Raw genomic sequence first — 56,922 nt, 5'->3', positions numbered from 1 at the left:
TGCTGTTTGAAAAGGCAGTGGCAAAATATATACCTGATAATCAAAAACTTATCAACGAATTAAACGAGCATGAAAAAGCTGAATATTGATGAGCAGCGCGAATTACTGATGCGTCGGAAGGAGGAGGCGCAAGCAGAAGTCAGCAATACACTTCAAACAGCAGCCTTTGCAGCAGGTGCGATTTTGCTGGGCTTTCTGGTTGTGAAGGTAATAGATGAACTGACAGATAAAAAAACAGCGCCCGTAGCACCGCCCTCTGCGGATTATCAACCGCCTGTTTATCAGCCGCAACCGCCCGCACAGGAAAGCGGCTTTTCGGTCATTAATTTTTTAAAGGAGCAGTTGGCGTTTTTTCTGGTCAGCCTCGCCAAAGACAAAATGCACGAACTGATAGACTTCGCGCTGGATGCTTTGCGTAGTCAAAAAGCAGGACAACCGCCTCAACAACACGAGGAAAGCACATAAAAAGTCAGGCAATTGTAATTATCATAATAATACATTTACTTTGCCGTGTACATGCAAATAAATACGCCACATATTACCCTTTCTCATTTCATGCTCGTAGCAGTAGATGCTACTCATTTGCGAATTCTTCCTATCCGTAGGCCCTGAAAGGGGCGCGTGTATTTTTGCTGCATCCGTTGCGGCATTTCTCCAAGTTTTTAGTGTGTTTGTGTAAAATGTGTCCGTAGTAAATAGCTTCGGAATAAAGTTAAACGCATCAATTATTTTACCTGATTTTCTTATCTTCTTTCAACATTTCAAACAAAAATGGAAATCGTCGTTCAAGTTGCCGGAGAACAGCACTTGGAATATGCACAGGAAATCTGCCATCAGATTGAAGAGTCTGCCAAAGCCCGCGGCACGGGTATCGCCAAACGCGACCCTGAGTACATCAAACAAAAAATACGCGAAGGGAAAGCCATCATCGCGCTTACGGACACAGGCTTATTTGCAGGATTTTGCTACATCGAAACATGGAGTCACGGCAACTATGTCGCTAACTCGGGTTTGATCGTTAGTCCTCAATTTCGCCAGCACGGGCTTGCCAAGAAAATCAAAGAGCATGCATTTAACCTGTCGCGCGAGAAATATCCCGATGCCAAAATATTTGGCTTAACAACCAGCTTGCCTGTCATGAAAATCAACTCTGAATTGGGCTATAAGCCGGTTACTTTTTCCGAGTTGACAACAGACGAGTCGTTTTGGAAGGGCTGCCAGAGTTGTGTCAATTACGACATCCTGACGCGTACCAATCGCAAACACTGTCTCTGTACGGGGATGCTGTACGACCCTAAATGGGATCAGGATAAGAAGAAAATTGACACACCTGAAGTTAAAAAATCTTTCAAGCTCAAAGAGAAAATCTATGAGCGCTGGCTCAGATTCAAGGCTTTTATTCTACTTAAAGACAAAGAAAAGAACAAGAAAAACAATAGCGACAGCGAAGCGAAAAAATCATCAGAGACCCAACCTGTCAACGCCTGACTTACGATGAAAGAAAAAGTAGTTTTAGCATTCAGCGGAGGTTTGGACACCTCCTTTTGTGCCAAATATCTGAGCAATGAAAAAGGGCTGGAGGTTCATGCAGCCATTGTAGATACGGGTGGCTTCAGCCCTGATGATATGCAGCGCATCGAAGCCCGCGCACACGAACTTGGCGTAGCAAGTTTTGTATGCCTCAATGAGGTAAAAAACTTTTACCAAAACTGCATCCGCTACATGATTTACGGCAACGTGCTGCGCAACAATACCTACCCACTTTCTGTAAGTGCAGAGCGCGTATTTCAGGCCTTGTCTATCGTAAATTATGCCAAAAAAATTGGCGCAAAATATGTTGCACATGGCAGTACCGGTGCGGGCAACGATCAGGTGCGCTTCGATCTGGTATTTCAGATCGCCGCACCCCAAATCGGTATTATTACGCCTATCCGCGACCTGCGTCTTTCCCGCGAAGAAGAAATTGAATACCTCAAAAAACACGGCGTAGAAGGCAACTGGGAAAAAGCACAATACTCCATCAATCAGGGTATTTGGGGAACAAGCGTAGGCGGTAAAGAAACTCTGACATCGCATCTTGCGCTGCCCGAAGCAGCCTATCCAAGCCAGCTACAAGAAACTGAACCTCAGAAGATTACGCTCAAATTTGAAAAAGGCGAACCCGTAGCGCTCGACGGCGAGGCATACGGCGACAGCGTAGGCGTAATTCAGGCGCTCAACCAACTGGGCAGCCGCTATGCCATCGGTCGGGACATCCACATCGGCGATACGATCATCGGTATCAAAGGACGCGTAGGCTTTGAAGCGCCTGCCGCGCTGATGATTATTAAAGCGCATCACGCCTTAGAAAAACACACGCTTACCAAGTGGCAAGCCTACTGGAAAGAGCAACTAAGCAACTGGTATGGTATGATGCTACACGAAGGGCAATATTTAGAGCCACTTATGCGCAACATTGAAACCTTCCTGCAAGACACGCAGCACAACGTCAGCGGCGAAGTATATCTCAGGCTGATGCCTTATCGCTTCGAAGTACAAGGGATCAGCTCGCCACACGACCTGATGGCATCTAAATTCGGTCAATATGGCGAAATGAACAACGCTTGGACAGGTGATGACGTAAAAGGATTTACAAAGATTATCGGCAACCAAATGAAAATTTATTTTCAGGTAAATGGCAAAAGTTGAAGAACTGACCTACGAAAAAGCGCTGGAAGAATTAGAGACGATTTACAATGCCTTAGAAAACGACGAAGTAAGCATTGACAGCCTCTCTGCAAAAGTAGAACGCGCCTATGAGTTGCTCCGCTTTTGTAAAGAGCGCCTTCGGGCTACCGAAGTGCAATTAGAACAACTGATGAAAGATAATGAATAAACCTACTATCGAAATCTGCCTTTCGCCTGAACTGTTGCACTTGTATGCACTTGCCGGTAAAATTGTAGTTGTGACAGACATTCTGCGGGCAACGTCTTGCATAGTAGCCGGGTTGGCCACAGGAATTGCAAGCATTACGCCCGTAGCCTCGTTGGAAGAGGGCAGAGCCTTGATGGCACAGGGCTACATTGGTGCAGGCGAGCGCGAGGGCAAGCAGGTGGAAGGTTTTCACATGGGCAATTCGCCGTTTAGCTACATGGAGCCGCACTTGCAAGGCAAAAAAGTAGTAACTACAACCACCAATGGCACACAGGCAATTCAAAAGTCGCGAGAGGCAGCGCAGATTGTCATTGGGGCTTTCCTGAATATTTCCGCTGTAGCTGCTTACCTGAAAGATCAAAACCGCGATGTAGTCGTTGTTTGTGCAGGCTGGAAAGGCAAGGTTAATCTGGAAGATACGCTTTTTGCCGGTGCGCTGGCGCGTCAGTTAGAAGGCTTTTTCCGTTGGGAAGACGATGCTGTCCTTGCCGCAAGCGAGTTGTATGCCAATATGCAGATGGATTTACACGCACACATCAGCCGTTCCTCTCACTATCGGCGACTCGTCAAACTGGGCATTAAAGAAGATATTCGTTTTTGTCTGGAATCTGATCGGTTCGGCGTAGTGCCTATATTGGTGGATAATGAGATCGTGCTTAGGTAAGCATCAGATAACTTTAAACAACAACATGGCCAAGCAAAAAGATAGATACGTAAAAAATCTTAGCGTTCGTAATAAACGGGCTGCTTTCGAGTACTTTTTTCTTGACAAATATACTGCTGGCGTAGTGCTGCGCGGCACAGAAATAAAAGCCCTGCGGCTGGGCAAATTCAACATGGAAGATGCCTATTGTCTGTTTAACGAACAGGGCGAGTTGGTTATTCGCAACCTGCACATTCCTGAATATGAGTTAGGCAATATTCATAACCATCAGCCTAAAGCCGACCGAAAGTTGCTGCTCACCAAACGCGAGTTAAAAAAATTAAAAAACGGTTTAAAAGATGTCGGCTTAACTATCGTGCCTACACATATTTTTATCAACGACAGAGGCTTGTTGAAAATAGAAATTGCGCTTGCCAAAGGTAAAAAACTTTATGACAAGCGCGAAGCTATTAAGGAACGAGATCTGAAGCGAGCGTTAGACTAAGACGTCTTCGTTAGCCCCAGCCCACTATTGAGCATTTTCTGTGTGCGATCTCTTACACGCGCATCTGTTGCCTGTGCAACGATTGTTTGCAATACACGGCGTTCGTCTACCGAAGCCAGTTGCTGTGGTGTACGGATGCCGTCCATAGCAGCAATTTGTTCGAGTGCTTGCCTGAAAAATCCTGCAGTGCGCACAATCCATTGATTAACTGTCAGATCAATCATCGTGGCGATGCCTGCCTCCGAACGGATGATTGTTGCCAACTGAATACCGCTGAATAATTGTCCACCAAGTACCAGATCGGTTCTCATACCCAACGCAGGCGATACATATCCCTGCGCTGCACTTTCTATCTGTGCCAAAATAACGCTTGGGTGAAAACCGGCTGCAATAAAGGCTGTTGTGAGTTGCTTATTTGACTTGATATACAAACAGGCTTCATCGCCGCTGAGCATGCGTCCTTCTTCGGGCGATGCACAGGTAATAATCGGGCGAGGAGTAGCATGTCGCACATCAATACCAAACCTGCCAAACATCTGTTGGAAGACCTGCGGTTGTCTGTTTTTGACAATCATCAACATAGCACCCAGCCCGCCGCTGGCAGCTCCTGCAAACTGGATAAATCCGTAGGAGAAAATAGCGCGGTCGTAGCTATTGATGGCATCAAAATTACCTTCGTTTTCCGATACTACTTTGAGTGCACGCGCCAAAGGCAAAGACAGCCCGACCTGCGTAAAAGCCTCTACAGGCGTATTGCGCGGGCTTGACTTGCCTACGTACATGATGCCGTCGGCGTAGATGCGATGCGAACTGTTGATATTGTCGCGAAAAGTTGCTGTATCAGTTCCGCCTGTGGGCAGCGGATAGGTAACGCGGTACTGGTTAAAACCTGCCTGCGGGATAACCTGTACCTGAAAAATATTACGTGCAGCAGCAATACCCTGCATATTAAGACCACCGCCCGAAACAGTACTTACAGGGGGTTGGAAGAAGCCTGTATTAGCAGCAGGCTGCGATACGGGCGGCACAGGAGTAGTGGTACTTGTACCGGCAGGCGGTGCTACCCTAAGCTGTTGTCCTACGGCAAGTGCATCGCTTCGCAGTGAGTTCCACATGCGGATACTATCCACACCAACACCATAGCGACGGGCAATGCCCCAAAGTGTATCACCTGCTTGAACGGTATGTATCATAAGACGATCAGTTGAGATAGGAATGTGTAAATAAAAAGGCGGCTTTTGTTTAAACCGCCTGAAATTAGAAAGAAACGAGGTCAAAACAAAATTAACGGGTCGGGCCGTTGTCAATTTTGGTCTCAATGGCATCTTGCAACGAACGAGGCATCCCGGCGAAGAAGTCCAATCCGGTTGCTCGCTCAATATCTCTGACGCTTACGCGATAATCGCCCCATGGCTTGTCTGTTACGTTTTGTGTATTAGGCGTATCAATAGCAATAATGCGCGTGTTGGCGTTTATTCGTGTAATATCGTTGGTTCCAACAGGCAGGATAACTACAATTTTCCACAGCCTTGCAGGAACAACGATCTGCCCGTTGGCAATGGTTGTCGCTACACCATTGCTGCCGGTGCCTCCTCTGCCGTAAACTCCTGAGTAGATGTACATTTCATTGCCATTGTCAGCCAGTCTGCGGCAGTATTCCTCAAGCAATCGCCAAGTTTCCTGATTATTGCGGGGGGCTTGCGGTACAATGTTGGTCATCAAGAAAGTAGCCGAGTTGTCCGCGATACTGCCGTCGCGGTCATCAGAAGGGCACATGTGTCCGCGATCGAACCCTGAACCTGTGTAGTCGTTAGTAGTTGCACGAAACCATGAAGCAGGCAGTGCGCTGTCAAATCGGAAGTTGTTCTGTCGCTTTGCATCGCCGCGCCATGCTTTGCTCAAATGCCATGCTACCCAGTTGGCTGTGCCGCGTGAGCGATTGTACGAAAGTGCAAATTGCGGATGCTCGATCAGGTAATTGTCATAGTTGCGCTCGTCTTTAGTAGCGTTGCTGGGGTTGCCCAGTGCCAAGTGCGGATCGCGGGTAGGCTGCGAAGCGTCTGTAGTATTGTCAGGCAGTGGCTGCGTAGTACCAGTTGGAGGGGTCGGCTTAGACGAGGTAATTTCTACATCTTTGCATTTGCCTAAAACGACAAAAAAGGCGACAATAACGATGGCAATGAGACTTCTAGTTTGCATGATTTACATTCATTTTCATGCAAAGCTAAGAAAATTGGGGCGAAAGGATCAATTACTTTTTACTTTTGTGATAAAAATGAGGTCACGAGCGGATTTGAACCGCTGTAAAAGGTTTTGCAGACCTCTGCCTAGCCACTCGGCCACGTGACCTTTCTGTTCAGGTGGCACAAAGGTATAACAACAATTATTATCAAACAAGTATGCAGGATACTTTCAAACATATTGGCTTGAGAATGGCGCTCTTAGATCAGTTGCGCAGCAAGGGTATTCGCGATGAGCGCGTATTGGCGGCTATCGGTGCGGTTCCTCGCCACTTTTTTCTGGACAGCGCTTTTGAGTATCATGCCTATCAAGACAAAGCCTTTGCCATTGGCGAGGGGCAAACGATTTCCCAGCCCTATACTGTAGCTTTCCAAACGCAACTTTTACAAATTCAACCCGGAGAGAAAGTGTTGGAAGTAGGTACGGGTTCGGGGTATCAGGCTGCAGTTTTGTGCCACTTGGGCGCTAAAGTTTACAGCATCGAATGTAAGCGCAAACTTTTTCTGAAAGCTAAAAAAGTTTTGACACACCTGCACATGCAACCAATGCTTCTTTTTGGTGATGGAAGCGTTGGGATACCTTCGCAAGCGCCTTTTCAGGGCATTCTTGTAACGGCAGCTGCACCGGCAGTTCCACAGGCATTGATAGATCAACTCGCAGAGGGCGGGAGGTTGGTAATCCCTGTAGGAAATCTGGAGCAGCAACAAATGTTGCGCATTACAAAAAAAGACGGTAAGCCGCAAACAGAAACTTTTGACATCTTTGCTTTTGTGCCGCTGAAGGGAAAGTTTGGCTGGCAGTAATAAAAATTAGCGTCTGCAGTGAGTGTTTGCCGCACCACTGTAGACGCTACTACTTATTTATTCGCCTGCTTATTTAATACATAGCTGGCAACAAGCGCAGCCGATGCTACGCCCAAATAGATCAATCCCTCCATAGACACGCCCGCGCTCAGGCTATACAAGGCGCTAACCATTACAAGAATGCCTGCAATAAAAGCGAGCATAGCGAAGAATTTTTTATTCATCATAAGCGAGCCAATTTAATCAAGCGCCTTTACGCCCGGCAGTATTTTTCCTTCCATCAGTTCCAGCAATGCGCCGCCACCTGTGGAAACGTAGGAAACATCGTTACCATAGCCTAATTGATTAATGGCTGCTGCTGAATCGCCACCGCCGATGAGCGAATATGCGCCATTTTTCGTAGCCGCTACGACCGCTTCGGCAATTTCTACTGTTCCGCGTGCAAAGTTACTGAACTCGAAAACGCCCATAGGCCCGTTCCAGAGGATGGTTTTTGAGTTGCGAATTACTTCGGCGTATGCTGCGCGGGCCTTAGGTCCGATGTCTAAACCCATCCAGCCGGGCGCAATTTCCATGCTGTTGACCAAATGCTCGGTCGCGTCGTTGCTGAAGGAATCGCCTACGACACTATCCTCAGGTAGCAGCAGTTTTACTCCCTTTTCTTTGGCTTTTTTTACAAGATCAAGCGCCAAATGCAGTTTATCTTCTTCGCAAAGCGAATTGCCGATTTCACCACCGGCTGCTTTGAAAAAAGTATAAGCCATTGCACCGCCAATGAGCAAATTGTCAACTTTATTTAACAGTTGTTCGATAATCAAAATCTTATCCGAAATTTTGGCTCCGCCCATGATAGCCGTAAAGGGTCGTTCGGCTTTATTCATTACCTTTTCAGCATTTTCCAACTCTGCCTGCATGAGGTAGCCACAGATTTTATCGTTGAAAAACTGCGCTACTATCGTAGTAGAGGCATGTGCGCGGTGTGCCGTTCCGAAGGCATCATTGACATAAACATCTCCCAATTTGGAAAGTTTCTCGGCGAAGTTCAGGTCGCCTTTTTCCTCTTCCTTATGAAAGCGGAGGTTTTCCAACAGCAACACCTCACCGCTACGCAAATTGGCGGCCTTGCTGATAGCCTGCTGGCCGATACAGTCATCGGCAAAGTGTACGGGTGCTTCGAGTAATTCACTTAGCCTACCTACAAGATGTTTGAGCGAGTACCTTTCTTCCGGACCGCCTTTGGGTCTGCCCAAGTGCGACATTAGGATGGCGCTGCCCCAGTCGCTGAGTATTTTCTTGATCGTAGGAACAGCCGCTCTGATGCGGGTATCGTCAGTGATCTGAAAATCGTCATCTAAGGGTACGTTGAAGTCGACGCGTACAAGCGCTTTTCTACCCGAAAAGGAGAACTCATTAAGATACCTCATAAAAAGTTAGGTTTAGTTTTTTTTCGTTTTGACTTCGTAAACTTAGCCAATTTATTGTTTTTTGCAGCAAATAACTGAAAAGATGGAGACACCTTTGGTTACGAATGATGCCGTTGTGTTGGGTTTGCTGTTCGCGGTACTGGCTTTTGTTTTCTATACGTCGGGGCTGAAAAATTCCTTTTGGACAAAGTTTTACGGGATTGTGCCGAGCCTGTTGTTATGCTACTTCATCCCCTCACTTTTCAATACATTTGGCATTATTTCGGGCGAATCCTCGAATTTATATAAAGTTACTTCGCGCTATTTTTTACCGGCAGCGCTTATTTTATTGACAGTTAGCATGGATTTTCCTGCGATTAGGCGATTAGGATCAAAATCATTGATTGTTTTTGTAGCAGGAACTGTCGGTATTATAGTTGGCGGGCCAATTGCATTGTTGTTCGTAGCAACTATAGACCCAAGTATTCTACAATCTTCAGGATCGGATGAGACTTGGCGCGGCATGGCCACTATCGCCGGCAGTTGGATCGGGGGAAGTGCCAACCAGACAGCTATGAAGGAGATTTTTGCAGCAAGCGACAAACTTTTTTCTACTATGATTGCCGTTGATGTAATTGTGGCAAATATCTGGACAGCATTTTTACTATATGGCGCAGCGCGTTCGTCTAAGGTAGATGCCTTGCTCAAAGCTGATGCCTCGATGATAGAGGACACCAAAAACAGCATTGAAGCCTATCGGGCCAGCATTATGCGAATACCCGCGCTCCGCGATACAATGATGCTGCTTGCCGTTGGATTTGGCGGTACGGCGCTCGCACATGCCTTTGCAGATTGGATCGTTCCGATTTTGGCTACACAAAAAAAATTTTTCGACAGCATCTATTTGGGTTCTGTTATTTCTACCTTCTTCTGGATTGTGCTTGTGGCAACTACGATAGGTTTGCTGCTGTCTTTCTGGCAGCCTGCCCGCCAGTTGGAAGGAGCAGGGGCTTCGCGCCTTGGCAGTGCTTTTGTGTATTTGCTAGTTACAACAATCGGTATGCAGATGGACGTACTTGCCATTTTTGACAACCCGATTCTGTTTCTTGGTGGGGTGATCTGGATGCTGAGCCATGTCGGCGTTACGCTGCTGGTGGCTTGGTTAATCAAAGCTCCGTTCTTCTTTGTAGCCGTCGGTAGCCAGGCCAACGTGGGCGGTGCAGCTTCTGCGCCTATTGTTGCGTCTGCCTTTCACCCTGCCCTTGCCCCTGTTGGGGTGCTGCTGTCGGTGCTGGGCTATGCCTTAGGAACATATGGCGGCTGGCTGTGTGGAATTAGTATGCAAATTGTGTTCGATTGGATGAAATAATTGTATGAAAATGAAAATAAAATATTCGATTTCTGTCTTTTTTGTCCTTTTTGCTTTGCAGGCAGACGCACAAAAAAATAACCATGCGAAGATACAGCAATGGCGAAAAGCCAATGAGCACCGCATTCTGAAGGGCTTTATGGACTTTGCAGCGATACCCTGCGTAACGGCAGATAGTGCAGACATTCGCCGTAATGCTGATTTTCTCTTACGGGAAATGCAATCGCTTGGACTTGAAAATATACAACTCATGGAAAGCGGGAAGCCGGGCGGACGACCTGCAGTTTTTGGTGAAATCCGCGTACCTAAAGCCAAAGAAACTGTTGCTTTTTATGCGCATTACGACGGACAGCCTGTCAATCCTGCACAATGGGCAGCAGGATTAGCGCCTTTCCGTCCTCAATTGATGACGGCGCGGCTGGAAAACGGCGGTACTCCTGTAGATTTACCTGCTCAAAATCAGCTTATTAATCCTGACTGGAGGCTGTATGGCAGAGCCACTTCAGACGATAAAATGGGAGTCTGGGCGATTTTGTATGCCTATCGCGCCATGAAAGAACAAGGGATTACCCCTTCGGTTAATTTGAAATTCTTCTTTGAGGGCGAAGAGGAAGTCGGCTCGCCATTTTTGGGCGATATATTTGAAAAGTACAAAAATACGCTTAAAGCGGATCTCTGGATCATTGCCGATGGGCCGCTGCACCAGTCTGGGCTTAAGCAGATAGTTTTTGGAGTGCGCGGCGATGTGAACATGGAACTGACCGTCTATGGCCCCAAGCGCCCGCTGCACAGTGGGCATTACGGCAATTGGGTGCATAATCCTGCCATGCTATTGTCGAAATTATTATCGAGTATGAAAGATGACGAGGGCAAAATATTAGTACAGGGATTTTATGAGGACGTGATTCCACTGACAGCCTCCGAAAAAGCTGCGATCGCGCAGGCCCCGCCTGTAGATGCTGACCTGAAAAAAGAACTGGGGCTACACACTACCGAAATGAACGGCGCAACGCTGGCAGAGCAGATCAATCTCCCCTCGCTGAATATCAATGGGATACAGAGTGCAAACGTCGGTGCAATGGCAGCCAACGTGATCCCGGCAACAGCAACAGCGACGCTCGACTTGCGGTTAGTTTTGGGCAATGACTATGAGCGGCAAACGCAGAAAGTCGTCCGACACATTCGCGAACAAGGTTACTTTGTTACTGAGCGCGAACCTACGGATGAGGAGCGCCTGACACATCCGAAAATCTGCAAAGTACAGATCAAAAAAGGCTATAATGCACAGCGCACACCGATGGATCTGCCGATCGCGCAGCGCGTAGTGGCTGCCGTGAAGCAAACCACTGCGCAGCAAGTCATATTGACACCTTCGCTGGGGGGTAGTTTGCCGCTCTATCTATTCGAGAAGCACTTGGGAGCGCCAACAATTACAGTGCCTACCGCCAACTATGACAATAACCAACATGCTGAAAATGAGAATCTTCGCATAGGTAATTTGTGGGATGCGATAGAAACGATGGCGGCGCTGATGGGTATGTAATTTACATCGGATCTACATTGACAACTACTTTCAGTGTTTTGAAAGCCTTGTCTTTGGTGATGTTTTCGGTGGCTGCAGCAATTTGTGCTTTAGCGGCTTTAAGCGAGATGCCCTGCCGCTCGATTTTGACAAGCACCGTGCGCAGAAACTGATTGCGAATTCTTTCTACAGGCGGGGCTTGTGGGCCAAGTACACGGCCGATCCCTAAGGTTTTGCGCAAATCTATGGCGATATTTTGTGCAGCTTTTTCCGTTTCTTCGACGGCTTCGCCTTTGACAGTAATCTCTATTACCCGCGTGAAGGGCGGGTATTGGTACATCTGCCTTTGCGGGAGTTCACTTTTGTAGAAATGCTCAAAATCGTGTGCAGCTACTTGCTCCAACACGGGGTGGTAGGGGTTAGAGGTTTGTATAATCACGATGCCCTCGGCAGCTTTTCTGCCCGCTCGCCCTGCTACTTGCGTCAAGATCTGAAAAACGCGCTCGTGCGCCCTGAAATCGGGGTAGTGCAAAGCGCGATCTATATCAAAAACGACAACAAGCGCCACATGGTCAAAGTCCAGCCCTTTGGTGACCATTTGCGTACCTACCAATATGTCAATTTTTCGTGCAGAAAAATCTTCGATAATGTTTTGCAGCCCGTATTTGCCGCGCGTAGTGTCCAGATCCATCCGCTGCACCACTGCCTCAGGGAACAGCGATTTGATCGTGTCTTCTATTTTTTCTGTACCGTAGCCAACTGTTTTGATGTCGTGCGAACCACACTGCCGACAGCTTTGCGGAGGGGTTTCCCGGTAGCCGCAATAATGGCAGCGCAACTCGTTGCTGTACAGGTGGAAAGTGAGGCTGACAGCGCAGTTTTGGCAATGCGGCACCCAGTTGCAGGTCTGGCACGATAGATAAGGAGCATAACCGCGCCTGTTTTGAAACAGAATGACTTGTTTCTTTGCCTCCAATGTAGCCTGAATAGCGGCTAAGGTAGCAGGTGCGAATTCACCGATCATGCGCTTGGCTTTGCTTTCGTGCTTGGTATTAACAAATTGAATAGCAGGCAGTTTTGCATCGTTAAATCGCTGCATCATGCGCACATAGCCGTAGCGCTTCTCGGCGGCATGGTAGAAACTCTCCAACGAGGGAGTAGCTGTTCCGAGCAGCACTTTTGCGCCGTGCATTTGTGCCAGCATGATCGCCGAGTCGCGGGCATGGTAGCGCGGTGCAGGGTCGTACTGTTTGTAGGAGCTGTCGTGTTCCTCGTCGGCAATGATCAGTCCTAAGTTGCTGAAGGGCAGAAATATAGCCGATCTGACTCCAAGAATTACATCAAATCGTCCGTGCAGGACTCCCTGCCATACTTCTACCCGTTCGTTATCCGAAAAGCGGGAGTGATAAACGCCCAGCCGATTCCCGAAAACGCGGCGCAAGCGAATTACTATTTGGGTGGTCAGAGCAATTTCAGGCAGCAATAGCAGTACTTGATTTCCTGATTGCAACATGCTGTTAATCAGGTGTATATAAATCTCTGTTTTGCCTGAACCCGTAACCCCATGCAAGAGAACAACCTGCTTCTCCTCCCAGCTTGCAATAATTTTTTGCATGGCTTCTTGCTGGCTGTCAGTAAGTTGTGGCAAAGGCAGATTATCGTTGGGCAATTCTTCTAATCTGGAGATAATTACTTCAAACTCTTCCAGCACCTCATTTTTGAGCAGGGTCTTGTAGGCACTTTCCGACTGATCGGCGGTTAGCAGGCTACTTTTAGGTATGCCGTTCATTTGGCGGTCAGGTGTTGCCTGCAAAGGCACCAGCGACAAGTATTTCAGCAAAAGCGACTCCTGCTTAGGTCTGTTTGTCAGGCTGTCGAGCAGCGCTTTCAGTGTGCTTTCGTCTGCATGTTGCCATTGGCTGTGTAGGCGTACTTTTTTCAGGGTTTTGGGCTTGTATCGTTCTTTGAGTTCCTCGAAAATGAGAATACATTCTTTTTGCAGCAGCGATTTTAGCAAACTGTAAATCTGCTTGCTGCCCGATATTTTGACAGCTTCTTCATAGCTAAGCGACTCATTTTGGCGGAGTGCGTCTATCAGCAGCAGTTCTGTTGCACTGAAGTCATCGGGATTGATATGCGCTGCGTCGAAAGCAGGATTGAACTGAATCCGCGACTCGCTGCTGAGTTTTAGCCCGGCCGGTAAGCCTACGTTCATCACCTCGCCCCATGAGCAGAGGTAGTAATCAGCTACCCATTCCCAGAATTTTAGCTGTATAGGAACTGTAATTTGTTGATTATCTATCAGTTCCAAAATCATCTTGGTCTGATAGTCTTTGGGAGGAGTTTCGTGTATGCGAACGACGATGCCCGTCAGGATGCGCTTTTGCCCAAACTGAACGACTGCTCTCATGCCTTCGGCGATGAGTTCGTTCATAGCAAGCGGAACGCGGTAGGTAAAGGTGCTTTTAAGAGGCAGCGGAAGGAGAATATCTGCAAAAAAAGTCTGACGCATTGATGAATTTGAGAGTTAAGGGTTGGAAACGACAGCGCTCCCAACCCCAACGCTAAATTATGACTTTGCGGTCAGTTTCTCCTTGAATTTCTTTAGCTGTGCTTTCAAGGATTCAACTGCTTCGTCCATAGCGGCTTCAAAGGAAGTGTTCTGCTCCTTAGCAAAAATAGTAGTGCCGGGGAGAAACAGCTTTACTTCCACTACTTTGTTCTCTCTGCTGTGTTCGCCTTTTTCCAGACGCAGATAGACTTCGCCACTGGTGATGCGCTCAAAAAAAGTATCGAGCTTGTTGGCTTTTTTCTGAATAAAATCCAACAGCTTGATGTCAGCATCGAAATGGATGGAATGGATCTGCAGTTTCATAATATACAAATGTTTAAGTGGAAAATAAAAATAAAACCCTTTTGGTGAGCGGGCTAATATCGTCTGATACGCTCAATGTTAACGTAATGTTACGAACGAGGGTGAGCGTCGTCAAAAACCTTTCGGAGTTTCTCGATGGAGGTGTGTGTATAAACCTGTGTAGCGGCAAGGCTGGCATGGCCTAACAATTCTTTGACAGCGTTCAGGTCTGCACCCCCATCGAGCAGATGGGTGGCGTAGCTATGGCGCAATACGTGCGGGCTGCGGCGTTCGATGGTTGTAATCATGTCCAAATGCTTTCTCACAGTTCTATAAATCAGCATGGGGTAGGCTTCTTCGCCTTTGTCCGTACAAATGAGCGGGCTGTCGGGTGCTTCCCCAAATAACTGCAATTTAAGTTGGATATAATTTTCCAATAAACCAAATATTTGTGTGAGTATTGGTACAAGTCGCTGTTTGCTGCCCTTACCCCAGACGCTGATCTGGCGCTTATGAAAGTTTATATCGCTGATTTTCAGATTGATAAGCTCAGATTGACGGATGCCGCTGGTGTAGAGCAGGCAAAGAATGACTTGCTCTCGTGCGGTGTTGAAATCATCAGCCGGGAGTTCTGTCAGTGCGCGCCATAGTTGCTCGGCATCTGCCTGTGGGAGAAAGGGGGTAATTTTTTTACCGGCTTTCAGCGTCTTGATCTTTTTTACCGGCGAAGCGTCTATGAGTTGGGCCTGCATGGCAAAACGATAGAAACTGCGCAAAGTGGATAGTTTGCGATTGATACTGCGGGCAGTAATTTTTTCATCGTCCAGCAAAGAGATTACCCAAGCGCGGATGTCGTGATAGTCTGCTTGGGTAATATCCTGCTGCTCTCCTTCCGAAAGTTCGACCAAAAATTCTTCAAACTGCTGTAAATCAGATAGATAAGCAGTTTGCGTATGGATGCTGTAGCGCCTTTGCAGCGCAATAAAATTGATAAATCGCTGTATTATTGGCGAGGTGAGTTTAGTTTCCATTGGAAACCTGTTTGGCTCCAAGTTAGTGAAAATTCCTTTTTGTCGCCTTTTTGAGTTTCAAAATTTCCTGTGTAAACCGTATCTACGGCAGTTTTGTCAAGGTTGAAAAGTGTGAGCGTATCTGCAAAACCGTAGATGTCGCGCTCGATCTGCCGCTTGGTCAGGAATCGGAGGGTTTCCACATCATGGGCAGGTCGCCAGCCGAATTGTTCGTGTGCGTATAACTGAATTTTTTCACCGGTTTTGAACAGCGCCTCGCCTTGAAACTCGTTTGGTACAATTCCATTTTCAGCCGGTTTGAGCATAACTCCTATACATGGGATTCGCAACTCTTTGCTCAGGCGGCGGAGCATCACAGAGTTGAGGGTTTCTTTCAGCGCTACAGTATCGTCCGTCATCATCACCATTGCCTGAATCGGCATTCCGTTTTCCATGACCGCATCAGCAAAATAGAGATTTTTTTGCTGCTCTTTGGTGAGTTTCAGATCTGTAACAGTACTGCCCCCCATGAGGGCGAGTTTCTTGCGCACTTGGCGGTCAATTTCTACTTCTTTGCCTTGTGAATTGCAGGCGGTAAAAAAAGCAATTATTGATGAAAGTAGAAGCAGTTGTTTCATGACTTTTTTAGCGGCAAAATTAGTCGTAAAAAATACAAACCCGACGGGTATTGCGCCTGTCGGGTTGAAATAAAATATCTTGAAAGCAAGCCTGTAAGCCGGGTTCTGTCGAGTCTTATCATTTATCTGGGACTGCCGTCGCCGACAGCCTCTAACGACCTACCCGCCGGAACAGCGCCGAAGCGCTACGAACGAGCAGCCCGCGCAGCCAAAGCCGCATTCCGGCCTATTTGGTCTTTCAACCCGTAAGGTTTGCCATGCGACAGACGTTACCGCCTGCCCGGTAGGCTCTTACCCTGCCTTTTCACCCTTACCCGCGGGCTACGCGTAGCCTGCGGGCGGTTTGTTTTCTGTGGCACTTGCTGTGAACAAGGGCTTTGGCCCTTGCCCCCCACCCGTTAGGTGGTACGGCGCTCTGTGTTGCCCGGACTTTCCTCAACTACCTTGCGGCAGCCGCGATAAGACAGCCTGCTTTCTGCTGTAAAGATAGCATTTATTCTACGATAAACTTTTGCAGCGCAGGAGAGACATAGGTTTGCAACTGCTCGCCTTCGGCAAATACGAGTAAAACGGGCATCCCGCGGGCTTCGGCGTAGGCTTTGGCTTTTTCTGTTCCCATCACCATAAATGCGGTCGCCATTGCATCGGCAGTCATGCAGTCTTTGGCTAAAACCGTAGCGCTGAGCAGGTTGTGCTGCACTGGACGGCCGCTGACGGGATCAATGGTGTGGGCATAGCGCTGTCCGTCTTTGACGTAAAATTTTCTGTAGTTGCCGCTGGTCGCCAGTGCAAGATTTTCTACGCGAATTTTTGCCTGAATCGGGTTGCCGCCCTTTTCTTCGTATTGCGGGTTATCAATTCCGATGAGCCATGTTTCGCCGCGCTGGTTTTTGCCTTTGCAGACAATTTCGCCACCGACTTCTACCATGTAGTTGTTGATCCCGCGCTGTTCGAGCATCTGAGCGATCAGATCGGCGCCATAGCCGGGCGCAATAGCGTTAAATTCTATGGTAACGCCTTTTTTGGTTTTTTTGATGGTGTTACCCGTAACGACAATACTCTCAAAATCAACAAATTGCTTTATCGAATCTATGTTAGGCTCTCGTTCGGGGAGGCCTTGTTTGGCGCCAAAGCCCCAAGCCTGCACGAGCGGAAAAACTGTCGGATTGAATGCGCCTTCGGTTTCGCGGTAGATCTCGCGGCTGCGCTCCAACACAGGGATGAAATAGGGCAGTTTGGGCGTAATAGAATCTTCGCGGTTGAAGCGGCTGATTTCCGAGTCGGGAATGTAGGTGGACAGCGCCAGATTAAATACCTCCAGCAATGAATCTATAGAAGCCTTGTGATTGGCGCGCTGCTCGTCCAAATAACTGATATTGTAAGTAGAACCCATCGCAGGGCCGCTGATTCTGACCAGCGGACTGGTTGCTGCAGCCTCTTGCGCAGTATTTTTGCGGTAAAAATAAACAGCAGCCATCAGTGCAAGCAGCAGCAGGGTGTAAGCGATGTTTTTGCGTTGTAGTGGGGTCATGAGTCAATAATGAAAACTGTAAAATTATTTAGTCGCAAATAGTGTTGGACTTTCTGATTTGATAAAATAGTGCGTCCTGTTAGATTTTTTTACAGATTGTATATTGGGTATTGTTTTCAACTTCTTGGTTAGTTCTTTGTCTGACAGATTAAGCGACAGTTTTTCGAGAATTTGCCTGATAGTCAGCGTATGTTTCTCAAGTAGTGCAATAATTGCTGTCAGGTCGTCTTCTGTGGACTCGCGCTGGGGTGTACCTATTGGGTCGCCGGAATGATTATATGCCAAAAGTTCACCTTCAAAACTGACAGCCTTAGCCCCCTTTTCTATAAGCAGCAAATTGGCGTTTTTTTCGCCCGGTTCAGGTTGGCGTACAAAAATTTCTCTGCCTTTTTTTAGTCCGTCAATTACGCCTGCCCAAGTGCCTCCGCTTTCAGAAGATTGCGCCACATAAATTTCGGAAGCCAGCGCATAAATAATCGGGTTTCGCGCCATTGCCAAACCTGCGCTCCAGACAGATTTGGGATGGAACGTACTGACAACCAACACGTCGCCGCCGGTAATCTCCTTATAGTACTTTTTGATACCTGAACCGAAAGTCATAATGCCTTGCGGAAGCACAATGATACTTTGCCCTTTATAGGCAATTGCGCTGTCCAATGCTTGCTTATCTACGCCTTTGGCAAAGCCACTAACAACTACTTTATATTGTTGTGATGCTTTTTTGGCAATATTATCTGTAAACTGCAAAGAAATTGCATCTGCCTCACGGCTGCCTACAATCGCAATGCTTTGTTCCTGCATAATTTGTTTATTTCCTTTGACATATAGCACCGTGGGCGCTTTGATTTTCAGATTATTTTTCAGGGTTTTGGAATATTCAGGCGAACTGATAGGCACGACTTCAAAACCTTGCGAGAGTAAATCTTCCGCCAAAAAGGCATTGTTGGGCAATTCAGCTTTGGCGTGTTTCAAGTCTGAAATATCTGCATCGGATAACTCAAATGTATCTTTCCACTCGTTTTCAGCATGGAAAAAATTTTCCAAACTCATTTGGTTATCGTGAACAATTTTCACAACCAGACGATTGATTTTTTCTACTCCCCATTTTGGCAAATGCGCTAAGCTAATCCAATAAGGTGTTTCTGTAGGCGGTATCATAAATCTCCTCCGACTGTTTTAGCAATCACTAAGGGCGCTATTTTTACAGCACCAAGTTTGGACAGGTACTTTCCTATTTCTTTGATAGTTGCGCCACTGTCGTAAATGTCATCAATGAGTAAAACGCTTTTGCCTGCAATTTCGTTTTCATCTGCTACAGTAAAGGCATTTTTAAGGTTTTCTGTTTTGAGCAAACCCGTCTGAAAGATTTTTTGCGATTGCGTTACTCTGTTTTTTTGCAAAGCATGAGAAAACTTAAATTGCAGGGATTGAGCGACTTTTTCGGCAAAATTTCCTACTAAATTACCGCTTTCCGTAGGGGGCACGTATAATACTAGATCAAATTTTTCCTTTCCAAAATGTCTGTAGAAGGCTTTGAGCGTTAGTCGCAGCAGCCAGTCGGGAAAGTCGCCACCATTTTCATACTTACTTCGGTGCAGCGCCTGCCCTACATTCGAGACTCCGTAGTAAGAAGCTGCTACACCATTGACAAGGTTTGTTTTGGCAATTTCTACTTCCAGTACAGGAAAATAGGTTTCTCTGAAACCTTTGATTGTATGCTGCCATTCCTTTGTAACTACTACCTGCACATTTCTGTTCCTGCAATTATCGCAAACGCCGCAGGGCTGCAAAATTATATCGCCCAAAAAGTTACATAAAAATTGCATCCGACAATATTTGATTGACAGATAGTTAAGCATTTCATCAAATTCTTTTAGTTTGGCGTTGCGCAATTCTTCAAAACTTTTTGTGTTCAATGCAGGCGCGCCAAACCTGTATTCATACTTTTTGCTTCTTCCATCTATTATCTCAATCACAATACCTTGAGCGACTAAATCTGCTAAAATCACGCTTACCTGCGTTTGCTTCAGGTTGGTGGCTTTAGCGATGCCCTGCAAACCTAATCTTTCAGATTTAACGGCTTCGATCACCCGCTCATACTTGGCTATTGCCGGCCTTCCGCCTTCTATGAACGATAGCGGCAAGATCTTATCTTCATTGGGATTATAGAACAAAATTACGTAAGAGGTTTTTCCGTCGCGCCCTGCCCTGCCTATTTCCTGATAATAGTGAATAGGTGAAACAGGAATTTGTGTATGTATGATAAATCGGATATCGGGCTTATCAATACCCATTCCCAGTGCATTGGTGCTGACGACACATTTGTACTCGTTGTTCATCAGTCCTTGTTCAATCGCCTTTTTGGTTTCGGTGTCTATGCCGGCGTTATAGTGTACAGCATTGATTTTCAGGTATTCCAGCCATTTGGCATAAATTTCTGTATTTACTCTTGTGCCTGTATAAATAATGCCTGTGCCCTGTATTTTTTCTAAATTTTGGGCAATCCAAACCATTTTTTCATCTTCAGACTGCACCGTTATGACAAACAAACTCAAATTATTCCTCAGCAAATTGCCACGAACCGAAGTAATGTTTTTCCCGATTTGTGTTTTAATATCCTCTTCTACGCGCTTGGTTGCGGTGGCGGTAGTAGCTAACACGGGAAATTCAAGCGGCAACAGGTTTACCAGATTGACTATTTTGCGATAGGAAGGAATAAAATCATGCCCCCAAGTAGAAATACAATGCGCCTCATCTACTACCACCATCGCTATCTTAAAATTCCTATCCCGAACTGTTTCCAGCCATTTTACGTTTTCCATTCGGGCAGGATGGATGTACAGAATTTTGAGTCTTCCGTTTAGCGCATCTTCAATTGTCTGATTATTTTCCTCCTCAGTATGTTGCGAGGAGATAAAATTGGCAGGAATATTTAGCTCTTGTAATTTTTGTACCTGATCGCGCATCAGCGCAATTAGCGGTGAAAAAATAATCGTTACACCGTCAGATTGCGTCGCAGGAAACTGATAACATAGGGACTTGCCAAAGCCGGTTTTTTCAACCAGCAGTACGCGCTGTCCTTGCAATATTTTTTCTATGACCGCCCATTGATTGTCATAGAATTGATCAAAGCCAAAAACAGATTTGAGCTTTTGCTCGGCTTGTTGTCTTGTCATTAGTCTGTAATCGCTACTATTGTTACAGGAGCCTTACTTGTAAGTATCCAACAAATCGGCCATAGCGTCGCAGATAATTAGCGGGGCTACGTGGCGCAGTGCGTTGAGTGTGTCTTTGTGTGCCTCTTCGGAAAATGAAGCGCAACCGTCGGACAGCAGCACCACCTCATAACCATGCGAAAGCCCGTCGCGGAGGGTGGCAGCAACTCCGCTGTTGGTTACAATCCCACCAATGAGCAGCGTGCGGATATTTTGCCTGCGCAGGATGAAATCCAGAAAGGTCTGGTAAAAGGCAGAAAATGAAATTTTATCTACTGTAAAGTCGGCAGGTGTAAGTTCTTCGATGAGCCTATGCCCAAAATCGCCGGGGCAAAAATCGCCTTTAGCGATGAAAGGACGTGCTTTTTTCAAGCCTTCAGAAATCATCGGCTCGCCGTCTTTGCCGGGCAAAAGTGTAAACTGCGTCGAAATGACCAACCCCCCCGCACGGCGCAGCGATTCGGCAACAGTTGTCAGCCGGCGAATCAGCCCCGTACTGTCGGGAATATGCAGCCCATTGCGCGGATAAGCTCCTTTTTTGAAGAAAAAATCGTTCTGCATATCAACCAGCACAAGGGCGGTTCGTTTGGGGTCGAAATCTTGCGGTGTCATTGGATCGCGGTTAAAATTCGTTAAGTACGTGTGATTGGCGCTCATTCAACTAAATTTGCGCCGTTACAAAACTAAGCAATTCACTGTAAACTCTGCCCGTCAAATCTATGTTGCTTCGCTCGGAAAACCTTTTTAAAAAATACAAATCTCGACTGGTTGTCAATAATGTCTCTGTCGAGGTGCGTCAAGGCGAAATTGTAGGTTTGCTGGGCCCCAATGGTGCAGGTAAAACAACGACCTTCTACATGATCGTAGGGCTGATCAAGCCTAATAGCGGTAAGATTTATTTAGATGAACAAGACATTACCGACCTGCCGATGTATCGCCGCGCAAGGCTTGGCGTAGGCTATCTGGCGCAGGAAGCTTCTGTTTTCCGCGATCTGACTGTAGAGGAGAATATCCTTGCCCCGCTGGAGATGACGAATTTGAGCAAAGCAGAGCAAAAACAGCGCGTAGAAGAGTTAATTGAAGAGTTCAGCCTTACCAAAGTACGCAAAAATCTGGGGAAAGTACTTTCCGGCGGAGAGCGCCGCCGCACCGAAATTGCCCGCGCACTTTCTGTACGCCCTAATTTTATTCTGCTCGATGAACCCTTTGCAGGTGTTGACCCGCTGGCGGTAGAGGAAATTCAATATATCGTCTATAAACTAAAATCCAAAAATATTGGCATTTTGATTACCGATCACAACGTAGACGAAACGCTATCTATTACCGACCGCGCTTACATTCTCTCGGAAGGCAAAATTCTGGTTTCCGACCGTCCTGAAAACTTAGTGGTAAATCCGGTGGTGCGCAAGGCTTATCTCGGCGAACGCTTTGAGTTCAAACGCAAGTTTTTTGAATAAGGAAATCGTTAGTTTTGTAGCTTGATAATAATCGCTTGCGTTAATATTGCAGGGCTGGTTATCAGTTTTTTTCGGTCTGTAGATCATTAAATCATCGTAGCGTTTTATGGAGTGGTTCAATACAGTTTTGACTTGGTTAATGCGCCGTCGTTTTCCACAAATTGAGCGGTTTATGAACCACCCCCACGATGTTCAGCAAGAGATTTTCCGTTCGCTGATAAGAACTGCCGCTCCTACAGAATGGGGGCGAAAGTACGGCTATGCTGACATTCGCAACCGCGAGCAGTTTGCAGCCCGTGTGCCTGTGTCTGCCTATGAAGATCTTTATCCGCAGATAGAGCGGGTATTGCGCGGTGAGAAAAACATCCTCTGGCCGGGCGAATTTACTTGGTTTTCCAAATCATCTGGCACGACCAACGCCCGCAGCAAATACATCCCTGTTTCGGAAGAACACCTTGAAGAATGCCACTACAAAGGCGGCAAAGATATGCTTTGCCTCTATGTGAGCAATTACCCCGACACGCGCGCTTTTTTAGGCAAAAATTTAGGCATCGGCGGGAGTTATCAGCCTAACCCATTTAATCCGAAGACCTACTGTGGTGATGTATCGGCACTGATAATGAAGAACTTACCGATCTGGGCGGAGTTTTTGCGCACACCAAGCATTGAGGTAGCCCTCATGGATAATTGGGAAGAAAAAGTTGAAAAAATTGCCCGCCTGACTATCGGCGAGAACGTTACGGGCATGTCTGGTGTACCCACCTGGACAGTGGTGCTGTTGCAGCGCATCCTCGATTTGACAGGCAAGCCGCACATTCGCGAAGTTTGGCCCAATCTGGAAATATTCTTTCACGGCGCAGTTTCTTTTACGCCTTATCGCGAATTGTTCCGTCAGTTGATTCCTTCGGATGATATGCACTACATGGAAACCTATAATGCGTCAGAGGGTTTCTTTGGCATTCAGGATCAGCGCGATAGCCAAGATTTGCTGCTCATGCTCGACTACGGAGTGTACTACGAGTTTATCCCGTTGGAGTTGGCACAAGAAGAGAACCCACCAACCGTAGGGCTGGCAGATGTACAGGTTGGTAAATCTTACGCCATGGTCATTTCTACCAATTCCGGGCTTTGGCGCTATAAAATCGGCGATGTTGTGCGGTTTACCTCGACCAATCCGTACCGCATACGCATTGCAGGGCGTACCAAACACTTTATCAATGCCTTCGGCGAGGAGCTGGTGGTAGAAAATGCCGACGTAGCGATTGCTTATGCCTGTCAAAAAACCGGCCTGATTGTTAATGATTACACCGCCGCGCCTGTTTATTTAGGCATAGACAATAAAGGCGGCCATGAGTGGGCAATTGAATTTGAAAATTTTGATGGCTCTCTACATCTGTTAAAGGAATTTACCAAGCTCTTAGATGAAAAACTACGCGAGGTTAATTCCGATTACGATGCCAAACGCCACAAAGACCTTGCATTAGTAGCGCCTCGCATCCACGCCCTTCCTAAGGGAACCTTCTACGAATGGATGTCCAGACGCGGCAAACTTGGCGGACAGCACAAAGTGCCGCGTTTAAGCAACACCCGCGAGTATCTGGACGACGTACTGGCAATGAAATCAGACGCTGTACGTATTTGACGCATACCTGAATTTTGCGTGGAAAATTCTTTGAGGTTTCGGAAAAATGCTAACTTGAGCGCCAAAAACAAAAGGCATCACGCCGAAATCCTCAAACATCAGGCGGCGGATGCTGAAAAGCCAATGAGTAAGCGCTTCCTCGCTAAACGTTATTTCAATTCTATGAATAGATTTTTCAAAGTGTTTGCACTTGCACTGGTAACATGTGGTGTATTGATGTCAGCCGCACCAGTTCCTAACAGAAATGCAGCAAATGAAAGTACCGTACAAGCCGATTTACAGGCTGTACGCAACCAATTAGTAAGTCAGGCACAATAGGGAGAGTTTTTCAAACCTGAAACCAAAGCACTGAAAAAGGTAGAAAAGCAATTGGATAAGATGGAAAAGCAGGCAGCAGGTAACAAAAAATGGATAACTGCTGTATTGCTGTGCTTCTTTCTTGGCGGCTTGGGCATTCACCGTTTTTATCTGGGCTATACCTGGCAGGGTGTAGTACAGTTGCTTACCCTCGGCGGTTTGGGTATCTGGGCACTGATTGATTTTATCCGAATTTTGGTACGCGACCTGAAGCCGAAAGATGGCGAATACGCAGACTAGTTGATAATTAAGAAAAAAAGGCTGTCCAAAAAGTAACACGGCCTTTAGTCTATGATTTATTAATCACTTGATAATCAAATAGCTACAGACTAAAGTCTGCGCTACATTCAGCCTTTTTAGACAGCCTCTTTTTCGCTAATGGATCTTTGTTACCAGCAAAGTAAAATACTTAAGTTTTACAAGCAGCGCGGCATTGTTTTTGAAATCCGTTAAAACAAACTGATTTACAAACAACATATCAATATGAAGAACATCAAGTTCATTCTCCTGATGCTGTGGGGATTTTTCAACTATGCAAACGCGCAATCCAATTGCCAGATTTCCAATGTTATCGCTACGCCCGTTGTGGGAAATATGTTAGAGTATGAGATAAGTTTTTCCTTGACTTTGGCCCAGCCGCTGAACAATAGCATGAGTATTATTGGTTCAAATCCGAATGGGGGGACTATCTCCAATTTGCCCGCCAATCTGCTGTCAATCAACCTGCCGGCAGGCACGCATACGGTTCAAACTAAGCTAACGGCAACAAGCGCAATTCCAGTTGGTACGCCAATTAATTTTACTTTTTCGGTAGGCAGAGTTTGCAACGCTACCGCTCCAATTACCTTTCCCGCGCCATATGCCGAGTGTTTCTTTTTAAGAGGTATTCAGATTTCTTGTCAGCCTAATTCCGGACTTAAACTAAGCTATGAACTTAGCAATTTGGGGCAAGCCGTCAACGGAACGTTGATAGTAAAGGCAAGCGATGGCACGTTGTCCAATCCCGGTGCGGGCGGCAGTCTTTCGGGAACATCGCAGATTACTTTTAACGTCGGCAATCCGATAAGCGGAAAATTTGAATTTGATTTTGGACTTACCCCTGCTTCTGCAACGGTCACTCCTTCGCTGACTTTTGAGCTGAAAAGTCCGACCGGAGCTACTGTTTGTGCCTCAAAAATTAGCTTGAGACCTTACCCGAGTTTGTGCGGAGATACCAACAGATGTAATAATTTCACGGTAACGACCGAACCGTCGCAAATAGTTCAAAATAGCAGCGTTTTGTATGGCAACTTTAAAATTGCCCCTGCGCAAGAAGCCAAAGTTACATCAGCCATTATTTCCATTGTAAACATAGAAAGAAGGTCTGAATGCCAAGGCACGAACCCCTCGCCTTGGGAATCTATTTTTGCAAACGGCGTTCCTATGCTGCTAACCTCCGGCAGCGGCTTGGGCATTACGAATATTGCGCCTGCAACCTACACCAGTAGCCCGGCGCCTAATTCGCTCGTTTTCACCTCAACAGGCGTTTCTGATGCAAGCAATGGCGGCGACCACATCCTGAATTTCAGAGGCCTCCCTGAAAAGAAAAATGCGGCTTGCCCTGAAAGATTGAGATTTACCCTGCGCTATTTGGTTCGCAATTCCAACGGCTGTTCAGCCGAATTCCACCGAATTGCTGAAATTGTCCGATAGATTTGTCAAAAAAATTAAACGAGTCCTTCCAAGTTTGAAGCCTACATTATCTGGCTCTTGCTTCTGGAGTGACTCGTACTTTTTAGAATACTACATAGGAGGTTCACCAATTACCTGTACAGCTCCTACGGAGCAGAAAAAGGGGCAGAGATGATTTCAATGCTACCAATATGCAATCTCTACGGAATAAAAATCTACGTGGTATATGATTTCTTTTGCCCCCGTCGTAGCGTCCAGCAAAACTGCGCAAACAAAATGTTCAAGGCTGTCCAAAAAGTAATACGGACTTTAGTCTGTGATTTGTTAATCACTTGATAATCAAATGGCTACAGACTAAAGCCTACGCTACATTCAGCCTTTTTAGACAGCCTCATTTTTTATTAATCCACACACATCAATCATGCAAATCAACCACAATATTGCGGTAGTTGTCCATGCGGATGGTGCTGTTGTCGCCAATGATGGTGGTTGATTCCATTTCTTCAATTACAGCGGGGCCTGCAAAACTATCGCCGGGGTTGAGCAAATAACGGGCGTACACGGGGCATTGCCGCGCAACGGGTTTGCTGCCTTCCATAAAATACAGCGTCCGCTCGCCTTTGAGCGCTTGGTTGTCTGTTACCTTGACCACTTGCCGCGGCTGAATTTGCGGTGCAGGTGCGCTGACCACTACGCGCCACGTTACGGTTTCCATTCCGATGTCGGCGATGCTTCTGCCGTAGCGAAGTTCATACTCGGCAGTAAATCGCTGTTGAATTTCAGCAATGCTCGCCGCACTCAACGTTCCGTTGGGGATACGCACCAAAATTTCGTGTCCTTGACCTGTATAGCGCATATCGGCGATGCGGGTAATCTGCGCCTCTGAACGGCTGATAGCCGATTTTTCCAGAAATGCAAGGCCTTCTGACTCCATTTCGGACAGCATCGCATTGAGTTTGTCCCAATCCATTTCGTCAATCGGGCAAACCAAACTGCGGATTTGCTCGCTGGCTACGGGCGACACCAAAAAGCCTAGCGCCGACACCACACCCGCGCCTACGGGAATAATCAACTGCGGGGCGTTGAGCAGCCGCGCCACCTGAAAGGCATGAACGGGACCTGCTCCGCCAAAAGCAAGCATAGAATAGCCACGCGGGTCGCGTCCTTTTTCCAGAATATGCACGCGGGCGGCGTTTGCCATGTTCTCATTCACGATGCGATGCACGCCCATTGCCGCCTCTTCTATGCTGATTCCCAAAGGTTTGGCAATATACGTATCAATGGCTTTTCGGGCGGCGGCAATATCTAAGCGCATCATTCCGCCCAGAAAATAATCGGGGTTGAGATAGCCCAGCACAAGGTCGCAGTCTGTAACAGTGGGCTTTTCGCCGCCGCGTCCGTAGCAAGCCGGGCCGGGTTCGGAAGCGGCGCTTTCCGGTCCAACTTTGAGCAACCCAAGACTATCTATGTAGGCAATGCTGCCTCCACCTGCTCCAATTTCAATCATGTCAATCACAGGGATGCGCACGGGCAAGCCGCTGCCTTTTTTGAAACGGCGCACGCGGGCAGCCTCAAACTGATTAGTAATTTCAGGTTCGTTGTGGTTGATGAGCGATGCCTTGGCAGTCGTTCCACCCATATCAAAAGCCAGTAAATCAGGCTTATCTATGAGTTTACCATAGAAAACACCTGCCATCGTACCACCGGCAGGGCCTGACTCCAGCAACTGAATCGGCGTATGCCGTGCCCCTTCAATCGTAGTCAGCCGTCCGCTGGAAATCATAATATGAATCACGCCGCCAAAGCCCAAGTCGCGCAGTCGCTTTTCTAAATGCCCAAGGTACTGGTCGGTAATCGGCTGCACGTAGGCATTCATTGCCGTTGCCGAACTGCGCTCATACTCGCGGATTTCGGGCATGACCTCGCAGGAAAGGCTTACGTAAACCTCTGGGTGATGCTTGCGGATATATTCGCCGACGGCTTTCTCATGGGTAGGATTGGCAAAGGAATGTAAGAAACAAACGCCGATAGATTTTACGCCGGCGGCTACCAACGCATCAACCACAGCGGCAATTTCTTCTTGGGAGATAGGGGTGATGACTTCGCCCTTGTAATTCACCCGTTCGGTGATGCCCTTGCGTAGGTTGCGCGGCACAAGTGGCTCAGGCACAGATAAATTGATGTCGTAGATGTCGTAGCGCAGTTCGCGCCCGATTTCCAGTACATCCTCAAAGCCCTTGGTGGTAATGAAGCCCGTCGGCGAACCGCGCCGCTCAATCACAGCATTGGTTACAAGCGTAGTGCCGTGTACAATGCTGCTGAGCCTGCTCGCTTCCACCCCCACGCGCGCCAGCAATTCGGTCGTACCTTTGATGATGCCGTTGGAGGGGTCGTCGTAGGTGGTCAGCGTTTTGCCGAAGTGCAATTCGCCCGTTACCTCATTAAGTAACACAAGGTCAGTAAAAGTACCGCCGATGTCTATGCCGAGTTTCATTGATTTTATTAGATTTTTAATGATATTCTTCACCACCGCTGACGTTCATTGCCTCACCTGTGATATAAGCTGCCATATCGGATGCTAAAAACAGACAGGCTTTGGCAATATCTTCTACAAATCCGGTGCGACCCAGCGGGTTGCGGTCGCGAATGCCTTGCAAGTAGGTTTCGTAGTCTAAGCCGAATTTTTCGCTAAAAAACTTGTTTTGCCAATGCCCCAAACCGGTAGTGATGTGATTAGGGCAAACGGCGTTGACGCGGATACCAAATTTGCCCAATTCAACGGCGTTGGAGCGCGTCAGCCCGACAAGTCCATGTTTGGAAGCCGTGTAAGCGGCCGCGTAAGGGAAACCGGACTTTGCCGCCTGACTGGCAATATTGATGATGTTGCCTCCCCTACCCTGAGCAATCATTCGGATGGCGGCTTGCTGGCTGCAAAGGAATGCACCTTTCAGGTTTACATCCAGCACGGCATCCCAACTGGACTCTTTAAATTCAGTAAAAGGCTCCATCAGATAGCCTACACCTGCATTGTTGATTAATACATCTATGCTGCCAAAATTTTCTACTGCTTTATCTATCAGATTCTTGCAATCGTCAGCAATGCGAACATCGCAAGGCACGGCAATAGCTTTGCCTCCGCGAGCAATACACTCTGCCATAATGTCATTCATTTCATCGGTTGCGCCGATGTGCTCTGCGCTAAACTCGCTGCCTTTGGGTTGCCCCAAATCAGAAATCACAATATTGCAGCCGATTTCGGCAAAAGCATAAGCGATTGCCTCACCAATACCTTTGCGCCTGCCGGAACCGGTAATAACTACCGTTTTACCTGCTAAGTCAATCATTTTCATGCAGTTGTATTTTTGAATTTTTTTACAAAAAAAATCGTCGTCAATTTGATAACTACTCGCGCGCTTCTTCCTGATTTTACCAACATAGCGGCAACCGCTAAATCTCTTCTGTAATAATAAATATCGGATTGTCTGCTAATTGCTGAAATTTGGCAGGAATTTCCGACATTTTAGGCTCTGCACTCATATCTGCTACCAGACTGTCTACCGAATCAAAGTGTATCACCTCAAAGTACTTGTAAGGTGGCGCAGCATCAGACCCAAAGAGTCCTGCTGCCTTGTACACCTTGAAATCAGCAACGGATTTCAAGCTTTTAACAGTTGGTATGTCCAATTCTTTAGCAAAAGCCTCATATTCGGCTTCCGATATACCGGGCTTGAGGTTGAAAAGTACAATTAATGTTTTCATTTTCGTATTTTTTTAGAGTGTTTTTTAACTGCAAAGGACGTTGAGACTATTTTTAACCGCAGAGGACACAGAAGTTTTCATGCAGGGCGCTGAGGTTTACTAACGCCGTTGTTTGTGTCCCTACAAACAACACAACTATTTATTTTCCCGCGCCTGCAAAAGCCTTAGCAGCTCCGCCGAGCATTGCTCCCGTGTAGTTCATAATAATTTTTGTACCTTTGGCAATCAGCGACTTAGCCTGATCTGCGTTACCTGCCGTTGTCCCAATAATGAGGTTATGCGACAGTACAATTTCAAAAATGCGGTCAATTGTTTGCTGCACTTCGGGGTGCGCGGGGCCGTCGTAGAAGCCCATGCTCATCGCCAAATCACGCGGGCCAATGATGAAACCGTCCACGCCGGGTATTTTGCACAAACTATTCAGATTTTCAACAGCTTTTATGTCTTCCACCTGCGGCAAGACAAGCGTTTGCTCGTTAGCAAAGCGCACATAGTCAGCCTGTGACATTGCACCCAAGCCGAAGTCCCACGAACGCACAGGGCCTAAACCGCGCTCGCCCAAAGGCGGATATTTCATGGCTTTGACAAGGGCTTCCACCTGCTCTACGGTATTCACGCCGGGCATCATTACGCCCATCACGCCTGCGTCTATATATTGCAAGATGAGTTTGGCATCGGTGCTGCGGATGCGCGCCAGCGGGGTAATGCCTGTAGCTTCACAGGCGCGGATAATGTCCAGCGTTTGCGCTACGGTGATAGCGCCGTGTTCGCAATCTATCATATAGTAGTCCAAACCCGCATGTGCACAGACTTCGGCTACCATCGGGTCTGCAAAGTTGGAGATAACCCCCAATGCAGCCTGCCCTTGTTGTATTTTGGTTTTTACAGCGTTTGGTTTCATGCTAAGATTTTGTATGGCGATTTAGTTATGTCTGATGCTGATATTCATTCCAATGCTGTTATTTGCATCGCTATGCTATCAAACCTGACGGGTTTGCAAACCCCGTCAGGTTTAACCGTATAAAAAATCATCAGCGCAGCAGATGCGCAGTTCCGTCGGCGATTTTTTGTTTGACAAATTCTACCAATCCGCCGGCTTCGGCTACTTCCAGCACGAAAGGGGCAAGGGGTGCAGTATCGCGCACCTCGCCTGTTCGCAGGTTTTTGACCGTGTTGGTGTCCATGTTAAACTCCAACTCGTCGCCTGTTTGACAACTTGCAACTAAGTCTTTTACAGTAATAAAAGGCAACCCGTAGTTGGTGGCATTGCGGAATTGCAGACGCGAAAAGGAATCTGCAAAAACAGCCTTAATACCTGCTCCCATCAGTCCTGTAACGACGTGTTCGATACTTTTGCCGCCTCCTGCAAAGTTGTGCCCTGCTACGATGAAGGTATAGCCCGCGTCTTTGAAACCATTTTCTTTGTCAAATTCGGGAGCAACACCGCTCATAATGAATTTGCTGTTCAGTGCTTTGTCTATTGGATCAGTCCAAAATTTCTGTACTACAATGTCATAGGACATTACATAGCCTGAAGCTACCCAACACTTACCGCGAATAATTTTTTCTGACATAGTTTTTTCATTTTACAATTTCAAAATTTCTTTCGGCGATGAGTAAATTACCGCCCCATAATTCCATTGCGTACTTACCTGCCGCAGCGCTGTTAGGTTCTATCAATTGGCGATAGGCCCACCAGTCGGTACCGCCTTTGTTGCTCAGCGCCTGATCTATGCTGCGGACAAGGTTTCCTTCGCTGTCTTTTACTTTCCATGTAAGTACAATCTTGCGCTGGTTGATCTTGGGCCAAAATACGTATCCATACACCGGCGAACTGCTTTTAAAAACAGAAGTCCGATCGGCGGGCTTATCATCTTTCATGCCTGTAGTCATCACTACGTCTGCATCGCCAATGTCAATATCGAAAGATCGCTGATTGACTAAATCACCATTAACCAATAGTTTGACTGTCCATTTACCTGTTTTAATTGAACGATAATCAATCATCATGGGGCTGTACACATTGTAAAGCGCAGCATTCGGCTTCATATCGAGGCTGTTGGAGTAAGCCGGTTTACCATCGGGATCGTAATACTCCCAAACTACTTTAAAGTTTTGCCCCGGGGTTATGTCGCGAAATACTACATGACAAATGGCCATCGTATCGGTAAGCGCCTTGAAACCGGAGAGACTTTGGACAGGCTTGTAGTTACTATCTACCTGTTTGGTAAAAGTAATTTGGGTTTTATAGATGCCTTTGGCAAATATGAACTTGCGCTCTGCTACGGGCTTATTGAAGATTTTTAAAACAGCTTTCCACTCTCCCAAAGGCATTGTTGGCGCAAAACTAAACAACTGGTAGGCTACCGAGCCATTCTGATTATTGGCGTAAATTATTTTATCTGCAATAACCGGAGCGCCGCCATCAGGCGGCAGCAGCTCCCACTCCACCGCCTCGCCATAGTTACCTTTGATGAGCGCATGTGCAAAAAATGCCCCCTGTGTGGTTGTGATAGTATCTACAGCATCCAGCGGCATATAGCTCGTACCATCCAAAGAGGTAGCAATAGCGGTTTCTACCGTACCACTGAATGTACGCGGACGGAGCATCCAGACGCAAACCAGTACTACACCTGCCATAATCACGGCGAGATATATGATCTGCTTTCTTCGGGCAGCCTTCCTCGCGGCAAGCGCCTCTGCTGCCTCCCGATCCGCTACTATCTGATGGTAGGCCTCCTGCAGTTTGTCTTCCGGAATACCCATCTCAACGGCTATCTTTTTAAGCGCATCGTAGTCGTACTCATGCGTATCGGCATGAATATACTCCTTGTTGGCAAGATAATAAGCCCTTTCAATCAGTTTGTTAAGATCTTTATCAGCAATTTTTCGCATAGGTTGAGCCATAGCAATCAGCGTTTGAGGCTGTCCAAGAAGGATGTATGTAGCACGGACTTCGATCTATAGCTATTTGATTAACAAATCACAGATAAAGTCTGTGTTACTTTTTTGGACAGCCACACAAAAACAGGGCGCAGTTTTACTGTAATTCATCAGATCATCATTACTATAGCATACGCGGGTCGGTAATAGTACCGTTAAGCGCCGAAGCTGCCACTACTGCCGGCGAAGTCAGGTAAATTTGTGCGTTTTTGCTACCCATTCGCCCTTTCATGTTGCGATTGCCTGCGCTAAGTATAATATCGCCGTCGCCCGCTACTCCTGTGTGAATGCCCGCGCAGGAGGCACAACTTGGCGTATCAACTGCTACGCCTGCTTCTACAAGATCGGTGATATAGCCTGCCCGCAGCGCGTCCAAATAAACCTGTTGACTGGCTGGCACGAGGATAAAATTGACATCAGGATGCACCTGCTTACCTTTGAGGATTTGGGACAGCACCGCAATATCTTCCAAGCGCCCGTTTGTGCAAGTACCAACAAAGGCTTTGTTAAATTTCCTGCCAATTACCTTTTCTATGGGGACAACATCATCCAACTTGTCGGGTAAAGCAACTGTAGGCCCGATATTGGTTACATCTATCTCATAAACCGCATCATAATGTGCATCCTCATCGCTCTTAATCATTTCCCATGCGCCTTTTTGCACGGGACGCAGGTAATCAATCGTTTTTTGATCGGGTGCAACGATGCCGTTTTTTGCCCCTAAGTCCACAGTCATGTTGCACAGCGTCATGCGGCCTGCAATGTCCAGCGCCTCAATTGCAGGGCCTGCGTACTCCAGCGCTTTGTAGATCAAGTGCCCGTTCCAGTGCATCATCCCCATGATGTGCAAACTCAGATCTTTTGCCATTACATAGGGCTGCCACTTGCCTGTGATGTAAAACTTAACAGACTCGGGTACGCGGAACCAACTTTTACCTATTGCCATTGCTACAGCCGCATCAGTTACGGATACTGCATTGCCAACTGCCCCCATAGCACCATAAGTATTGGCATGGCTATCAGTCCCAATGCTGATTTTACCGGGTAGCACATGTCCATTTTCTATCATTACCTGATGGGCAATGCCTTGCCTGCCTAAATCGTAGAAATATTTGATATGATGCTCTTTTACGACTTGTCTCCACTCGTTGAGCATGGTTGCAAAAGCAGGAGTAGGCGGAGGCACCAGATGGTCAGAAACGCAGATAACACGCTCGCGGTCAAATACTTCTGTCTTTCCTAACTCGTGCAGGGTTTTGAATGTGGACTTTCCCAGATAATCCATCGTCATTACTGAGAATATATCTGTCCATACCAATTCCCCCGGCTTTACTCTGTCGCGGCCGCTGTTGTAGGCCATGATTTTTTCAGTAATTGTCATTCCTGCCATCGTGCAGTAGGGATTTAGTTTTTAGTTTTCATATTTACTTTGTTGCTGTGTCAAATAAGTAATAAAGCAAGCCTAAACACGTCACGCCCTTCAGAATATGCGCAGTTACTTATTGCTTATCAATTGCTTACGTACATACTGAAGGGCGAGATGATTGCTTACTATTTGCTCAAATTAGGCGCTAACAGTAGCTTCGCGTACCTCACTGGGAATGTTATACTGTCTAATCGCGTCATAGTCAGTTTGTTCCTGTGTAGAGACTTGACGCTCTTCTATCATCGTCAGCCCTTCGAATCGTCCGCTGTGACTCCATTGCCACACGCGCATCCGATGACCGGGGCCAATCATATTGATCATTTCGTAGAGTTTGCTGCCCGGATCGTCTTTATATACCCATTCAAGAAGAATAGAATCTTCACTTTCCCAAGAAGTGCCAAAGATACGATCGTTATCAAAAGTCATCACACCTGCCTCGTTGAAATAGCTCTGGTTAAAATTATGACGTTCGTAGCGCCCATTATCCCAGAAGTATTCATTGAGTTGCTCCCAGCAGTTGCCGTTGAGTCGCAGCGTCAGGCGGCTTTTGTGACGATCCAGAATTTTTCCATCGGGTGCCAAACGGGTATAAGTACCTTCCCATACCCCTGTGTGTAGCGGAAATAGTTTCAGGTTCATATCATTCAATGTTTAAATGAGACAACTATTTTGTGTTCACTTCAAATGTAATAAAATAGTTAATGAGATTAACTATTTTCCACCAAAAAATTTCGCTCGCCGCAGGCTCTATATTATAGGCTACGTCCGATCAGGTTATCGCAAAAAATAGCGGTTGCAATACCGGCGTTAAGCGATTCTGCCCCACCGATGCGCGGAATAGTCAGTGCGTGGCTGATCAGCGGTAGCAACGCTTCGGCAATGCCTTGCGACTCATTGCCGATCAAAATAGCTCCTTTTTCCTTTACCTCAAAGCGGTGGATGTCGCTGCCATTGAGCAGCGCTCCATATACAGGCTTTGTGTATTGCTGAAAAAAGTCCTCTAAATCAGTGTAATAGGGCTGCACTCGCAAAAATGATCCCATAGAAGCGGCAATGACCTTGGGGTTGTACCACTCGGCGGTAGTGCGCGAGCAAACAATATGGCTGATGCCGTACCAGTCGGCAATGCGGATAATTGTACCCAGATTGCCCGGATCGCGAATATCGGAGAGTGCCAGCAACCACTCGTTGCTAAGTGCAGGTAACGCACGCTGAGGGATTTGTACAACTGCCAGTGCGGCGTTGTTGCTTTGAATCGTGCCTGCCTGCTCAAGTTCATCGGGCGTAACCGACTCTAATAAAAAATCTTGCCCTTTCTGTGTGATAAAATCTGCGATAAATGCCTCTGTAGCAAATACCGCTTCGATCTGAAAGCCGCTTTTAGCTCCTTCGGCTATCAACTCGGCAACGCTCTTCGCACCTTCAACGAGGAATAGTTGTTCTTCCTGTCTGTATTTTTTTTGGTGTAGCGAGCGGCACAACTTTAACCATTTCTTAGAAATTGCCATCGTGCAAAAATGCCGGACTTGCACGAAATTTCCTCCCTTTGTTCGCACAAGGCTGTCCAAAAAGTAACACGGACTTTAGTCTGTGATCGTTGAAATACTTGATAATCAGACGGCTACAGACTGAAGTCTGTGCTACATTGAGCCTTTCTGGACAGCCTCAGAAAAATAAAGCAATGCACAAGATCAGCGGTTTCATATGTGATAAAGTTTAAGTTGGACGATTGATGTACTACAGATGTACGACAACAGTAAGAGGTTGCAATCCCTACGCAAAAACTTTGTGTTACTATGTTGTCGCTGCTCCGTAATTATTGCTTGTCGGGCTGCACTAGTAGTGGCACTTTGCCGTCTGTGATAATAATTTTGGTATTGGGCGAAGCGGACAGCGCCTTGAATGCCTCAACAGTTTTAAAATTGATTATCAGCGGATTAAGTCCTTCGCTAATGATTTTTTGTGCATCGCGTTCGCCTTCAGCTTCTATCTTTTTGCGCTGCGCCTCCAACTGTTCGCGCTCCAATACAAACCTCATGCGTTGTGCGTCCTGTTCTGCCTGCAACTTCTCCTCAATAGCTCTGGAAAGCCCCTGCGGCAGGCGAATACTTTTCATCAGCACCGCTTCAATGACAAATCCACGCTCGTTGAGTTCGTCCATCATGCGCTGTTTGATGGCTTTTTCTATCTGATCGCGCTCGCCGGAGTGCATGTCCTTGGCAAAGTAGCGCGAGGTTACATCAGCCGCCGCCGAACGAAATACAGGCAGAATCAGCGCATCGGCATAATCTATACCTACTTGTTGCAGGATTTCGGGGGCTTTGGCAGGCACGATGCGGTACAAAATAGAAATCTCTGAGGCAATCGTCAAGTCATGCAAAATGCCTGTACTGATATACTACGTAATAGGCATTCGGCAGGTTAATGATAGCATCATTTTAATTGATAATGATGAAAATTCTTACATTGTTCGTATGAGTATCGCTGTGCAGCATAACTTTACAGTGTATTTTTCAACACTTACTTAACTATATCAACCCAATGAAAATCAAATTAATAGCATGGGCGCTGCTCATGACCTTCGCCTCTATTGTTTCCTATGCACAAGAAGAACCTGCAACATTGTTTGGCGACAACTTGGGGAAGAAAATCGGCGTTATGGTAGCTCCGGGAGTCGGTTATACCCGCATGGACAAAGCCGATGTATTACTCTTCAATATCCGCGGCGGTCTGGTATTTGCCGATAAGTTTACGATTGGTGGCTATTATAGCGCCTCTGTCAATGAATTCGTACCCGCAAGCGAAACAACGCCCGGTATTTACATGGATTATCGCGTAGGCGGTTTGTTAATGGAATATACTGTTTTATCAAAGAAAATTTTTCATTTGACTTTCCCGCTGCAAATTGGCGGTGGTGAAGTAGAAATGGATAGCGAACAGGGTTCAGCAAACTTCGGCGAAGCTAATTTCTTCAAAATAGAACCGGGCGCACTTTTGGAAATTAACCTCCATAAATATATACGCCTAAATACAGGGATCTCCTATCGGCACATTGGCAGTGTTAGCTACCGCAACCTGACCGCACAGGATTTGAGCGGCATACAAGTACAGGCAAGCATTAAAATCGGAATGTTTCGCAATTAATTAGCGCAAACAACCCATTAAGCCTCGAAAATAACTATTGTAATTTCAACTTCCCGTCGCGTACCGTTCCATAAACCCGACCTGTAAAAGTATGCCCCATAAACGGTGAATTATCTGATAATGAACGATTAATACTTTTGGCAAACGTCCATTTTTCCGAAGGATTAAAAATGGTCAAATGCGCGGGAGCATCGGGCTGTATGACCACCGGCGGCAAGCCCAATATCCGGCGCGGATTTGTCGCCAGCAATTTTACTAAGCGCTCAGCTGTAAGTTTACCGAAAGTATTAGCAACTGCAAAACTTGTTTGTAAATTAATCATACCAAAGTCTGCCAAATCAAACTCCAACTCTTTGGCTTCGGTATCCAACGGCAAATGATTGGAAACGAGCGCGTCTATCGTCCCGTCTGCCAGCCCTTCCAAAAGTGCCGTGCGATCTGCAATGGTGCGCAGCGGAGGCATTACTTTCAGGTTTGTATCAAAACTGCTCAAGTCCTCATCCGTAAACGCCAGGTGATAGCTTGCCACATCGGCAGTAACAGCAAAACCCTCTGCCTTGGCGCGGCGAATTAACTCCACACCCACAGCTGAACTGATACAGGAAAAGTGCAATTTTCCACCTGTGTAAGAAAGCAGTTGCAAATGTTGCCTAATACCCATTTCTTCGGCAAGTGTGGGAATACCTTTCATGCCGAGCAGCGTACTCTGGATGCCTTCGTGCATCTGCCCGTACTCCGCAAGGCTTTTTTCATTAGGCACGTTGATAAAAAGCCCGTCAAACTGTTTCAGGTAGAGTAAAATCTTGACTATCAGACTTGTTTTGTAGGTTATATTTGTTCCGTCGGAAAAAGCAACCGCTCCGGCGTGATGCAAATCCAGCAGTTCGCTCATCTCTTCGCCTTTGGCATCGGCAGAAGCCGCAGCAATGGCATGGAAAGCTACAGGCAATTCATTGCGAAAATTTTTAACAGCCGCTACCGCATCAGCAGTTTGCATCACGGGCAAAGTATTAGGCAGCAATGCCACGTCGGTAAAGCCGCCTGCTGCCGCTACTGCTGAAATGCTTTGCAGTGTTTCGCGGTGTTCGTAGCCGGGCTGTCCGCTCAGGCTACGCATATCTACCCAACCCGGGGAAAGCATCAGCCCGTCGGCATCGATACTTTCAACATCGCTTGCCTCCGCTGCTGTGCTACCGATAGCGGCAATGCGCCCTTCGACAATCAGAAGGTTGGTTTTTTGGCGATGAAGAGCCGAGTTCTCATCAATTATTGTAATATTGTTGAGCAAAAAATTTTTCATAGAAAAGCAAGCGACAAGTCGCGCAAAAATACATAAAACCACATGACATTTCAGCAAATTGAAGAAGCAGCCGGCTATATCCGCAGCATTACCGACGCACCCTGTACAACGGGCATCATCAGCGGCACAGGGCTAAGCGGGCTGGCGCAAGCAATGGACATCACACATAGCATCAGCTATACGCAAATCCCTCATTTTCCGCTTTCTACGGTTGAAGGGCATCCGGGCAGGCTGCTATTCGGTAGTATTGCTGGGCATCCTGTGGTGATGATGCAGGGACGACTGCACTACTACGAAGGCTACGATATGCAGCAGGTTGTATCTCCTGTTCGCGTGATGAAGTTGCTGGGAATCAAACAGTTGTTTGTATCCAATGCAGCAGGCGGTCTGCACCCCGACTTTGCCCTGAGCGACTTGATGCTCATCTGCGACCACATCAATTTGCAGCCCGAAAATCCGCTGCGAGGTAGCAATATCGCTCAATTAGGCGACCGCTTCCCCGATATGAGCGAGGCTTACGATCCGCAACTGATTGCACTTGCCGAAAAAGTTGCCAACAACGAAAGAATTAAATTGCACAAAGGCGTTTATGTAAGTGTCCCCGGTCCTAACCTAGAAACTCCTGCCGAATACCGCATGTTGCGGACTATGGGTGCAGATGCGGTCGGAATGTCCACCGTTCCCGAAGTAATTGCAGCGCGGCACATGCACCTGCCCGTTTTTGCTATTTCGGTCATTACAGACCTTTGCAGTCTGGGAAAAATACAAAAAATCACTTTGGAAGACGTATTGGCTGCCGCGCGTAATGCCGAGCCGCAGTTGGAGCGACTGATTGTCGGAATGTTGCAGGAGATAAGTTAGTCCATCATTCCTTCGTCTGCAAAGCTAAAATAGCCGCTGTCGGTGTAAATCAGGTGGTCAAACACTGTTATTTCCAGCACGTAACCGGCAGCGACTAATTTCTTTGTCAAGTCAATATCTGCCTGACTTGGCCTGAGGTTGCCCGAAGGATGGTTATGCACCAGAATCAGTCCGCTGGCGCTGTGCTCTAATGCTGACTTGAATATGATTTTAGGATCAACCACAGTACCTGCTACTCCACCGGTACTGATATTCACTTTTTGCAGAATCTCATTAGATCTGCTCAAAAGGATCACCCAAAACTCTTCGTGTTGAATATCAGCCAGATGCGGGCGAATAGCTTCATAGGAATCCTGCGAGGAGCGAATGCGGATACGCTTAGGCGCTTCGGTTTCTTTGCGCCGCCTGCCCAGCTCAAGTGCCGCAGCAATGGTAACGGCTTTAGCCTCGCCGATTCCCTTGAATTTTTGCAAGTCTTTGATTGAAAATCGCGCGAGGTTGTACAGGCTGTGATCAGCGGTCGCCAGTATTTGTTTGGCAAGATCTACGGCAGAAAGCGAAGCAGTACCTGTTCCGAGTAAAATTGCGATTAGTTCTGCATCGGAAAGAGCTGCCCTGCCTTTTTGGAGGAGTTTCTCGCGCGGTCGGTCGTCCTCCGCCCAATGCTTGATCGGAGTAAAATCGCTGCTCATGGCTGTTCCGATTCCTTATGCTCTTTATGATTAAGTTCGACCACCCCACCCGACATGAGGAAACGCATCGTTTCTGCACCCTGTGTCGGCAATGGTTGAATATTTTTACGTGGCACTAAGTATAAATTACCTGAAATATTGTAGGAGTGAGGCAGAAAAACAGCCACCAGATCATTAATTCCAATATGGCTCAAATCCTGCTGGGTAATGAAACCAACACGAAATACTTCATTTTCGGCATTTAGCTTGACTAACACAGGATTGGTAAATTTTTGCTGCTCGCCTACAATTCCTGAAACCAACTCTTTGAAGGAGCTGTAAAGCAAACCGATTACCGGAAGATTAGACAAGGTTTGCTCAAACCAATTTACTACGGGCCGTAGTAATTTGAGCTTTGTTGTCAAAAAACCAAGTAAAGAGATCCCAAAAATAATGACAAAAAAACCCAAGCCCCGAATATCTAAGGGCAGCAAGCCGTCTAACCAATTAAAAATAAAAACAAGTGTAGCTACTGTTAGTACGATTGGAACAACTAACAGCAGCCCACGAAAAAAATATTTGACCAGGCTGTTCAACGGCTGATCGCAAGAATTTCAAATTCCATCTTACCGCGCGGCGTAGTAATTTCTGCCAATTCGCCTTCTTTTTTACCAAGTAAACCTTGTCCAATTGGCGACTTAACCGATATTTTACCCAATTTCAGATCTGCTTCTTCTTCTGCGACAAGCATGTACTCTACCTGCTGCCCGTTTGCCTTATTCTTGATTTTTACTTTGGAGAGGATCGAGACTTTAGACGTATCAATCATAGATTCATCTACGACGCGAGCCTGGGAAAGCAGTTCTTCCAGTTTGGAAATTTTCAACTCCAACAGTCCTTGGGCATCTTTGGCTGCATCGTACTCGGCATTTTCACTCAAGTCGCCTTTATCTCGTGCCTCTGCAATCTGACGGGCGATCTCGGCGCGTCCTTTCGTGCGCAATTCGTGCAATTCATCCTTCAGCTTTTGTAAGCCCTCAGCAGTGTAATACGTTGGCATGTCTTTACTCAATTAGGTTGTCAAACTCATTACCGGAGAAAAAAATAATAACGGCTACCCCGAGGAAAACCGTTATTATCTTTACTCATTCGTGCAAAACTACAAATTATTACCGAAATTTGCAACATGAAAAAAGTGGCTTTTTACACGCTGGGGTGCAAGTTGAACTACTCGGAGACATCTACAATCGCGCGGTTATTCGAACAACGCGGCTATACCAAAGTAGATTTTACCGATTCGCCTGATATATTTATTATCAACACTTGCTCTGTAACTGAAAATGCCGATAAAAAATGTCGGAAAATAGTTAAGGAAGCCCGTAAAATATCTCCTGAAGGCTACATAGCTATTATCGGTTGCTATGCGCAGTTGAAGCCACAGGAAATTGCTGAAATACCCGGCGTAGATGCGGTACTTGGCGCTGCCGAAAAGTTCCGCCTCATAGACCTGCTCGATGGTTTTGTGCGTCCGGAAACGCCGCAGGTTTTTGCAGGAGAAGTCAATCGCGCTAATGAGCATTTTAACGCTGCCTACTCATATGGCGACCGAACCCGCACTTTCCTCAAAATACAGGACGGCTGCGATTACAGTTGCTCTTTTTGCACCATTCCGCTGGCACGCGGAGCAAGCCGCAGCGATACGCCCGAAAATATCTTAACAAAAGCGCGCGAAATAGCTGCTTTAGGAGAGGTACGCGAAATTGTACTGACAGGCGTTAATACAGGCGACTACGGACTGATCAACGGCAAGCGGCAGCATCGCTTCATTGATCTGATTCAACAATTAGACACAATAGAAGGTATTGATCGCTTCCGCATTTCGTCTATTGAACCCAATCTGCTCACCGACGAAATCATCGCATTTGTAGCACAGTCTAAAAAATTTGTGCCTCATTTTCATATTCCGCTGCAATCGGGCAGCAATAAGATACTGGGGTTGATGCGCCGTCGCTATCGCCGCGAACTGTATGCCGATCGCGTGGCAAAAATTAAGGCACTAATGCCCAACTGTTGTATTGGTGTGGATGTGATTGTAGGCTTCCCCAATGAAACAAATGAGGATTTTCTTGACACCTACCAATTCCTCAACGAACTGGATATTTCTTACCTGCATGTGTTCACCTATTCGGAGCGCGTAAATACACCGGCAGCTACCATGCAAGGACGCGTACCGGAGAAAGTGCGCGCCGAACGCTCGCGGATGCTGCATATCCTATCAGACAAGAAACGCCGTCATTTCTATAACCAAAATATTGGTAAACAGGCAGTTGTATTGTTTGAAAACGATGTAGAAGAAGGCATGATGCATGGTTTTACAGAAAACTATATACGCGTAGCGGCCAAATATGACCCGCTGCTGATCGGCGAATTGAAAACTGTGCAAATGACGCATATCAATGCGAATGGTTATGTGGAAGTAACTGAGCCTGAATTAGTTTACGAAACACACTAGTATAGTCCATCATTTACCTTGCTGCCAGCCCGTGAAATAATCGAGAAAAGGCATATTTCCGTTGGCAGGTGCGTTTAGTCAATAACGAAAAGCGCATAAGCAAGTGCATGTAGAGCGGCGGTATCGGCACGACCTTTTGCAATTCCTCTCAAGTCCAATTTTATGCCTTTGCAGGTGAGTTTTACCACTCAATTGCCGGGCAGTAATCGCTCATCAGGATCGGATTGAGCAGCGAGAAGGCTTCACTCACTACAATTGCATAGCTATCTGATACTGAAATGAAGGTAGTATCCTAAAAAGTGTTCGCGTTTTTTCCACATTCAAAAGTAAATTTTTAAGTAGCATCAGACATATTTTTTAACCAACGGCAACAAATCAGCGGCAATACAAGCATTTGTGTCATTCCGGTTCATTGCCTTAAAAAATCCTTGATTAGCTGCCCCAGCAAATGAATATCATCCGCCGTATGCGCTGCATTGACAACGACGCGGGTAACTACCGGCCCATCAATTTTCGGATAAGGAAAGGCTGAAATCAGCACTCCCCTATCAAGCAAAAACTCATACAAACCCGAGGTTTCGGTGTAGAAAACAGGATAGTGAGCGGCATATCTGAAAATCCCTAAAGGCGTGAGTTGTTCGGCGGCTAATCGCACATTTTCGGCTAATTGTTTGCGCTGTGCCTCCCAGATTGGCTGTGCATGGAGCATTGCATACGCATAGGCAGGCGCGCAAGGTGAGGCTCCTGCAAAAAACGCATTGTGCGACAGCAATCGTCCATGATGTGCATTAGTCAGGATCAGTCCTGCAGCAAGCCCGCAAGCCTTTGCTAATGAGGCAATTACAAGCAGCTGTATTTGTGGAAACTGCTGTAAGGTCGGGAAAATTCCTCTGCCGCCTTCCCCTGTAATGCCGATACCGTGCGAGTCGTCCACGACAAGCGTAACCTGTGCTTCGGCGGGCAAGGCAGCCAGAGGCGAAAAGTCGTATAATTCGGCTTTTACCGAATCTAAAGCATTGCAAACCAGCAAGTAAGGACGTGCAGGATGCAGCCTGACGGCAGTAATCGCATCCTCCAACCAGCATTGGAAGGAAGCATCTTCGTGGGTTTCAAAGCCCGACCAGAGCGCTTGGTGCGTGCCGGGTGCATATGCAACCACAGTTTCAGGGTGTTTAAGCACCTGCTGCCGCAACCACCACGCGGTCAGTTGCCCGGCCAAAAAACCCGATGACAGCAGAATCGCCCGTTCTGCACCTGTATGCTGCTGCCAAAACTGCTCAGCTGCCTCATAGACCGAAAGCCGCAGGTTGGCAGTTCGCGAGCCTCCAAAATTATTGCCATGTCGCCGCATCCCCTCTACAAGCAGTTGCCTAAAGCCCTCATGCGAAGGTAGTGCCAGGTAAGAAGTGCCGCTGAAATAAAGCATTTCGCCGCGCTCGGTATGTAAAATTCGCCCGATAGGATCGTTGGTGTGTAAAATCATCTCGCAAAATACAGAGAATTCGGGCAGTGTCTCAAAACCACTGCGAACAAATTACCAAACTAACGTGTTTATGTTTAGAACTGATTTAAATAAGCGTTAATTTTGCAACCTATCCATTCTGCTCCGCAAGGAAAAACTATGCTTGACACCACATCCATTCGACAAGATTTTCCCATTCTTCAACAAGAAGTCAATGGAAGGCCACTCATATACTTCGATAATGCAGCTACATCTCAAAAACCGCGTCAGGTAATTGAAGCATTGACGCATTATTACGCAGCAATCAATGCCAACGTACACAGAGGCATTCACTTTTTGGCTGAAAAAGCTACTGAAGCCTTCGAAGATACGCGCGAAAGTGTTGCAAAAATGATCAATGCTCCGTCAAAAGAGCAAATTATCTTTACTAGAGGTACAACTGAATCTATTAATCTGGTAGCTGCCAGCTATGGACGGACATTTATTGGCGAAGGCGATGAAATTATTGTCAGTACATTAGAACATCATTCTAACATCGTGCCTTGGCAAATGCTTTGTGCAGAAAAAAAAGCAATCCTCAAAGTCATTCCCATTAATGACGCGGGTGAGCTACTGATGGACGAATACAAAAAGCTGCTTTCACCGCGCACTAAATTAGTTGCTGTGATGCACGTTTCCAATGCACTTGGTACAGTCAATCCGGTAGCAGAAATCGTCAGGCTGGCACACACACAAGGCGCGAAGGTGCTAATTGACGGCGCACAGGCAGCTCCACACTATCAAATTGACGTTCAAGCACTTGACGTTGATTTTTACGCTTTTTCTGCGCACAAAATGTATGGCCCAACGGGTATGGGTATCTTGTACGGCAAACGCGAGTTACTGGAAGCGATGCCTCCTTACATGGGCGGCGGCGAAATGATCCGAGAAGTCAGTTTTAAGGGAACTACCTATAATGAGATTCCTTACAAATTTGAAGCAGGCACCCCAAACATAGGCGATGCAGTAGCGACAAAGTATGCCATCGCTTATATGCAAGGCATTGGCCAAGAGGCAATTGCAAAACACGAAAACGAATTGCTCAATTATGCTGTCGCTGCTGTTTCCACTATTCCCGGTCTGCGACTGATCGGTACAGCTAAAGAAAAAGCAAGCGTACTCTCGTTCTTAGTCGAAGGCGTACACCCGATGGATCTGGGGATGATGTTAGATGCCAAAGGAATTGCTGTACGTACCGGCAGCCACTGCGCCATGCCCTTGATGGAGCGTTTGGGTATCTCGGGAACTGTTCGCGCCTCTTTTGCTGTTTACAATACCGAAGCTGAAATAGATACTTTTGCCAAAGAATTGCGCCGGGCTGTTGAAACCCTGCGATAGCTGTTGAAAAACTATGACCATTCAGGAAATTCAGGACGAAATTATAGACGAGTTTGCATTACTTGACAACAAAGATGACCGTTACAACTATATTATTGAGCTTGGTAAAAAGTTGCCTCCCTATCCTGAGTCCTTTAAAACTGAAGATTTCCTTATCAAAGGATGCCAGTCTAAGGTATGGATAAAGCCTGAAATACAAGATAATAAACTCGTCTTCTATGGCGATAGCGACTCTACGCTTGTTAAAGGTATTGTCAGCCTGTTGGTACGCGTACTCTCAGGACAGCCTGCCCGGGAAATTGCTGCCGCAGATCTGTATTTCATTGATCGGATCGGGATGAAGCAAATGCTTTCTATGAATCGCTCCAATGGACTGGCGGCAATGGTGAAGCAACTTAAACTATATGCACTTGCCTACACTTCTACAGATACACCTAACTGAATCGGCTATGATGGAACCACTTGACAAACAACAAGAACCTGAAAATAATGTGCCTGCCTCGGTAGAACCTACCAACGTAACACCGATAGATAACCTTCGCGACAAGGTGCTGGAGGCAATCAAAACGGTCTATGACCCGGAAATTCCGGTAAACATTTATGAATTAGGGCTGATTTATGAAGTTACAGTCTATCCGGTCAATAATGTTTTCATTTTAATGACACTTACCTCACCTGCCTGTCCTTCGGCAGAGCAAATCCCGGTGGAGGTGAAGGAAAAAGTGAGCGCTATCCCTGGCGTTAACGAGGTTACAGTAGAACTGACATTTAACCCGCCTTACACGCAGGAAATGATGTCGGAAGTAGCTAAGTTAGAGTTGGGCTTTCTATAATTTCTATAATTTTTCTGTTTTTTTATCTATCAAAATCAGCTTTAAAGCCATGTACCCAAAAGAGCTTACCGACCCAATGAAGCAAGACCTAACAGCGATCGGCTTCGAAGATTTAGACACACCCGAAAAGGTGGACGCTGCAATCAAGCGCGAAGGCGTTACGATACTGGTTGTCAACTCTGTATGCGGTTGTGCAGCAGGTGCTGCGCGCCCGGGCGTAAAACTGGCCATACAGCAATCGCCCATTAAACCGGATCATATGGTTACCGTTTTTGCAGGTGTAGATAAAGAGGCCGTAGCCAAGGCGCGTGAATACATGCTGCCCTACCCTCCGTCTTCGCCCTCTATCGCAATCTTTAAGGATGGCGACTTGATGCACTTCATTGAGCGCCACCACATCGAAGGACGCTCTGCACAAATGATTGCCGAGCATCTGATCGAGGCTTTCCAAGAATTTTGCGAGGTGTAACCATTGCACCTTAAGCACTAAGGGGCTGTCCAAAAAGGCTGAATGTAGCACAGACTTTAATTTGATTATCAAGTGATTAACAAATCACAGATTAAAGTTCGTGTTGCTTCTTGGACAGCCTCTTTTAATAAGTAATACCATTGTGGATTGCCTGATGGGTAATAACTCCAGAGGGGTTTCATATCGGTAGTATTAATTGCCGTGTAACACGCCCTTTGAGCTGCGCATTAGTTACTTGCTGACTATCAATTACTTACACATCCCAAAGTGTATGTTACATTTTGCCGACCTACTTACAAATCTTTCAATACCCCGCTGATGCCGCCGTCAATTTGTATATCTGCACCATTAATAAATCCGGCTTTGTCTGATGCCAGAAAAATAGCTACTTCTGCTACCTCTTCAGGCTGTCCAATGCGCCCTACAGGATGGATAGCATTGAGTTTACGGAAATCGTCGGGATTGGAAAAACTTGCCAGCAGCATAGGCGTTTCTATTGCTGCAGGGCTAATTGAGTTCACTCGGATGCGCCCTGCCAGATCCACCGCAAGTGCTTTAGTCAGCCCTACCAAAGCAGATTTGCTGGTCGCATAAGCCACAAATAAGGGCTTCGTAAGTTGCCGATGAATACTTGCCACATTAATTACCGAGCCTTTCGTATTTTCCATATGCGGTAAGCAATATTGTGTCAGCAAAAAAGGCGCTGTCAGGTTTACATTTAAGGTTGTTTGCCACTGTTCAAGAGTCAGATCGTCGGTCTTGTTGAGCAACTGCTCAGCCGCATTATTAACCAGACACTTAAGGGGATGCTTGTCAATAATTTCATCTAACCGTGCGTATAATGCACTGCGATAATCAACATCCGTGCAGAGGCGGTTCAGATCTATCTGTAAGTACAGATCTGCATTTGCCATCGGCTGACGATCTAAACCAATGGTGAAATAACCCTCTCGCTTGAATAGACGGACAATCTCTGCACCAATTCTTCCCGAAGATCCGGTAACTATTACGCTTTGAAGCATAGAGCAAATCTATATAAAAATTCGTCAAATAGTCATAAAGATTGACAGACAGCTACACACTTAAAATACTGCTACAATGCTGTAACTACCCGCCCCTCTTCGGTGTAAAGCAGCAAGGCGCTAACTTTCCTGCCTGCATACACAGGCATCTGCTCAATCATACGAGCATATCCTCTTATTTGCTCGGCGTGTTTTTGCTGCAACTCAATGCCTGTTTTATAGTCAAGAATAGTGATTTGGTCGCGGTCTATCACCAAGCGGTCGGGGCGCAAGGTCTTGCTGTCGCGGCTGCCCTCTTTTTTGGCGATTAGTTCTTTTTCATTAAAGACTATTCGTCCTTCAACTTTGTCAAATAGCGGCGCAATTTCAGGAATAGTTAGCAACCTTATCATTTTTTCTTGCAAAGTCGCCTTTTCTTGTAAATCAATCAATCCTTCATGGAATAACGCGGCAACAGCCATTGGCACATCCTCCGCATAGCGTACTTTTTCAAAAGCATAATGCAACAGCAGACCCTGCTTGCGCGCATCGTACAAGGCCGGAAGATCAATGCGATTCTCGCCTTGGCCCTTATCGCCGCGCCTCATACGCAGTTTGTCGCGGCTTTCGGCGCTTAAAAAAGTCTTCATCGGATAAGGTTGCATGTCGGGGGCGGCAACTTTTCGCCGTACGGGCGCATCTTCTTCCGCAAAAAGGTAGCGCACAACTGTAGCCTCCGCTAGCTTTCGGGCTTGCATTTGCTCGGCAAAGGTAAGTAACAATGCGCTGATATTGTTGGGTTTGTCGGTAGATTTTTGTGTTTTTCCAATAATATAAACTCTATTTTCAGCTCTTGTCAAAGATACGTATAATATATTGAGCGCATCGGCAAAAATAGCATTTTTTTCTTGCCAATAGCGCTCGGCAAAAGACGTATTTTCTAACTTGCCGCTTAGCTGCACCCAAATCGCAGGCAGTTGGGGCGCGAGTTGTTTATTTGCCCATTTCACCCAAATGTAATCTTTAACGCTTGGCGTGAGTTTCCAGTCGGCATAAGGCACAATCACAATCGGGAATTGAAGCCCCTTAGCACTGTGGATGGTCATTAGGCGGATGGCTTCATCGCCCGAAGGTGGCATGGAAACCGAAATTTTATCGGCTTTTTTATTCCAGTATTCTATAAAATCAACCAAATTATTGTTGTGGTTTTGGCTGAAAGCCAGCAACTCGTCTAATAGCCTTTGCAGGAAAATTTGCTCGGCAGGATCGTCGTTCAACTCAAAAATACGAATGAGTTCCTCGCCAATTTCATAGGGCGAAAGGTATTGCAAAGCCCTGAAAATAAGTCGCTTGCCAAATCTTTCGCGAATAAACTGTAAAAACTCGCTCACACGCGGTTTTTTAGCCTGTTCGGCCACTTCGCGGTGGGTTTGGCCCGAATAATCGCCGTTGATGCCGTCAATTTGCAAGTGCTTGTAAAGAAAATAAAGCGCTTCCGACTTTACAATCGGATTGAGCGGCTGCACCATGATTTGCATAAAGCCAACAATGAAGCGCACCCGCGCTGAGTTGCTAATGAGCAGCGATTCAGGGGAAACGACGCGGTAGCCTGCCTCTACCAAACCGCTCGCCAGCGCGATAGCCGCCCGGTTGGTACGACAAATAATGGCAATTTCTCCCGGACGAAAACCGTCTGCCATCGCTCGGTCTATGATTTGGCGGCAACTCTGAAAAGTCTGCTCGGCATATTCGCTTGCGCTGATTCTCCCTTCACCGCCTAAAAGTTGCAACTCTACATGTCCCGTCTGCATTTTGCGCGGCTGTTGTGCGCTTTGCTCGTAGTAGCGTCGCAAATTTGGATATTCTCCGCTAAATTTTTCTACTACCCATCCGAATAGATTGTTGTTGAAATTGACAATAGAGGCGACACTGCGAAAATTGTATTGTAACTGGTAAGGTTGATAATATCGCCTGAAAATGCCGATTTCGTTTGTAATAGGCGAATCAGGACTCGCTGTTGGCACATCGGGCAGTTGTACCATCAACTCGGCGTTGCCGCTTCGCCAACGGTAGATAGATTGCTTGGCATCGCCCACAAGCATATTGGTATATTTGCTACCTAAGGCATTGGCAATCAGTGGTATGAGGTTATGCCACTGCATCTGTGAAGTATCCTGAAACTCGTCTATCAATAGGTGATGGTAGCGCTCGCCTATGCGTTCGTAGAGATAGGGCACGGGTTCGGACTCAATGATGCGGTTGATGCGGTAGTTAAACTCGCTGATATGCACCTTGTTGCGCTCCAGCATGAGCAAATCCACCTCGCGGCGCAACTCGCCCAAAACCGCCAACTGGTAAAGACAGCGTAAAGCTAATTTACACTCTATGTAGGTAGCTCCTTGCTGCTCGCGAAGATGATCTATTGTGTAAAAAATATTTTCTAATTTGGCTGCAATGGTATCAATCGCTTGCTTATCATAGGCTTTTGCTGTTTTGGGATACCACTTGCCGTCGCGGACATTGTTTTGCACGGTGGCGCTTGCCCCCTCAACAAACAGGTCAAAATCGCTTTGCGCTAATTTGTGAAAATAAAAACCGATTCCTCGGCTGCCGCCTATGAACGCCTCGAGGGCTATTTGATGGCGAGCAATAAGTTCAAGCGCTTGTTGTGCTTGTTCAACTACCTGATTTTCAATACTTTTTACAAATACATATAATTCGCTGCGCATTTCTACAAACTGCTCCAAGGGGATAAGCGACAATTGTTCTATCCATCGGCGACTTTCTTCTTTGAACAAATGTTCGCCAAACTTAACTAATGCCTTGTCGGTTTGCCAACGCCTGCCGTCTTCGGTTTCCTGCCGCGTAAACTCTTGCATTAGGCGCGTGAGCATTGAGTCGCCGCGAACGCCTACGCGCTCCAACAGCCGATTGACCGCCGTTTCCAATAACTCATCGTCTTCTAATGCTACCTCATAGTTATAGGGCAAGTCCAAGTCTTTGGTAAAAGACTGCACTACGCGGTTGTTGAACGAATCTATGGTACTTACCGAAAGGTCGGAATAGTGGTGCAGCATGTGCGTAAAAGTAGCCGCTGCACGGTGGCGGACTTTTTCGCTTGTCCAGTCTTGGGCGGGGTATTCTAAGGTAATTTCGGCAGTGAGTTCGTCCAAAAAAGGCGAACTTGCTCCTTCAGGTAGTTCGCTGATTTGCCGCAAAGCCGAAATAATTCGCTCTTTCATTTCCTTAGCGGCATCTTTAGTAAATGTTATCGCCAAAATATACCGATAATAATCACCTTTAAAAAATTCACCAGCGGCAGGCGCAGCTAAAGCCAGTTTAAGAAATTCTTTGGTGAGGGTGTAGGTCTTGCCTGACCCTGCCGACGAACGATATACCTTGAATTGAGACATGGACAAATTTATTTAAACAAATCCCTCACAGGGTTTTCAAGCGCTGCGAGGGATTTCAGCCTTACTTTCCGCTTAAAAACAATGCAATATCCTTGTCCAATTGCACCAATGAAGGCTGATGAATATACATCATATGCCCCGATTCGTAGTAGGTCATGCGGATATTGTTGCGCAGCGAAGGATCTAAAAACATGTGATGAATGGTGTAATCGGTTGCGAAGTAGGGCGTAGCAAGGTCGTAGTAGCCGTTGGCAATCAGTACGCGAAGGTAAGGGTTCTTGCTGATAGCCTGCCGCAGCGTTTCCGATACGTTGAGATACTGATTCTGCACGTTGTTGTAGTTCCATGGCTGCACGCGGTTGGTGAGGATTTCATAAGGCAAATCATTCTCGTATTTCAGGTCGCGGCGCACGTAGTCGTTAATCGCCATCGTGTAAGGCCCGTAGATGGCGGCGTTGTAGCTGGGGTCAAATTCGTTGGTTTCGCCCGCGTAATCATAGTCAAAGCCGGTGATGCGCCCGTCTAACCTGCCAACTGTTTTGCGCTCATGACGCAGTAATTCTTTGCAAAAACGCTGAATATTAATGCGCAAATTGGTACGCAATAAATAATCTACGCTTAAACCCGTAAATTTACTTAACTTTTCGGCAATTGCTTTTTGTTCCGCCTCGCTCAATCGGTCGCCTTTCATCAGCGCCAGCGTGTATTCGTTCATGGCAAAATTTTCTACCTGCGGCAATAGCGTTTTCAGGTCGGGAAATTCGCTGCCCAACTGCTTGTGATACCATGCAATCGCTGCGTAGGTTGGCAAAAACAGCGCATAGGGCAAGTCGTTACCTTTTTCAAAACGGGCGGTCTGGAAATTCATAATTGCCGAAATCAAAATCAAGCCATTGAGATACATGCCGTAACGGTCTTGCAGATAGCCGCTCAGCCCTGCGGCGCGGGTCGTGCCGTAGCTTTCACCTGCCAGATATTTAGGCGAATGCCAGCGTTGGAAACGCGTTGTCCACAGGCGAATAAAATCGCCAACGGCTGCAATATCTTCGTTATATCCTAAAAATTCCTTTCTATCTATGCCTTCTGCCGGGCGGCTGTAGCCCGTCATGACGGGATCAATAAACACTAAGTCGGTATCATCTAACCACGTGTAAGGATTATCAACAATTTGATAAGGCGGTGCGAGCGCTTCGCCTTTGTCGCTCATCAGGATGCGTTTGGGGCCTGCAGTGCCCATGTGCAGCCATACCGACGAGGAGCCGGGGCCGCCGTTGAAAGTAAAAGTTACGGGACGCGTGCGTGTATCGGTAACCCCCTCTTTGGTGTATGCCATGAAGAAAATATTGGCACGGGCTTTCCCGTCTTCTTCGCGCAGGGTGAGGTAGCCCGTTGTAACCTTGTAGCGCAAAACCTGCCCGTTGATGGTCATTTGGTGCTGCGTTACCGAAAGCGGCATATCAGGTGCAGGCGCGGGCTTAGTTTTGTCTTGCGCCATGAATGGCATTGCCCAAAAACAGCAAAAAACAATCAATAATTGGATGTGTTTCATGTTTTTCATACCGGTTAAAGGTATTTGTTTCAAAATCTGTATTCCACAGGTTGCCGAAAATTAGTAAAAGTAAACGCATCGCCATCGGCAGCAGATAAATTTCCTTATTTTTGATGTCGTGAAAAAGATTGCTTTCAACCTATTTTTCTGCACCGTTTTTTCGGTAGCATTTGCACAAACTACACTGAAAGACAATGCCTTAGACAGTGTGCGCAGGCAGTTGCGACAGCCCGGCATTGCCGATATCCTGCGCATAGACTTGCTCAATACGCTTGCCTTTAATCTATATGGTAAATCCCTTGACAGTGTGGCTATTATAGCAGATTCGGTCAGCAACTACGCGCGCCGCATTGGCTATGACAGAGGTTTAGCGACTTCCTACTGGATTAAGGGCATGTATCTGAAAGACATCGGCGACTACGGCGGAGTCATTGATATTTACCTGCAGGCGCTGCGGATTTTTGAAAGTTTGCAAGACAAATCAGGTATTGCACGCGTGAATAACCTGATGGGGCTGGCGCTTTTGCCACTCAAGCGGTACGACGAAGCCTACACCTATTTTTCTAATGCGCTGGCAACTTATCAGGACATCGGCAACCGCGAACGCGTGGCTACCTGTATGAATAATCTGGGCTTGGTATATGTGGAAAAAGGAAATTATGACCGCGCTATTGAACTGATTAATAAGGGCTTAATTATCAATGATTCGCTCGGGCTGCGCAACAAAGTCGCCGTCAGCATGAATGACCTGGGCGAGGCTTATTTCCGCAAGGGGGACTATTTACAGGCGCTGACCTTCTTCAAAAAAGCACTGAACATTAATCAGGCGATTGAGCGCGTTTCCAAACTGCCTGAAAATTACAACAATACAGCCGCTGCCTACCAACAACTGGGGCAATATGATGAAGCGATTAGTTATTACAAAACCGGACTGGAAAAGGCGCAGGCACTGAATTTCAAAGAGCAAATCAGGTTTGCCTACCAGGGTTTGGCGGAGTGCTATGCGGGACAAAATAAATTCAGAGAAGCCTATCAGTACCACCGCCTGTTTCAGCAATTTGGCGACTCGCTGTTTAATGCAGAAAGTGCCGAAAAAATCGCCCGTATGCAGGCCTTGTATCAAACAGAACAGCAGGCAACTAAAATAGCACTGCTTACCAAGGAAAAACAGTTGCAGGAAGAAGAGGCAGAGTTTCGCCGCTGGCAACTGACGGGAATTTCTGCAATCTTACTGCTTTTTATGGCCCTGACTTTTGTCTTTTTCCGCAACTGGCGCGAACGTCAGCAGGCAAACCAGTTATTGCTTGTGAAAAATGAAGAAATCAATCAAAAACACGAAGAAATACGCATTCAAGCTGAACGTCTCTCAACTACACTCAACGAGTTGGAAGTAAAAAACAGAAATATCACCTCCAGCTTGAACTATGCAAAGCGCATTCAGTCGGCAATTTTGCCTTCGGAAACGCGTATTAAAAAGTCGCTGCCGCAGGTTTTTATCCTGTATCGTCCACGCGATATTGTTTCGGGTGATTTCTATTGGTTTCAGGATGTAGGGCTTTCGGAAAACGGCAAGGCAGGCGAACGCATGATTATCGCGGCGGCAGACTGTACTGGACACGGCGTACCCGGCGCATTTATGAGCCTGATTGGCAACGACTTACTGAATCAGATTGTCAATTTGCGCAGCGAATATCATCCCGGACAAATACTGAATCTGTTGGAAAAAGGCGTGCAGGCAGCACTTCAAAAAGACGACACCGAAAACCGCGACGGTATGGAGCTTGGCATTTGCTACCTTGATTTGCCCGCCGCCAAACTGTATTTCAGCGGCGCGATGAATCCATTGTACTACGTGCAGGATGATGAATTACAAGTCATCAAAGGTAATAAAATTTCCATTGGCGCGGCATCTGATAACATCCATTTTCAGGAACATGTCATTTATATTGACAAGCCCACTACTTTTTATCTCTGTTCCGATGGTTTTCAGGATCAGTTTGGGGGGGCTGATAACCGCAAGTTCATGGTGAAGCGCCTCCGCGAAGTTCTGCAAAAAACTGCTCAATTACCTTTTGAGGAGCAGAAATCTTATTTGGAAGCTATTCTGGACACGTGGATGGGAAGCCAGCCACAGATTGACGATATTCTCGTCATTGGTTTTCGGGTGGAGTGAGATGATTTAAAGATACTCATTATATCGCCCACAAACTATATTTTAGTTGCTTGTGGGCGAGAGACAAAGAGAAGGGTACTTTACTAATCAAAATGAAAATGAATGCCGACAGAATGTACCGGACGAACGGTAAGGAAATGCGCACGCTGCCCGTTTTGGAAATCATTGCGGTAGCGGTAGTCCATCAGCGCTGTTTCACCTGAAATAGATAGGCGCGGCAACAAGAAATACTTACAACCAATAAAAGCCGTCGCACCTAAATGAAATAAACCGGGATTATCAAAATACCTTGATCTAAATCTGAATACTCCTACCTCTGCACCATAGTGCAATTGAAAACGCTTCCAGTGCTGCTGCCATTCAATACCCGGCATCACTGAATATACATAATAGTTATTTGATCGGATATTTCTTGTTGAAAAAGCTGAAAAATACTCAAATCTCAACCGAAAGGCATAATGCCTGACTGTATTCAAATCTTTGTATTTCTGCCTGTTAAGTCGTATCAGCGTCTGGTAAGTAGGTAGAAGCTGCCTGCTTGGGAAGTCTATTAGACCAAAATTATTAATCATGACACCCATATCCCACTTATAGCCGCCGTAATCTGTACGTGTCGTTTTCAGTGATTCGCTGTTGTTATTGGCGTGTACATGAATAGTAAATACACAAAACAGCAGTGATAGTATTATTTGTTGAATATTTTTCATTTTTAAACCTAAAAAAAGAAATGAAAATTAACAGAATGAATCGGACGACCGTACATGTGGAACCCGCTTAAATTATTGTTAGGGGATGGAAAGTATTTGAGCATCCAGAGTAGTGTTTCGCCGGATATTGCAATTCGCTGCGTGGGAAAGTAACGCACACCTGCAATGAAACGAAAAGGAAAGGAGTTTAATGAAAAGAAATTATTTCCACTGATACCTTGAGATCTCTCAGCATCTATTCCAACTTCTGTTGCCAAGATGCCATGCAGATTTCCAAACCGCTTTTGCCATTCAAAACCTGCCTGTATGATAAGTTCTCGTTGGTTGCTTGGAAAGACTAATTGCCCTGAGTCAGCTTCGGTTTGCGACAAATTGTAACCTACCCGAAAACGGTAAGCATAGTGTACCGTACTTTTATTGGCTCTTTGCTTGCTTCGATGTAACCGAAACATTATGTTATAGTCTGCCATATCGGTATGCTGCCCCACCATGCCCGTAATAAGCGGAAAAAGATCAATAGAAATATCCCGCCGAAAGTCCCCATAACGGGTAGAGTCGCTCTGTGCCTGCGCGTTCTGTATGTAGCCGTTTGAGAGAAGTACTATCAATAGCCACAGAGATCGTTTAATTAGCCGTTTTTGCATAAATGGATTGATTTAGCTTGTAATTAGACAAATATATAAACGATTTTCTATTCAAAACGAAAAATAAAACGCTAATTATTGTTAATTTATATAGCTGCTATTGCACTTACCTATTTTATCTGTTACAACAAATGGTTATTTTGGACCATCGCTGCTAATTTATATACCCAATGATGCTAATCGTGAATGTCGTTTAGCAATAATGCTTATTCTTGCTGCTGTACTGTTTGGACTGCCTCAAAATCTCATTATCTTACGCCACCTTTAGTTGAGATGTGAAAATGAAAAAACTTCTGATTAACGCGCTATGTGCGTACAATCGCGGCGCGGATATGATAAACGAATATATTGGACGGGGTGTGTCATGGCTGACTACGCTGCTGGTGCTGGTGTTCTGTATAGACGTAGTTATTCGCTATGTTTTCAAAAGCGGCAGCGTGGCTTTTTACGAAGCTGAATGGCATATTTTTTCAATCATTTTCTTGCTTGGGGCAGGCTATTCGCTCAAACACGATCGCCATGTACGGGTAGATGTGTTCTATTCGCGATTTAGCCCTCAGGCAAAGGCTTGGGTCAATTTTTTTGGCGTCTTGTTTTTTTTACTGCCTTTTTCGATACTGGTTATCAAGGCATCTGTTCCTTATGTGGAATTGTCTTACCGCATCAATGAAGGTTCTGCCGATGCAGGCGGGCTGCCCTACCGCTACCTGATAAAAAGCACAATGATGATTGGTTTTACGCTTTTGCTACTGCAAGGCATTGCGCTCATGCTGGACAGTTTGTTAATTATTTTAGACATTCAAAAATCTTCTGACAACCGATGATTGCGCTGTTACTGTTCCTGACGCTGTTTGTTCTGCTCTTGTTAGGCTTTCCGGTAGCGTTTACGCTGGCGGGCGTTTC

At 46.5% G+C, this 56,922-nt stretch carries 56 protein-coding genes, 1 tRNA gene and 1 other RNA gene (1 of these 58 only partly in view); 24 read left to right on the top strand and 34 right to left on the bottom strand.

Translation table 11 applies throughout. The annotated features are described in order from the left end of the window. The 7 genes from ACWIP2_RS01200 to smpB form a co-directional block, all read left to right on the top strand. Positions 1-89 carry the end of a phage holin family protein gene (locus ACWIP2_RS01200; protein WP_448518062.1) on the top strand. It extends 268 nt beyond the left edge of the window, so only the last 89 of its 357 coding nucleotides appear in the window; its start codon lies beyond the left edge, outside the window; it ends in the stop codon at positions 87-89. After that, complete coding sequence (locus tag ACWIP2_RS01195; RefSeq protein WP_448518061.1) at positions 70-465, top strand: hypothetical protein; 396 nt, start codon at positions 70-72, stop codon at positions 463-465. Before ACWIP2_RS01200 ends, ACWIP2_RS01195 begins: the two co-directional genes overlap by 20 nt. A gap of 306 nt (positions 466-771) precedes the next feature. Next, positions 772-1,488, top strand: a complete 717-nt coding sequence (locus ACWIP2_RS01190) for a GNAT family N-acetyltransferase (RefSeq protein ID WP_448518060.1) — start codon at positions 772-774, stop codon at positions 1,486-1,488. Between the two features lie 6 nt (positions 1,489-1,494). Next, a complete protein-coding gene (argG, locus tag ACWIP2_RS01185) occupies positions 1,495-2,688 on the top strand; it encodes an argininosuccinate synthase (RefSeq protein WP_448518059.1) in 1,194 nt (397 codons plus the stop codon). Continuing rightward, complete coding sequence (gene xseB / locus ACWIP2_RS01180) at positions 2,675-2,875, top strand: exodeoxyribonuclease VII small subunit (protein WP_448518058.1); 201 nt, start codon at positions 2,675-2,677, stop codon at positions 2,873-2,875. Before argG ends, xseB begins: the two co-directional genes overlap by 14 nt. Further along, positions 2,868-3,578 carry a 2-phosphosulfolactate phosphatase gene (locus tag ACWIP2_RS01175; RefSeq protein WP_448518057.1) on the top strand — a complete coding sequence of 237 codons (711 nt, stop codon included), beginning with the start codon at positions 2,868-2,870 and terminating at the stop codon, positions 3,576-3,578. The genes xseB and ACWIP2_RS01175 overlap by 8 nt, the downstream gene beginning before the upstream one ends. 25 nt (positions 3,579-3,603) lie before the next feature. Beyond that, entirely contained in the window at positions 3,604-4,062 is a 459-nt protein-coding gene (gene smpB / locus ACWIP2_RS01170; protein ID WP_448518056.1) for an SsrA-binding protein SmpB, read from the top strand. Here the strand turns inward: smpB and ACWIP2_RS01165 are convergent. The 3 genes from ACWIP2_RS01165 to ACWIP2_RS01155 form a co-directional block, all read right to left on the bottom strand. Beyond that, complete coding sequence (locus ACWIP2_RS01165; RefSeq protein ID WP_448518055.1) at positions 4,059-5,255, bottom strand: LysM peptidoglycan-binding domain-containing protein; 1,197 nt, start codon at positions 5,253-5,255, stop codon at positions 4,059-4,061. The two genes, smpB and ACWIP2_RS01165, sit on opposite strands and share 4 nt — an antisense overlap. Positions 5,256-5,346: 91 nt before the next feature. Further along, on the bottom strand, positions 5,347-6,261 hold the full coding sequence (locus tag ACWIP2_RS01160; protein WP_448518054.1) for a DNA/RNA non-specific endonuclease: 915 nt from the start codon (positions 6,259-6,261) through the stop codon (positions 5,347-5,349). 79 nt (positions 6,262-6,340) lie between these two features. Further along, positions 6,341-6,411: transfer RNA gene (locus ACWIP2_RS01155), tRNA-Cys, on the bottom strand. A 50-nt stretch (positions 6,412-6,461) separates the two neighbouring features. On the opposite strand from ACWIP2_RS01155, the gene ACWIP2_RS01150 reads away from it, so the two are divergent. Continuing rightward, a complete protein-coding gene (locus ACWIP2_RS01150; RefSeq protein WP_448518053.1) occupies positions 6,462-7,106 on the top strand; it encodes a protein-L-isoaspartate(D-aspartate) O-methyltransferase in 645 nt (214 codons plus the stop codon). A gap of 53 nt (positions 7,107-7,159) precedes the next feature. Here ACWIP2_RS01150 and ACWIP2_RS01145 read toward each other — a convergent pair whose 3' ends face one another. Continuing rightward, a complete protein-coding gene (locus tag ACWIP2_RS01145) occupies positions 7,160-7,333 on the bottom strand; it encodes a hypothetical protein (protein WP_448518052.1) in 174 nt (57 codons plus the stop codon). 12 nt (positions 7,334-7,345) lie between these two features. Further along, positions 7,346-8,530 carry a phosphoglycerate kinase gene (locus tag ACWIP2_RS01140; protein ID WP_448518051.1) on the bottom strand — a complete coding sequence of 395 codons (1,185 nt, stop codon included), beginning with the start codon at positions 8,528-8,530 and terminating at the stop codon, positions 7,346-7,348. Between the two features lie 82 nt (positions 8,531-8,612). On the opposite strand from ACWIP2_RS01140, the gene ACWIP2_RS01135 reads away from it, so the two are divergent. Further along, positions 8,613-9,878 (top strand): DUF819 family protein, encoded by a 1,266-nt coding sequence (locus ACWIP2_RS01135; RefSeq protein WP_448518050.1) that lies wholly within the window; start codon positions 8,613-8,615, stop codon positions 9,876-9,878. Between the two features lie 4 nt (positions 9,879-9,882). Next, positions 9,883-11,421, top strand: coding sequence for a M20/M25/M40 family metallo-hydrolase (locus ACWIP2_RS01130; protein WP_448518049.1), 1,539 nt, complete (start codon positions 9,883-9,885; stop codon positions 11,419-11,421). A gap of 1 nt (position 11,422) precedes the next feature. On the opposite strand, the gene priA is transcribed toward ACWIP2_RS01130, so the two are convergent. The 9 genes from priA to ACWIP2_RS01085 form a co-directional block, all read right to left on the bottom strand. Next, positions 11,423-13,912, bottom strand: coding sequence for a replication restart helicase PriA (priA, locus tag ACWIP2_RS01125; protein WP_448518048.1), 2,490 nt, complete (start codon positions 13,910-13,912; stop codon positions 11,423-11,425). A gap of 57 nt (positions 13,913-13,969) precedes the next feature. Continuing rightward, on the bottom strand, positions 13,970-14,275 hold the full coding sequence (hpf, locus tag ACWIP2_RS01120; RefSeq protein WP_448518047.1) for a ribosome hibernation-promoting factor, HPF/YfiA family: 306 nt from the start codon (positions 14,273-14,275) through the stop codon (positions 13,970-13,972). An 89-nt stretch (positions 14,276-14,364) separates the two neighbouring features. Then, on the bottom strand, positions 14,365-15,285 hold the full coding sequence (locus tag ACWIP2_RS01115) for a tyrosine-type recombinase/integrase (RefSeq protein WP_448518046.1): 921 nt from the start codon (positions 15,283-15,285) through the stop codon (positions 14,365-14,367). Continuing rightward, positions 15,258-15,902, bottom strand: a complete 645-nt coding sequence (locus ACWIP2_RS01110; protein WP_448518045.1) for a hypothetical protein — start codon at positions 15,900-15,902, stop codon at positions 15,258-15,260. Before ACWIP2_RS01110 ends, ACWIP2_RS01115 begins: the two co-directional genes overlap by 28 nt. Before the next feature lie 78 nt (positions 15,903-15,980). Beyond that, positions 15,981-16,377, bottom strand: an RNA gene (gene rnpB / locus ACWIP2_RS01105) — RNase P RNA component class A. An 18-nt stretch (positions 16,378-16,395) separates the two neighbouring features. Further along, a complete protein-coding gene (locus ACWIP2_RS01100; RefSeq protein ID WP_448518044.1) occupies positions 16,396-17,433 on the bottom strand; it encodes an FAD:protein FMN transferase in 1,038 nt (345 codons plus the stop codon). A 24-nt stretch (positions 17,434-17,457) separates the two neighbouring features. Then, on the bottom strand, positions 17,458-18,591 hold the full coding sequence (locus ACWIP2_RS01095; RefSeq protein ID WP_448518043.1) for a DNA-processing protein DprA: 1,134 nt from the start codon (positions 18,589-18,591) through the stop codon (positions 17,458-17,460). Beyond that, positions 18,588-20,609, bottom strand: a complete 2,022-nt coding sequence (locus tag ACWIP2_RS01090) for a RecQ family ATP-dependent DNA helicase (RefSeq protein ID WP_448518042.1) — start codon at positions 20,607-20,609, stop codon at positions 18,588-18,590. The genes ACWIP2_RS01095 and ACWIP2_RS01090 overlap by 4 nt, the downstream gene beginning before the upstream one ends. A gap of 33 nt (positions 20,610-20,642) precedes the next feature. Then, positions 20,643-21,260 (bottom strand): cysteine hydrolase family protein, encoded by a 618-nt coding sequence (locus tag ACWIP2_RS01085; protein WP_448518041.1) that lies wholly within the window; start codon positions 21,258-21,260, stop codon positions 20,643-20,645. Between the two features lie 107 nt (positions 21,261-21,367). Between ACWIP2_RS01085 and lptB the strand changes: the two genes are divergently transcribed. From lptB to ACWIP2_RS01060, 5 genes are all read left to right on the top strand, one after another. After that, on the top strand, positions 21,368-22,105 hold the full coding sequence (gene lptB, locus ACWIP2_RS01080; RefSeq protein ID WP_448518040.1) for an LPS export ABC transporter ATP-binding protein: 738 nt from the start codon (positions 21,368-21,370) through the stop codon (positions 22,103-22,105). Between the two features lie 106 nt (positions 22,106-22,211). After that, positions 22,212-23,747, top strand: a complete 1,536-nt coding sequence (locus ACWIP2_RS01075; protein ID WP_448518039.1) for a GH3 auxin-responsive promoter family protein — start codon at positions 22,212-22,214, stop codon at positions 23,745-23,747. 54 nt (positions 23,748-23,801) lie between these two features. Beyond that, positions 23,802-24,065: a hypothetical protein gene (locus tag ACWIP2_RS01070; RefSeq protein ID WP_448518038.1), complete on the top strand. Its 264-nt coding sequence runs from the start codon at positions 23,802-23,804 to the stop codon at positions 24,063-24,065. Positions 24,066-24,125: 60 nt separating this feature from the next. After that, a complete protein-coding gene (locus ACWIP2_RS01065) occupies positions 24,126-24,344 on the top strand; it encodes a TM2 domain-containing protein (protein WP_448518037.1) in 219 nt (72 codons plus the stop codon). 243 nt (positions 24,345-24,587) lie between these two features. Continuing rightward, on the top strand, positions 24,588-25,796 hold the full coding sequence (locus ACWIP2_RS01060; RefSeq protein WP_448518036.1) for a hypothetical protein: 1,209 nt from the start codon (positions 24,588-24,590) through the stop codon (positions 25,794-25,796). Positions 25,797-26,190: 394 nt separating this feature from the next. Here ACWIP2_RS01060 and ACWIP2_RS01055 read toward each other — a convergent pair whose 3' ends face one another. From ACWIP2_RS01055 to ACWIP2_RS01010, 10 genes are all read right to left on the bottom strand, one after another. After that, complete coding sequence (locus ACWIP2_RS01055) at positions 26,191-28,269, bottom strand: hydantoinase/oxoprolinase family protein (protein WP_448518035.1); 2,079 nt, start codon at positions 28,267-28,269, stop codon at positions 26,191-26,193. Positions 28,270-28,285: 16 nt separating this feature from the next. Further along, positions 28,286-29,125, bottom strand: a complete 840-nt coding sequence (locus ACWIP2_RS01050; RefSeq protein ID WP_448518034.1) for an SDR family NAD(P)-dependent oxidoreductase — start codon at positions 29,123-29,125, stop codon at positions 28,286-28,288. A gap of 97 nt (positions 29,126-29,222) precedes the next feature. Next, on the bottom strand, positions 29,223-29,534 hold the full coding sequence (locus tag ACWIP2_RS01045; protein WP_448518033.1) for a hypothetical protein: 312 nt from the start codon (positions 29,532-29,534) through the stop codon (positions 29,223-29,225). 139 nt (positions 29,535-29,673) lie between these two features. Continuing rightward, the gene (locus ACWIP2_RS01040; RefSeq protein WP_448518032.1) at positions 29,674-30,435 is read right to left on the bottom strand and encodes an HpcH/HpaI aldolase family protein; all 762 of its coding nucleotides are present in this window, start codon (positions 30,433-30,435) and stop codon (positions 29,674-29,676) included. 130 nt (positions 30,436-30,565) lie between these two features. Beyond that, on the bottom strand, positions 30,566-31,108 hold the full coding sequence (locus ACWIP2_RS01035) for a 3-isopropylmalate dehydratase (RefSeq protein WP_448518031.1): 543 nt from the start codon (positions 31,106-31,108) through the stop codon (positions 30,566-30,568). Between the two features lie 7 nt (positions 31,109-31,115). Further along, positions 31,116-32,429 carry a hypothetical protein gene (locus ACWIP2_RS01030; RefSeq protein ID WP_448518030.1) on the bottom strand — a complete coding sequence of 438 codons (1,314 nt, stop codon included), beginning with the start codon at positions 32,427-32,429 and terminating at the stop codon, positions 31,116-31,118. A gap of 172 nt (positions 32,430-32,601) precedes the next feature. Continuing rightward, a complete protein-coding gene (locus ACWIP2_RS01025; protein ID WP_448518029.1) occupies positions 32,602-33,867 on the bottom strand; it encodes an aconitase/3-isopropylmalate dehydratase large subunit family protein in 1,266 nt (421 codons plus the stop codon). 174 nt (positions 33,868-34,041) lie between these two features. Continuing rightward, a complete protein-coding gene (locus tag ACWIP2_RS01020) occupies positions 34,042-34,542 on the bottom strand; it encodes a DUF3598 family protein (protein ID WP_448518028.1) in 501 nt (166 codons plus the stop codon). A 113-nt stretch (positions 34,543-34,655) separates the two neighbouring features. Next, positions 34,656-35,411, bottom strand: a complete 756-nt coding sequence (locus ACWIP2_RS01015; RefSeq protein WP_448518027.1) for a TrmH family RNA methyltransferase — start codon at positions 35,409-35,411, stop codon at positions 34,656-34,658. 308 nt (positions 35,412-35,719) lie between these two features. Beyond that, positions 35,720-36,283 carry a prohibitin family protein gene (locus ACWIP2_RS01010; RefSeq protein WP_448518026.1) on the bottom strand — a complete coding sequence of 188 codons (564 nt, stop codon included), beginning with the start codon at positions 36,281-36,283 and terminating at the stop codon, positions 35,720-35,722. Positions 36,284-36,444: 161 nt separating this feature from the next. On the opposite strand from ACWIP2_RS01010, the gene ACWIP2_RS01005 reads away from it, so the two are divergent. Next, positions 36,445-37,047, top strand: coding sequence for a hypothetical protein (locus tag ACWIP2_RS01005; RefSeq protein WP_448518025.1), 603 nt, complete (start codon positions 36,445-36,447; stop codon positions 37,045-37,047). 34 nt (positions 37,048-37,081) lie between these two features. Here ACWIP2_RS01005 and ACWIP2_RS01000 read toward each other — a convergent pair whose 3' ends face one another. Then, the gene (locus tag ACWIP2_RS01000; RefSeq protein ID WP_448518024.1) at positions 37,082-38,347 is read right to left on the bottom strand and encodes a dihydroorotase; all 1,266 of its coding nucleotides are present in this window, start codon (positions 38,345-38,347) and stop codon (positions 37,082-37,084) included. A gap of 42 nt (positions 38,348-38,389) precedes the next feature. On the opposite strand from ACWIP2_RS01000, the gene ACWIP2_RS00995 reads away from it, so the two are divergent. Then, positions 38,390-39,208 (top strand): purine-nucleoside phosphorylase, encoded by an 819-nt coding sequence (locus ACWIP2_RS00995; RefSeq protein WP_448518023.1) that lies wholly within the window; start codon positions 38,390-38,392, stop codon positions 39,206-39,208. On the opposite strand, the gene radC is transcribed toward ACWIP2_RS00995, so the two are convergent. From radC to greA, 3 genes are read right to left on the bottom strand one after another with little or no spacing between them, the layout of a single operon-like run. Beyond that, positions 39,205-39,900 (bottom strand): RadC family protein, encoded by a 696-nt coding sequence (radC, locus tag ACWIP2_RS00990; RefSeq protein ID WP_448518022.1) that lies wholly within the window; start codon positions 39,898-39,900, stop codon positions 39,205-39,207. The two genes, ACWIP2_RS00995 and radC, sit on opposite strands and share 4 nt — an antisense overlap. Further along, the gene (locus tag ACWIP2_RS00985) at positions 39,897-40,475 is read right to left on the bottom strand and encodes a DUF502 domain-containing protein (protein WP_448518021.1); all 579 of its coding nucleotides are present in this window, start codon (positions 40,473-40,475) and stop codon (positions 39,897-39,899) included. Before ACWIP2_RS00985 ends, radC begins: the two co-directional genes overlap by 4 nt. After that, on the bottom strand, positions 40,472-40,939 hold the full coding sequence (gene greA / locus ACWIP2_RS00980) for a transcription elongation factor GreA (protein ID WP_448518020.1): 468 nt from the start codon (positions 40,937-40,939) through the stop codon (positions 40,472-40,474). Before greA ends, ACWIP2_RS00985 begins: the two co-directional genes overlap by 4 nt. A 126-nt stretch (positions 40,940-41,065) precedes the next feature. Between greA and mtaB the strand changes: the two genes are divergently transcribed. Continuing rightward, positions 41,066-42,391 carry a tRNA (N(6)-L-threonylcarbamoyladenosine(37)-C(2))-methylthiotransferase MtaB gene (mtaB, locus tag ACWIP2_RS00975; RefSeq protein WP_448518019.1) on the top strand — a complete coding sequence of 442 codons (1,326 nt, stop codon included), beginning with the start codon at positions 41,066-41,068 and terminating at the stop codon, positions 42,389-42,391. A gap of 409 nt (positions 42,392-42,800) precedes the next feature. On the opposite strand, the gene ACWIP2_RS00970 is transcribed toward mtaB, so the two are convergent. After that, positions 42,801-43,874, bottom strand: coding sequence for an aminotransferase class I/II-fold pyridoxal phosphate-dependent enzyme (locus ACWIP2_RS00970; protein ID WP_448518018.1), 1,074 nt, complete (start codon positions 43,872-43,874; stop codon positions 42,801-42,803). Positions 43,875-44,012: 138 nt separating this feature from the next. On the opposite strand from ACWIP2_RS00970, the gene ACWIP2_RS00965 reads away from it, so the two are divergent. Genes ACWIP2_RS00965 through ACWIP2_RS00950 form a run of 4 tightly spaced genes read left to right on the top strand, consistent with a single transcriptional unit; the run spans position 44,013 to position 46,532 of the window. Further along, a complete protein-coding gene (locus ACWIP2_RS00965) occupies positions 44,013-45,230 on the top strand; it encodes a SufS family cysteine desulfurase (protein ID WP_448518017.1) in 1,218 nt (405 codons plus the stop codon). Between the two features lie 13 nt (positions 45,231-45,243). After that, a complete protein-coding gene (locus ACWIP2_RS00960; protein WP_448518016.1) occupies positions 45,244-45,672 on the top strand; it encodes a SufE family protein in 429 nt (142 codons plus the stop codon). 7 nt (positions 45,673-45,679) lie between these two features. Next, the gene (locus ACWIP2_RS00955; protein WP_448518015.1) at positions 45,680-46,063 is read left to right on the top strand and encodes a DUF59 domain-containing protein; all 384 of its coding nucleotides are present in this window, start codon (positions 45,680-45,682) and stop codon (positions 46,061-46,063) included. A 49-nt stretch (positions 46,064-46,112) separates the two neighbouring features. Beyond that, the gene (locus ACWIP2_RS00950; protein ID WP_448518014.1) at positions 46,113-46,532 is read left to right on the top strand and encodes a BrxA/BrxB family bacilliredoxin; all 420 of its coding nucleotides are present in this window, start codon (positions 46,113-46,115) and stop codon (positions 46,530-46,532) included. Between the two features lie 293 nt (positions 46,533-46,825). On the opposite strand, the gene ACWIP2_RS00945 is transcribed toward ACWIP2_RS00950, so the two are convergent. The 3 genes from ACWIP2_RS00945 to ACWIP2_RS00935 form a co-directional block, all read right to left on the bottom strand. Beyond that, on the bottom strand, positions 46,826-47,554 hold the full coding sequence (locus ACWIP2_RS00945) for an SDR family NAD(P)-dependent oxidoreductase (RefSeq protein ID WP_448518013.1): 729 nt from the start codon (positions 47,552-47,554) through the stop codon (positions 46,826-46,828). A 71-nt stretch (positions 47,555-47,625) separates the two neighbouring features. Beyond that, complete coding sequence (locus ACWIP2_RS00940) at positions 47,626-50,946, bottom strand: UvrD-helicase domain-containing protein (protein ID WP_448518012.1); 3,321 nt, start codon at positions 50,944-50,946, stop codon at positions 47,626-47,628. A 61-nt stretch (positions 50,947-51,007) separates the two neighbouring features. Next, positions 51,008-52,504 carry a S10 family peptidase gene (locus tag ACWIP2_RS00935; protein ID WP_448518011.1) on the bottom strand — a complete coding sequence of 499 codons (1,497 nt, stop codon included), beginning with the start codon at positions 52,502-52,504 and terminating at the stop codon, positions 51,008-51,010. Between the two features lie 109 nt (positions 52,505-52,613). Here ACWIP2_RS00935 and ACWIP2_RS00930 point away from each other — a divergent pair, with 109 nt between their 5' ends. After that, positions 52,614-54,668 (top strand): tetratricopeptide repeat protein, encoded by a 2,055-nt coding sequence (locus ACWIP2_RS00930; RefSeq protein WP_448518010.1) that lies wholly within the window; start codon positions 52,614-52,616, stop codon positions 54,666-54,668. An 83-nt stretch (positions 54,669-54,751) separates the two neighbouring features. Here the strand turns inward: ACWIP2_RS00930 and ACWIP2_RS00925 are convergent, their stop codons facing one another. Both ACWIP2_RS00925 and ACWIP2_RS00920 read right to left on the bottom strand, forming a co-directional pair. Further along, positions 54,752-55,375, bottom strand: coding sequence for a hypothetical protein (locus ACWIP2_RS00925; RefSeq protein WP_448518009.1), 624 nt, complete (start codon positions 55,373-55,375; stop codon positions 54,752-54,754). A gap of 8 nt (positions 55,376-55,383) precedes the next feature. Then, positions 55,384-56,019 carry a hypothetical protein gene (locus ACWIP2_RS00920; protein WP_448518008.1) on the bottom strand — a complete coding sequence of 212 codons (636 nt, stop codon included), beginning with the start codon at positions 56,017-56,019 and terminating at the stop codon, positions 55,384-55,386. Between the two features lie 281 nt (positions 56,020-56,300). On the opposite strand from ACWIP2_RS00920, the gene ACWIP2_RS00915 reads away from it, so the two are divergent. After that, positions 56,301-56,843: a TRAP transporter small permease subunit gene (locus ACWIP2_RS00915; protein ID WP_448518007.1), complete on the top strand. Its 543-nt coding sequence runs from the start codon at positions 56,301-56,303 to the stop codon at positions 56,841-56,843. Positions 56,844-56,922: the final 79 nt, after the last annotated feature.

The organism is Rhodoflexus sp., assembly GCF_053489755.1.
The sequence above is the reverse complement of the archived record's forward strand: the minus strand, read 5'-3'. Positions and strand labels throughout refer to the sequence as shown.

Coding starts and splice junctions, on each gene's coding strand:
- ACWIP2_RS01090 (WP_448518042.1), bottom strand. CDS start 20,609: ATGACAAGACAACAAGCCGAGCAAAAGCTCAAATCTGTTTTTGGCTTT.
- ACWIP2_RS00965 (WP_448518017.1), top strand. CDS start 44,013: ATGCTTGACACCACATCCATTCGACAAGATTTTCCCATTCTTCAACAA.
- hpf (WP_448518047.1), bottom strand. CDS start 14,275: ATGAAACTGCAGATCCATTCCATCCATTTCGATGCTGACATCAAGCTG.
- ACWIP2_RS00995 (WP_448518023.1), top strand. CDS start 38,390: ATGACATTTCAGCAAATTGAAGAAGCAGCCGGCTATATCCGCAGCATT.
- ACWIP2_RS01100 (WP_448518044.1), bottom strand. CDS start 17,433: ATGACCCCACTACAACGCAAAAACATCGCTTACACCCTGCTGCTGCTT.
- radC (WP_448518022.1), bottom strand. CDS start 39,900: ATGAGCAGCGATTTTACTCCGATCAAGCATTGGGCGGAGGACGACCGA.
- ACWIP2_RS01035 (WP_448518031.1), bottom strand. CDS start 31,108: ATGTCAGAAAAAATTATTCGCGGTAAGTGTTGGGTAGCTTCAGGCTAT.
- ACWIP2_RS01145 (WP_448518052.1), bottom strand. CDS start 7,333: ATGATGAATAAAAAATTCTTCGCTATGCTCGCTTTTATTGCAGGCATT.
- ACWIP2_RS00940 (WP_448518012.1), bottom strand. CDS start 50,946: ATGTCTCAATTCAAGGTATATCGTTCGTCGGCAGGGTCAGGCAAGACC.
- ACWIP2_RS01150 (WP_448518053.1), top strand. CDS start 6,462: ATGCAGGATACTTTCAAACATATTGGCTTGAGAATGGCGCTCTTAGAT.
- ACWIP2_RS01050 (WP_448518034.1), bottom strand. CDS start 29,125: ATGAAAATGATTGACTTAGCAGGTAAAACGGTAGTTATTACCGGTTCC.
- mtaB (WP_448518019.1), top strand. CDS start 41,066: ATGAAAAAAGTGGCTTTTTACACGCTGGGGTGCAAGTTGAACTACTCG.
- ACWIP2_RS00920 (WP_448518008.1), bottom strand. CDS start 56,019: ATGCAAAAACGGCTAATTAAACGATCTCTGTGGCTATTGATAGTACTT.
- ACWIP2_RS01040 (WP_448518032.1), bottom strand. CDS start 30,435: ATGAAACCAAACGCTGTAAAAACCAAAATACAACAAGGGCAGGCTGCA.
- ACWIP2_RS00945 (WP_448518013.1), bottom strand. CDS start 47,554: ATGCTTCAAAGCGTAATAGTTACCGGATCTTCGGGAAGAATTGGTGCA.
- ACWIP2_RS00935 (WP_448518011.1), bottom strand. CDS start 52,504: ATGAAAAACATGAAACACATCCAATTATTGATTGTTTTTTGCTGTTTT.
- ACWIP2_RS00950 (WP_448518014.1), top strand. CDS start 46,113: ATGTACCCAAAAGAGCTTACCGACCCAATGAAGCAAGACCTAACAGCG.
- ACWIP2_RS01030 (WP_448518030.1), bottom strand. CDS start 32,429: ATGCGAAAAATTGCTGATAAAGATCTTAACAAACTGATTGAAAGGGCT.
- ACWIP2_RS01075 (WP_448518039.1), top strand. CDS start 22,212: ATGGAGTGGTTCAATACAGTTTTGACTTGGTTAATGCGCCGTCGTTTT.
- ACWIP2_RS00960 (WP_448518016.1), top strand. CDS start 45,244: ATGACCATTCAGGAAATTCAGGACGAAATTATAGACGAGTTTGCATTA.
- ACWIP2_RS01055 (WP_448518035.1), bottom strand. CDS start 28,269: ATGAAACTCGGCATAGACATCGGCGGTACTTTTACTGACCTTGTGTTA.
- ACWIP2_RS01195 (WP_448518061.1), top strand. CDS start 70: ATGAAAAAGCTGAATATTGATGAGCAGCGCGAATTACTGATGCGTCGG.
- priA (WP_448518048.1), bottom strand. CDS start 13,912: ATGCGTCAGACTTTTTTTGCAGATATTCTCCTTCCGCTGCCTCTTAAA.
- ACWIP2_RS01085 (WP_448518041.1), bottom strand. CDS start 21,260: ATGACACCGCAAGATTTCGACCCCAAACGAACCGCCCTTGTGCTGGTT.
- ACWIP2_RS01165 (WP_448518055.1), bottom strand. CDS start 5,255: ATGATACATACCGTTCAAGCAGGTGATACACTTTGGGGCATTGCCCGT.
- ACWIP2_RS01065 (WP_448518037.1), top strand. CDS start 24,126: ATGGAAAAGCAGGCAGCAGGTAACAAAAAATGGATAACTGCTGTATTG.
- ACWIP2_RS01160 (WP_448518054.1), bottom strand. CDS start 6,261: ATGCAAACTAGAAGTCTCATTGCCATCGTTATTGTCGCCTTTTTTGTC.
- ACWIP2_RS01140 (WP_448518051.1), bottom strand. CDS start 8,530: ATGAGGTATCTTAATGAGTTCTCCTTTTCGGGTAGAAAAGCGCTTGTA.
- ACWIP2_RS00970 (WP_448518018.1), bottom strand. CDS start 43,874: ATGATTTTACACACCAACGATCCTATCGGGCGAATTTTACATACCGAG.
- argG (WP_448518059.1), top strand. CDS start 1,495: ATGAAAGAAAAAGTAGTTTTAGCATTCAGCGGAGGTTTGGACACCTCC.
- ACWIP2_RS01130 (WP_448518049.1), top strand. CDS start 9,883: ATGAAAATGAAAATAAAATATTCGATTTCTGTCTTTTTTGTCCTTTTT.
- ACWIP2_RS00915 (WP_448518007.1), top strand. CDS start 56,301: ATGAAAAAACTTCTGATTAACGCGCTATGTGCGTACAATCGCGGCGCG.
- ACWIP2_RS01115 (WP_448518046.1), bottom strand. CDS start 15,285: ATGGAAACTAAACTCACCTCGCCAATAATACAGCGATTTATCAATTTT.
- ACWIP2_RS01015 (WP_448518027.1), bottom strand. CDS start 35,411: ATGGCAATTTCTAAGAAATGGTTAAAGTTGTGCCGCTCGCTACACCAA.
- ACWIP2_RS00925 (WP_448518009.1), bottom strand. CDS start 55,375: ATGAAAAATATTCAACAAATAATACTATCACTGCTGTTTTGTGTATTT.
- ACWIP2_RS01020 (WP_448518028.1), bottom strand. CDS start 34,542: ATGAACCTGAAACTATTTCCGCTACACACAGGGGTATGGGAAGGTACT.
- ACWIP2_RS01005 (WP_448518025.1), top strand. CDS start 36,445: ATGAAAATCAAATTAATAGCATGGGCGCTGCTCATGACCTTCGCCTCT.
- ACWIP2_RS01110 (WP_448518045.1), bottom strand. CDS start 15,902: ATGAAACAACTGCTTCTACTTTCATCAATAATTGCTTTTTTTACCGCC.
- ACWIP2_RS01135 (WP_448518050.1), top strand. CDS start 8,613: ATGGAGACACCTTTGGTTACGAATGATGCCGTTGTGTTGGGTTTGCTG.
- ACWIP2_RS01095 (WP_448518043.1), bottom strand. CDS start 18,591: ATGATACCGCCTACAGAAACACCTTATTGGATTAGCTTAGCGCATTTG.
- ACWIP2_RS00955 (WP_448518015.1), top strand. CDS start 45,680: ATGATGGAACCACTTGACAAACAACAAGAACCTGAAAATAATGTGCCT.
- smpB (WP_448518056.1), top strand. CDS start 3,604: ATGGCCAAGCAAAAAGATAGATACGTAAAAAATCTTAGCGTTCGTAAT.
- ACWIP2_RS01000 (WP_448518024.1), bottom strand. CDS start 38,347: ATGAAAAATTTTTTGCTCAACAATATTACAATAATTGATGAGAACTCG.
- ACWIP2_RS01060 (WP_448518036.1), top strand. CDS start 24,588: ATGAAGAACATCAAGTTCATTCTCCTGATGCTGTGGGGATTTTTCAAC.
- xseB (WP_448518058.1), top strand. CDS start 2,675: ATGGCAAAAGTTGAAGAACTGACCTACGAAAAAGCGCTGGAAGAATTA.
- ACWIP2_RS01190 (WP_448518060.1), top strand. CDS start 772: ATGGAAATCGTCGTTCAAGTTGCCGGAGAACAGCACTTGGAATATGCA.
- ACWIP2_RS01175 (WP_448518057.1), top strand. CDS start 2,868: ATGAATAAACCTACTATCGAAATCTGCCTTTCGCCTGAACTGTTGCAC.
- ACWIP2_RS01025 (WP_448518029.1), bottom strand. CDS start 33,867: ATGGCAGGAATGACAATTACTGAAAAAATCATGGCCTACAACAGCGGC.
- greA (WP_448518020.1), bottom strand. CDS start 40,939: ATGCCAACGTATTACACTGCTGAGGGCTTACAAAAGCTGAAGGATGAA.
- lptB (WP_448518040.1), top strand. CDS start 21,368: ATGTTGCTTCGCTCGGAAAACCTTTTTAAAAAATACAAATCTCGACTG.
- ACWIP2_RS01045 (WP_448518033.1), bottom strand. CDS start 29,534: ATGAAAACATTAATTGTACTTTTCAACCTCAAGCCCGGTATATCGGAA.